This window comes from Streptomyces sp. CG 926 (assembly GCF_003148825.1).
Lineage (GTDB): Bacteria > Actinomycetota > Actinomycetes > Streptomycetales > Streptomycetaceae > Streptomyces.
This window is the reverse complement of record NZ_QGGZ01000012.1, coordinates 226,592-282,696: the sequence shown is the minus strand read 5'-3', so window position 1 is coordinate 282,696 and position 56,105 is coordinate 226,592. Positions and strand designations below refer to the sequence as shown.

The window sequence follows — 56,105 nt, the reverse complement described above, 5'->3', positions numbered from 1 at the left end:
CGCCCGGTTTACATTCCGAACCCGGAAGCTAAGCCTTTCAGCGCCGATGGTACTGCAGGGGGGACCCTGTGGGAGAGTAGGACGCCGCCGAACAATCATTGTGGGAAAGCCCCGCACCAACCCGTAAGGGTTCGGTGCGGGGCTTTTCTGCGTTCACGGGCCAAACGGGGTTCAGTATCCTAGGGTTCTCTGTGGAGGACACGATGACAGCACAGCACGCAGAAGCCGGTGGCCCGCTCATCGCTCAGCCGGCGATGACTCGTGAGGCGCTTCGTGACGCCGTGAGGCGGCTGGACATGCCGAGTCTGGCGGTCTTCGACAAGGAGTGTCACGAGGCGTTCGACCGGGCAGCCGAGACGGGGGCCATCAACCCGCTACGGTTCTTTCTGATCAAGTGGGCGACTCACGTCGCCATTCACCGATGGCCGATGAGGTCTGCGGCTCTTGCCGAAGCCGAGCGCGTCGCGGGCGACCCGACGACGGGAGAAAAGGCCTTCCAGGCATCCATGGAGACCAGCAGCCGCATTCTGGCGGAGGCCCAGCGGGAGATCGGTCTGTGACCGACCGCGGGGAGGCTGTCGAGAACGAGCAAGGCTGGGCGTGGGAGTGCGACCCGAGCCGCGCGTGGGTGCTTGGTGATATGGCTGACGGCCACCAGGCATTCGTCTGTCGGATCATGGACGGTCTGGTGGACCTCGCCGCGATGGGCATCGACCCGAAGAGCGGCAGCCTGTACGAAGATCCGGCACCCATGCGGCTGCGTACCTATGAGGACGAGCACTTGATGGTCTGGTACCAGACCATCAGGCACCGCTGCCGGGTCTATCTCAAGCGGGTCAATCTCTGACCGGTCAGAGGCGGCCCGCCGCCTTCAGGGCGAGGTAGGCGTCCGCCAGGGCCGGGGCCAGGGTGTCCGGGGTGGCGTCGACCACGTGGACGCCGTGGCGGGTGAGCTGGTCCGACGTGCGGCGGCGTTGAGCCTGGGTCTGGGTGCCGGCGGCGGCCTCGTAGACGGCCTCCACCGTGCCTCGAGAACTTGTCATGGCCGCGACGTGTGGGTCGGCGACCGAGGCCAGCACGACCGTGTGGCGCTGCGTGAGACGGGGGAGCACCGGGAGCAGGCCCTCTTCGATCGGGGCCGCGTCCAGGCTCGTCAGAAGGACCACCAGGGAGCGGCGCGGGGCGCTGCGGAGGATGGTGGAGACCAGGGTCCTGGCGTCCGTCTCGACCAGTTCCGGTTCCAGGGTGGCCATCGCGTTGACGAACGACGGGAGGGTGTCCGCCGCCGAGCGGCCTTGGACCTGGGCGCGCGGGCGGCGGTCGTGGGCCAGCAGGTCCACGCGGTCCCCTGCGCGGGTGGCCAGGGCGGCCAGGAGCAGGGCCGCGTCCATCGCGGAGTCCAGGCGGGGGGCGTCCCCGACGCGGCCCGCCGAGGTGCGGCCGGTGTCGAGGCAGATGAGGATGTGCCGGTCGCGTTCGGGGCGCCAGGTGCGGACGGCCACCTTGTTCTGGCGGGCCGTGGCGCGCCAGTCGATGGAGCGGGTGTCGTCGCCGGGGACGTAGTCGCGCAGGCTGTCGAACTCGGTGCCCTCGCCGCGGGTCAGCACGCTGGTGCGGCCGTCGAGTTCGCGCAGGCGGGCCAGCCGGGACGGGAGGTGCTTGCGGCTGGTGAAGGGCGGCAGGACCCGGACGGTCCAGGGCGAGACCTGGGAGCGCTGGCGGGCCCACAGGCCGAGGGGGCCGTAGGAGCGGATCGTGACGCGGTCAGCCTGCCGGTCGCCGCGACGGGTGGGCAGCAGCCGGGTGGTCAGCCGGCGGCGTTCACCCGCGGGGACGACCACCTCGTGCCGGGACGCGGCGGCTTCCGTGCCCGGGAGCCAGCTGCTCGGGGGCCAGGCGTCGCGGACGCGGGCCCGGAGCTTGCGGCCGCTGGGGTTGGTGACGGTGAGGTGGACGTCCGCCGGTTCGCCGAGGCGGACCGAGGTGTCGCCGGAGCGGGCCAGCACGAGGCCGCGTACGGGCGCCGCGAGGGCGCCGTCGAGCGCGCAGGCCAGGGCGATCGGGCCGTTGACCGCGAGCATGCCGGTCCAGCTCGGTTCGAGGAGCCCGACCGGGATGCTGCCGAGGGCCGCCAGCAGGGCGGCGCGTCCGGTGAGGGCCATCAGCGCGGGACGGGGACGTGGGAGAGGATCGCCGTGATGACTGCGTCGGCGGTGACTCCCTCCATCTCCGCTTCCGGGCGCAGCTGGACGCGGTGGCGCAGGGTCGGCAGGGCGAGGGCCTTGACGTCGTCGGGGGTGACGTAGTCGCGGCCGGTGAGCCAGGCCCAGGCGCGGGCGGTGGCCAGCAGGGCGGTCGCGCCGCGGGGGGAGACGCCGAGGGTGAGGGACGGCGATTCGCGGGTGGCGCGGCAGAGGTCGACGACGTAGCCGGCGATCTCGGGGGAGACGGTGACCTGGGCGACGGCCTGTCGGGCGGCTTCGAGTTGGGCCGGGCCGGCGACGGGGCGGATGCCGGCGGCGTGCAGGTCGCGGGGGTTGAAGCCGGCGGCGTGGCGGGTCAGGACCCCGATCTCGTCCTCGCGGGAGGGGAGGGGGACGGTGAGCTTGAGCAGGAAGCGGTCCAGCTGGGCTTCCGGGAGGGGGTACGTGCCCTCGTACTCGACCGGGTTCATGGTGGCGGCGACGAGGAAGGGGTCGGGGAGCTTGCGCGGTTTGCCGTCGACCGTGACCTGGCGTTCCTCCATGGCTTCGAGCAGGGAGGACTGGGTCTTGGGCGGGGTGCGGTTGATCTCGTCGGCCAGGAGGAGGTTGGTGAAGACCGGGCCGTCCTGGAAGGAGAACTCGGCGGTGCGGGCGTCGTAGACGAGGGAGCCGGTGACGTCGCTCGGCATCAGGTCCGGGGTGAACTGGACGCGCTTGGTGTCGAGTTCGAGGGATGCGGCCAGGGCGCGGACGAGGAGGGTCTTGGCGACGCCGGGGACGCCTTCGAGCAGGACGTGGCCGCGGCACAGGAGCGCGACGACGAGGCCGGTGACGGCGGAGTCCTGACCGACCACGGCCTTGCCGATCTCGGTGCGGAGCGCTTCGAGGGAAGCGCGGGCGCTGTCCGCGGTCACTGCCGTGGACTCGGTGGCCGGGTACGTCATGACGTACGGACCTCTCTTTCGAGGGCGTCGAGGTGGTCGGCGAGCGCGACGAGTGCCGCGTCGTCGGAGGGGGTGGTGCCGAAGAGGAGGGCGGTCACGTCCCGGGGCTCGCCGGTCAGGCGGGCGGAGACGGCCGGGGCCAGTGCCGCGGGGTCGTGGGCCTGGGTGTGCGGTACGCCGACCAGTGCGGCGAGGCGTTCGCGGGTGGCGGCGCGCAGCACGGTGGCGGCGCGGTCGCGGGCGTCTGCCTTGCGGTAGAGGCGGGCGCGGCCCTCGGTGGCCTCGGAGGCGCGGATGGCGACGGGGAGCTTCTCGGTGACGAGGGGGCCCAGGCGTCGGGCGCGCCAGAGGGCGGCGAGGGCGGCGGCGACGAAGAGTTGGAGCAGGGCCCAGGACCAGCCGGCCGGGACGAGGTCGAGGAGGCTCTTGTCCTCGTCGGAGGGTGCGGTGTCGGGGTCGGAGTCCGCGAGGGACGGCAGGTACCAGACCAGGTTCGGGCGGGAGCCGAGGAGTTGGAGGGCGAGGGAGGCGTTGCCCTCGTCGGCGAGGGACTCGTTGAGCAGGATCGTCTCGGAGCCGAGGAGGACGGTGTCGCCGCCGGTGGGGCCGGTGGGGAGGACGAGGAGGGTGGGGTCGCCGCTGCTGGGGTAGCAGGCGGTGGCCCCGGGGAGGGTGGTGCGGTAGCGCAGACCACCGCCGGTGTCGGCACGGCCGGCCGAGGTGGCGGCGGGCAAGGTGCAGCCGGGGTCGGGGTGTTCCGTGTCGGCGTCGCCCGCGGTGTGCGCGCCGGGGGAGAGGTCGGTGAGGCTGTGGCTGCTCGGGGCGAGCAGGACGGTGCGGCCGCCGGAGAGGTCGATGGCCGAGCGGATGACGCCGCGTTGGGTGGCGCCGAGCCGGTCGGGGTCGGTGACCAGGAGGGTGGTGCGGGGGCCGGCGGCGTCGGCCGCCTCGCGGGCGGTGGTGACGACGCGGGTGGTGACGCCGCGTTCCTTCAGGAGCTCGGCGACGGCGTGGCTGCCGAAGGGGTCGGTGGTGCGGGGGTCGAGGTAGCCGTGGCGGGAGCCGGAGTTGAGGGCGGCCGTGGCGATGACGCCGGCGGCGAGGACGGCAACGGCGGTGAGGGCGCGGCGGATCCCGCGGATTCGGCGGGTGCGCGACTCGGCGTCGGCGTCGCCGGGTGCGGGGAGGGGGGCGGTGCCCTCGGGCTCCTGTGCCGCCGGGGTGGGCGGGGCCGAGAGCGCCGTCGGTGCGGCCGGGTCGGTCGGGCCGGTCATGCGGTGGGTCCCGTCAGCAGCGGCTTCGCGCGGTCCAGGGTGAGGTCGAGGGCGCGCAGGCGGGCGTACGTGTCGGCGTCGGCGGTGCGTCCGCCGTAGGTGACGTCGTCGAAGGTACGGGCGGCGGCGCGGAGTTCGGCGGCGTGGTCGGGGAGGGAGCGGGCGGCTTCGGCGGCGGCCTCGTCGGCGGTGCGGCCGGGGCGCGGGTCGAGGAGGGTGCGCTCCTCCAGGGAGCGGACGAGGGCGCGCATGCGTTCCTGGACGGCCTCGGTCCAGCGGCCGGCGGCGGCGTGGGCGTCGGCGGCGGTGCGGTGGTCGGCGGCGCTGCGGGTGCCGTCGGTGAACAGGACGCCCGCGCCGGTGGTGATCCGGCCGGGGGTGCCCAGGCGCCACCAGAGGGCGCCGACGGCGAGGACGACGAGGACGAGGATCACGAAGAGGCCGAAGCCGCCTCCGGGGGTGGCCCCGGAGGCGGCGCCGAGCACGTCGTCGAGCCAGTCGAAGAACTTGCGCAGGGCGCGGTCGAACAGGCTCGGGTCGTTCTGGTGGTACATCGGCTTGGACAGTTCGCGCTCGGCCGCTTCCCTGGCGGGTTCGCGCGGTGTCGTCACCGGTGGTGTCTCGGCGTTCGGCAGGAGCGCCGTGGCGCGGGTGATGAGGCCCCCCGTGCTCATCATCTGTGCGTCAGCCTCCGGTCGTGCCGTAGTTCTCGAGGCCGGCGGCCCGGGCGAGCTCCAGGTCGAGTCCCTCGCGGCGGATGCGCTGGTCGACGTAGAGCAGGACGGTGACGCCGGACTGGAAGGGCATGACGATGGTCTGCGCGATGATCAGGCCGATCGCGGGGCCGATCAGTACGCCCCAGTTGCTCATGCCGCTGCCGTCCTCGAGGGCGTCGATGCCACCGCTGAAGGCGAGCAGGCTGATGATCTGGAACGGGGCCACGATCATCGCCGAGATGAAGAAGGCGATCACCATGGTGAGGATCGAGATGCCGAAGATCCGCCACCAGGTGTTCTTGACGAGCTTCGAGGAGCGGGCGAAGGCCTTGAAGACGCTGCTCTTCTCCAGCATCAGGGCGGGCGAGGCCAGGCTGAACTTGATGCCCAGCCAGACCAGGAGCGGCAGCCAGACGACGAAGCCGAGGACGGCGAGGCCGATGGTGTCGGTGAGGGCGCCCGGCAGGATCAGTACGGCGCCGAGCAGGACGGCGCCGACGGCCAGCAGCAGGGTGAGTCCGATCAGGCGCAGCAGCTGGGGGCGGGCCTCGCGCCAGGCGCCGGAGACCGAGGACTGTTGGCCGAGTACGGCGCGGCTGAAGACCATCGTGAGCATCGCGGTGACCACGATCGTCCCGAGGAACTGGATGAACTGGATCACCGCGGACGCGCCGAGGGTGCTGCCGAGGGAGTCGAAGACCTCCTCGGGGCCGGCGTCCGGGTTCGCGGTGAGGGTGAGGTCGTCCAGCATGAACTTCTGCACGATCACGCTGATGACCTGGACGACGGTGGCCACGACGAGGGTGATCGGCAGGACCGAGCGCCAGTGGGTGCGCATGGTGGCGACCGCGCCGTCGAGGATCTCGCCGAGCCCCAGGGGCCGCAGCGGGATCACACCGGGCTTGGCGGCCTGGGCCTGGGCCCACTGGCCGGGGCCGCCCGGGTAGCCGTACTGGGGGCCGCCGGGGCCCGCCTGCGGGGTGCCTGGCTGCTGTCCCCAGCCCGCGGTGGGCTGCGGCTGTGCCTGCGGGGCCTCGGGCGTGGTGCCCGGGCTCGACCACTGACCGGGTGGCGGCTGCTCGGCGGACCACTTCGGGTCGCCGGCGGGCTGCGCGGGCTGTTCGGGCTGTGCGGGCGCTGCGGGCGCTGCGGGCTGTTGCGCGCCGCCGTCGGTGCCCGGCCGCTCGCCGTCGGACGGAGAGGATCCGGGCGTAGCCCAGCCCGGAGAGTCGTTCATCGTCACTCCTTCATGTGCGCCTGCCGCGGCGGGGCGCTGGTCGCTGCCATCGTGCCACGTAGGGGGCCCGAACGGAGTAGGGGGTGGGCGGCGGATCGGGGGCGACGGCGGGGCGGAGAGGGTCGGTTCGGGGCGATCCTGACCGGTCGGTCGATCCCGGGCGGTGCTGCGGGGTCTCCGCAGCCCGTACCTTCAATAGTCGACCCGATCGGGGGCAGACTGGTGGGGCTGATCTCCACGCAGGTCCGAGGGTCGATTTCCAGCCCTTTTGGCTGTGGGACAGCTCACCGCCGGGTAACGATTAGCTAATGGGATGATGTCAAGCATGAAGGGACGAGTCCTTGTCGTCGACGACGACACCGCGCTGGCCGAGATGCTCGGCATTGTGCTGCGTGGAGAAGGTTTTGAGCCGTCGTTCGTAGCGGACGGTGACAAGGCGCTGGCTGCCTTCCGGGAGGCGAAGCCCGACCTGGTGCTGCTCGACCTCATGCTGCCCGGAAGGGACGGCATAGAGGTGTGCAGGCTCATCCGGGCCGAGTCCGGCGTGCCGATCGTCATGCTCACCGCCAAGAGCGACACGGTGGACGTCGTCGTGGGCCTGGAGTCCGGGGCCGACGACTACATCGTCAAGCCGTTCAAGCCGAAGGAGCTGGTGGCCCGGATCCGGGCGCGTCTGCGCCGGTCGGAGGAGCCCGCGCCCGAGCAGCTGGCCATCGGTGACCTGGTCATCGACGTGGCCGGGCACTCGGTCAAGCGGGAGGGCGCGTCCATCGCGCTGACCCCGCTCGAGTTCGACCTGCTGGTCGCCCTCGCGCGCAAGCCCTGGCAGGTCTTCACCCGTGAGGTGCTGCTGGAGCAGGTCTGGGGCTACCGGCACGCGGCGGACACCCGCCTGGTCAACGTGCATGTGCAGCGCCTGCGCTCCAAGGTCGAGAAGGATCCGGAGCGCCCCGAGATCGTCGTGACGGTGCGCGGTGTCGGCTACAAGGCCGGACCCAGCTGACGTGCAGTCCGGCGCGTCCGGTACGTCCGGCATGTCCGGCAGGGCCACGGGCGGCTTCCGCCCGTGGAAGCTGCGCTTCGGCCGGCTGTTCCGGGACCGTGCGTCGAGCAGCCGGGTCCTGCGGCTGTTCCTGCGCCTGGCGCGCCGCCCGCTGCTTCCGGCTCTCCGGCTGTGGCGGCGCAACATCCAGCTCCGGGTGGTCGCCGCCACCCTGCTGATCTCGCTCGCCGTGGTCCTCGCGCTGGGTTTCGTCGTCATCGCGCAGGTCAGCAGGGGCCTCCTCGAAGCCAAGGAGGAGGCGGCGCAGAGCCAGGCCGCGGGCGGGTTCGCGGTGGCGCAGGAGAAGGCCAACGCCCCGGCCACGGTGGACGGGCCCGACGCCACCGACAACAAGGTCGGCCGGGACGCCAGTACGTGGATGAACTCCCTGGTCAAGCAGTTGGCCAGTGGTGGCCAGAGCGCTTTCGAGGTCGTCGCGCTGGGCGCGGGCACGGGCGATGAGGCGCTGCCCGGGACGCAGGGCGTCAAGGGCGCCCGGGCCTCCGGCAACGTGGACCCGACCGCCAGCGTCCCGCTGGGGCTGCGGCGGGCCGTCAACCACGCCACCGGCGCCTTCAAGACCTTCTCCGAGATCCGCTACACCAGCGGGGACGGGGCGAAGGAGCCCGAGCCGGCGCTGGTCATCGGCAAGCGGCTCTCGGACATCAACGGCGACCCATACGACCTGTACTACCTCTTCCCGCTCACGCAGGAGGAGGAGTCCCTCAATCTGATCAAGGTCACCATCGTGACCGCGGGTCTGTTCGTCGTCGTCCTGCTGTGCGGTATCGCCTGGCTCGTCGTACGCCAGGTGGTGACCCCGGTCCGGATGGCCGCCGGGATCGCCGAGCGGCTCTCGGCCGGGCGGCTCCAGGAGCGGATGAAGGTCACCGGTGAGGACGACATCGCGCGTCTGGGCGAGGCCTTCAACAAGATGGCGCAGAACCTCCAGAACAAGATCCAGCAGCTGGAGGAGCTGTCCCGGATGCAGCGCCGTTTCGTCTCGGACGTCTCGCACGAGCTGCGCACCCCGCTGACGACGGTGCGGATGGCCGCCGACGTCATCCACGACGCCCGGGTCGACTTCGACCCGATCACCGCGCGCTCCGCCGAGCTGCTCGCCGGGCAGCTCGACCGGTTCGAGTCGCTCCTGGCCGACCTGCTGGAGATCAGCCGCTTCGACGCGGGTGCCGCGGCCCTGGAGGCCGAGCCCATCGACCTGCGGGACGTCGTGCGCCGGGTCATCGACGGCGCCGAGCCCCTCGCGGAGCACAAGGGCACCCGGATCCGGGTCCTCGGCGACACCCAGCCGGTCATCGCCGAGGCGGACGCCCGGCGGGTGGAGCGGGTGCTGCGCAATCTGGTCGTCAACGCCGTGGAGCACGGCGAGGGACGCGATGTGGTGGTCCGGCTGGCGTCCGCGGGCGGGGCCGTCGCGGTCGCCGTGCGGGACTACGGGGTCGGGTTGAAGCCCGGCGAGGCCACCCGCGTGTTCAACCGGTTCTGGCGGGCCGACCCGGCGCGGGCGCGTACGACCGGCGGGACGGGCCTCGGCCTGTCCATCGCCGTCGAGGACGCCCGGCTGCACGGGGGCTGGCTGCAGGCCTGGGGCGAGCCGGGTGGCGGCTCGCAGTTCCGGCTGACCCTGCCGCGTACGGCCGACGAGCCGTTGCGGGGTTCGCCCATCCCGCTGGAGCCCGAGGACTCGCGGGCCAACCGGGCCAGGGCCGCCGCCGAGGCGCAGGCACGGGCCGCGGGCATCGCCTCGGACCGGACGCCCGCCGACGCCGGTGACCGTTCGTCGATACCGCCGCGCTCGCCCGTCGCGGGCGCGATGCCGGTGCCCGCCGACCCGACGGCCCTGCCGGGGAACGGGGCCAGGGTCGTGGCCCGTCCGGCCGACCAGGCACAACAGGAGGACCGAGCCGATGGACGCTGAGCCCTTGGACGCGCGGGCGGGGCGTGCGCGGGTGCGGCGCCGGCGGCTGCGTACCGTACGGGCGTACGCCTTCGGGGCGGCCGGGCTGCTGCTCGCCGGCTGTGCCTCCATGCCGGACAGCGGTGACATCCGCCCGGTGCAGGCCTCGCAGGGCGTGGACTCGCAGGTGCGGGTGTTCGGCGTACCTCCCGCGGACAAGGCCAGCCCGGCGGAGATCGTCGACGGCTTCCTGGAGGCGATGACCAGCGACGACCCGCAGCTGGAGACCGCCCGCAAGTACCTCACCGAGGCCGCCGCGAAGAACTGGAAGCCCAGCTCCGCCGTCACCGTGCTCTCCTCCGGGCTCAACCGGGTTCCGAACCGGGGTGAGAAGGACCCCGAGGGGCCCCGCTGGAAGGTGACCGGCAAGAAGCTCGCGACCGTCGACGAGCACAGCGCGTACCAGCCGCAGACCGGGGCCAGGGAGTACGAGGAGTATCTCCAGCTCGTCCAGAACGAGGACAAGCAGTGGCGGATCTCGACCCCGCCGAGCGGGCTGGTGCTCAGCGAGTCGGACTTCCAGCGCATCTACATGCCGGTCAACAAGTACTACTTCGCGGGCGGTTCGCTCGTCGCCGACCCCGTCTACGTGCGTCAGCGCACCGATCCGGACTCGCGGATGGACCCGACCACGCAGACCGTGCAGTCGCTGCTGGCCGGGCCCTCGCGATGGCTGGCCCCGGTCGTGGAGTCCAGCTTCCCCACCGGTACGGAACTGGGCCCGGGCACCAAGTCCCTTTCGTACGACGGGCAGAACACGCTGCGCGTGCCGCTCAACGAGAAGGCCGAGAACGTCGCGCAGCCGCAGTGCAAGAAGATGGCCACCCAACTGCTGTACACGGTGAAGGATCTGACGGGCTCTCGGCTCGACCAGGTCGAACTGGTGCGGGCCGGCGGCAAGTCGACCTCGCTGTGCTCGGTGAGCGAGGTCAGTGCGGCCGCGATCGCGGGTCGGCCCAAGATTCCCGAGTTCCAGTACTTCGTCGACAACGACAAGCGGCTGGTCCGGATGAAGTTGGACACGAGCAGCGAGGACCAGCAGGCCCGGTTCGAATCGGTGCCGGGGCCGCTGGCCACGCCTCCGGGGTTCAAGGTCAGATCGGCGGCGGTCTCGCACGACGAGCGTCGGGCGGCCGTGATCTCCGAGGACGAGCACGCGCTGTACGTCGTCGCGCTGGTCGGGAGCGGCACGATGCCGCAGCCGTTGCCGATCGGCAGGGGTGGCAAGGCGCCGTTGCTGACCGCGCCGAGCTGGGACGCCTCGGGTGATTTGTGGGTCGCGGACCGGGATCCGCAGGCCCCGGGGTTGTGGCGGGTGCCCGGTGGTGCCGGAACGCCGGAGAAGGTGCAGGTGGCGGGGCTGGACGGGCGCAGGATCGCCTCGCTGAAGGCGTCCGCGGACGGGGCGCGGATCGCGCTGCTGGTGGAGCAGCCCGAGGGCGGCAAGGTCCTGTACGTGGGGCGGATCGAGCGGCCCGACGGCAAGACGGACTCCTCGGCGGTGTCGGTGCGCGAGCTGCGTCCGGCGGCCCCGCAGATGGTCGATGTGACGGCGATGAGCTGGGCGCCGCGCGGGCGGCTGCTGGTGGTGGGCCGGGAGAACGGCGGCGTGCAGCAGGCCCGCTACATGCTGGCCGACGGCTCCATGGTCGCGGCGAGCCTGCCGGGGGCCACCGGGCTGTCGGAGGTGGCGGTCGCGGCCACGGAGGACGAGGCGAAGCCGAAGCCGGTGGTCGCCTACTCGGAGGACGGGATCGTGTGGCTGCCGCCGGGGGCGCAGTGGCGCACGGTGGCGGGTGGCCGGTCTCCGGTGTACCCGGGCTGACCTGCGCTCGCGTACGGGTTGTCCACAGGGGTCGCGGACCGTGGCCGGGGCCGTCAGTGTGGAGCCGTGCGGGGTTGGTGGCAGGAGATCGCCGGACTGGTCCTGCCGGTGGACTGCGCCGGCTGCGGGGCGGTCCGGGAGTTGGTGTGCGCCGAGTGCCGGTCCGCGCTGAGCGGGGCCGGGGAGGGGCCGGTGCGGCCGTCTCCGCGGCCCGCGGGGCTGCCGGGGGTACGGGCCGCCGCCGTGTACGAGGGGGCCGTACGGGGCCTCCTGCTGGCGCACAAGGAGCGCGGGGCGCTGCCGCTGGCCGGGGTGCTGGGTGCGGCTTTGGCGGCGGCCGTCCTGGGCGGTGGGACGGATGGTCCGGGTGGTCCGGGTGGTCCGGGTGGTCCGGGTGGTGCGGCCGGGCCGGGAGGTGCGGAGGACGGGGGCGTGGTGCTGGTCCCGGTCCCATCGGCGCGGCGGCAGGTCCGGGCGCGCGGGCACGATCCTGCCCGCCGGATCGCGCTGACGGCGGCCGGCCGGCTGCGGCGTGCCGGTGTCCGCGCGCGGGTGGCGCCCGTACTGGGGCTGCGGCGGGCGGTGGCGGACCAGGCGGGCCTGGGGGCCCGGGAGCGCCGGGAGAACCTCTCGGGCGCGCTGGCGGTGCGCCGGGGTGCGCGGGGGCTCGTGCCGGGCGGGACCCGGATCGTGCTCGTGGACGACCTGATCACCACGGGGGCGACGCTGACGGAGGCGGCCCGGGCGGTGCGTGCCGCGGGGCTGGTCACGGGCCCGGGGGAGGTGTTGCGGGCGGCGGTGGTGGCCGCGCCGGCGGACTCGTTCAGACGGATCGGACGGGTGCCTCGTGTTTGAGCAACTCGCACAGAAGAAAAATCTTGTGAATAGATTCGGAACTGGCGGGGAAGGCCCATCGTTGCAGGTAGTAAGAGGGAACAGCCACTTCGTCGGAAGTACATTCCGGTAGCGGGTGCCGACAACCGGCATAGAGAGATATGTTCGGTTGTAAGGAACTCAGGAGGCTGTCTCTCGACTCCGAAGTCGGTGGGGTGTTGATCTTGCCGATGGGGGAGGAGGAGGTGAAAGTCGCCAAGTCCGAGGCTCCGGCCTTCACCGGAGTCTGGTGCGAAAGGGAGACGCTTCGCCCCGTCGGGCGGAGCTATCCGGGAACGGAGTTCTGCGTGGACATCGTCGTCAAGGGCCGCAAGACCGAGGTGCCCGAGCGGTTCCGCAAGCACGTGGCCGAGAAGCTGAATCCGGAGCGGATCCAGAAGCTCGACGCCAAGGTGATCAGCTTGGACGTCGAGGTGTCCAAGGAGCACAACCCGCGTCAGGCCGACCGTTCCGACCGCGTGGAGATCACCCTGCGTTCGCGGGGCCCGGTGATCCGTGCCGAGGCCGCCGCCGCCGACGCGTATGCGGCGCTGGACCTGGCTCAGGACAAGCTGGAGGCCCGGCTGCGCAAGCAGCACGACAAGCGTTACACCCGCCGCGGCAGCGGCCGGATCCCGGCGGCGGAGGTCGCCGACGTGGTGCCCGGGGTCGCATCGCTGAACGGCAGCGGCCAGCCGGTGTCCGAGGAGAAGAACGACGGGGTGCCGATCACCCGGATCGGATCCATCGAGGTGCAGGGCGAAGGCCCGCTCATCGTCCGCGAGAAGACCCACTCGGCCGCACCGATGTCGCTCGACCAGGCTCTGTACGAGATGGAACTGGTCGGCCACGACTTCTATCTGTTCGTCGACTCCGAGACGAAGTTGCCCAGTGTCGTCTATCGCCGTCATGCCTATGACTACGGAGTCATCCACGTGAACCCGGACGGTGCCTCCAGCTCGGAGGAGCCGCGGGGCGGCGCCGGCGGCGCGCTCGGCGGCTGAGCTCGATCACATCTGTCCATCGCCCCCGGGCAGGCGTTCAGGCGCCTGCGCGGGGGCGCCTGTGTGACGGGTGTGCGACGGGTATGCGCCAGGTGGCTCACTTGTGGCCCCCGGGCCGTGGTGCGGGCATGGAATCATGGCGTGCAGTCAACCGGCTGCGGTGTGTGTCCGGTTGGCCCAGCAGCTGAGCACATGCAGGGGGAGGAACCATGGCGGACAGCTTCGGGCCGATGCGCGGGGACGGCGGCGCCGCGGGCTGCCGCGGGACGGACGACCCGTCGCAGGAGACCGCCCGGGAGCCCATCAGGGTGCTCGTGGTCGACGACCACGCGCTCTTCCGGCGGGGACTGGAGATCGTCCTCGCGCAGGAGGAGGACATCCAGGTCGTGGGCGAGGCCGGGGACGGGGCGGAGGCCGTGGACAAGGCGGCCGACCTGCTTCCGGACATCGTGCTGATGGACGTGCGGATGCCCCGGCGCGGTGGGATCGAGGCGTGCACCTCGATCAAGGAGGTGGCCCCCTCCGCGAAGATCATCATGTTGACGATCAGCGACGAGGAGGCGGACCTCTACGACGCGATCAAGGCGGGCGCGACCGGGTACCTCCTGAAGGAGATCTCGACGGACGAGGTGGCCACGGCGATCCGGGCGGTGGCGGACGGCCAGTCGCAGATCAGCCCGTCGATGGCGTCGAAGCTGCTCACCGAGTTCAAGTCGATGATCCAGCGGACCGACGAGCGGCGGCTGGTGCCCGCGCCGCGGTTGACGGACCGGGAGCTGGAGGTCCTGAAGCTGGTGGCCACCGGGATGAACAACCGTGATATCGCCAAGCAGTTGTTCATTTCCGAGAACACCGTGAAGAACCACGTCCGCAACATCCTGGAGAAGCTGCAACTGCACTCCAGGATGGAGGCCGTGGTCTACGCGATGCGGGAGAAGATCCTCGAAATCCGCTAGGGAGCGTCCGGCCGGATCGGCAGGACGGTCCCCGGGAGATCTCCGGCGCTCAGAGCGCGGCCAGTTCCGCGGTGACGGCCGCCGCTTCCGCGGGGGAGCTCGCGCGTTCGACGCGTACGTCCTCGCAGCCGACCCACTGCGCCGCCTCCCGTAGCGCGAGGGCCATCGGGCCCGCGGCCTTCGGGGAGGTCAGGGAGAGCTGCCGGGCGACCAGCGTGCGACCCTCGCGGGCCGGGTCGACGCGGCCCTGGAGCCGGCCGCCCGCGAGCAGGGGCATCGCGAAGTACCCGTGTATCCGCTTCGGCTTGGGCACGTACGCCTCCAGGCGGTGCGTGAAACCGAAGATCCGCTCCGTCCGGGGACGGTCCCAGACCAGGGAGTCGAAGGGCGAGAGCAGCGTCGTGCGGTGACGGCCCCTGGGAGGCTGCGCGAGAGCCGCCGGGTCCGCCCAGGCCGGCTTGGACCAGCCCTCCACCTCGACCGGTACCAGCCCGGACTCCGCGACCACCGCGTCGAACTCCTCGCCCTTGAGGCGGTGGTAGTCCGCGATGTCGGCGCGGGTGCCGACGCCCAGGGACCGGCCGGCCAGGGCGACCAGGCGGCGCAGGCACTCGCGGTCGTCGAGGTCGTCGTGGAGCAGCGCGTCGGGAACGGCCCGCTCGGGGAGGTCGTAGACCCGCTTCCAGCCGCGCCTTCGACCGCAGACCACCTCGCCGGTGTCCAGCAGCCACTCGACAGCGATCTTGCTCTCGGACCACTCGAACCACTCGCCGCCGTTCTTGGCGCCGCCCAGCTCGGTGGAGGTCAGCGGGCCGTCGGACCGAAGCCGGTCCAGGACCGCCCGCGTCGAGCGCTCCTTGTCCTGCAGGACGTGCCAACGGTGGCCGCGCGCCCGGCGGGCCCGCCGGCGGAACGCGAAATGCGGCCATTCCTCGATCGGCAGGATGCAGGCGGCGTGCGACCAGTACTCGAAGGCGTGCCGGTCCGACCAGTAGGCCTGCTCCACGGTGTCCCGGCCCACCGCGCCCAGGCGGGCGTAAGGGATCAGCTCGTGCGAGCGGGCCAGGACCGAGATCGTGTCGAGCTGAACGGCGCCCAGGTGGCGCAGGACCCCGCGGACCCCACCGCGCCGGTCGGGCGCCCCGACGAAGCCCTGCGCGCGCAGGGCGATACGACGGGCTTCGTCGGCGGACAGCGAAAGCAAGGTCATCCCCGCAGCCTAGGCCGTCTCTGTCGGATCTTGTCGGGCCCGCGTCGCCCGGCACCGCACCCGGCCGCGTTGTCGGGGCGACCGAGTACGTCCGGTACACGGGCGCCCCTCCGCCTTGCCGGGCACGGCACCGGACGCCGCGGGCTCGGCCGACAAGATCCGAAAGAGACGGCCTAGGGCCGACCACCGACAGCGGGGGTCACGCCCGCGGCCGGCAGGGCGCTCAGCCGGCGGGGGCCGGCAGGTACGGCGTTCGTGAGGGCAGGCCCAGGTCGGAGGGGAGCAGGGCGCCGATCCAGCAGTCGCGGTAGGTCTCGCGCTGGATGATGCCGGCCCGCAGCATCCCCTCGAACTGGAAGCCGGCCTTCTCGGCCACGGCGCGGGAGCCCACGTTGCCCACCTCGGCGCGCCATTCCACGCGTCCGATGCCGAGCTCGGTGAAGGCCCAGCGGGCGACGGCCAGGACCGCCTCGACCGTGTAGCCCCGGCCGCGGTGCTCCCGGACCGCCCAGTAGCCGACCTCGTAGCTCTCCGCGCTGTGGACGTGCAGGCCGACGGAGGCGACCAGCGGGCCCTCGGCGCCGAGGCGCACGGCGAAGGGGAAGGCCTTGCCGTCGCGCCAGCCGCCCGGCGCGGTCTCGGTCACCCAGGTGTGCGCGTGCTCCTCCTTGTAGGGGGAGGGGACCAACGTCCAGCGCTGGATGTCGGGGTCCTGCGCCGCGGCGTAGACCTCGGCCTCGTCCGCGGGGACGAAAGGCCGCAATACCAATCGGTCCGTAGTCAGTGTCGTGGGCTCCATGAAGGAATTCTGCTGCCGTTCCGCTCGCGGGGGCGAACAATTTTCGGTGATCCCTCCGGGCGATGCGGCACCTTAGGTGTCCCCCGTACGTTCTCAATCCGGGCACCCGTGCCCTCACGGGAACGGCGGACCTCCCGACGCGGCCGCGTCCTCGCTTACGATGGCCGTTGCGGTGGGGCCCACCTGCCGTGCCCGTGTACGTACAGTGCCCAGGCCCGACCGGCAAGGAGACAAACCTCGGTGTCCGTCTTCAACAAGCTCATGCGTGCAGGCGAAGGCAAGATCCTGCGCAAACTGCACCGCATCGCGGACCAGGTCAACTCCATCGAAGAGGACTTCGTCAACCTCTCCGACGCCGAGTTGCGGGCGCTCACGGACGAGTACAAGCAGCGTTTCCAGGACGGCGAGAGCCTGGACGACCTGCTGCCCGAGGCCTTCGCGACCGTGCGCGAGGCGGCCAAGCGCGTCCTCGGCCAGCGGCACTACGACGTCCAGATCATGGGTGGCGCGGCGCTGCACCTCGGCTACGTGGCCGAGATGAAGACCGGTGAGGGCAAGACCCTCGTCGGCACCCTGCCCGCGTACCTGAACGCGCTGTCCGGCAAGGGCGTCCACCTGATCACGGTGAACGACTACCTTGCCGAGCGTGACTCCGAGCTGATGGGCCGGGTGCACAAGTTCCTCGGCCTGGAGGTCGGCTGCATCCTCGCGAACATGTCGCCCGCGCAGCGCCGCGAGCAGTACGGCTGCGACATCACCTACGGCACGAACAACGAGTTCGGCTTCGACTACCTGCGCGACAACATGGCGTGGTCCCAGGACGAGCTCGTCCAGCGCGGCCACAACTTCGCCGTGGTCGACGAGGTCGACTCGATCCTCGTCGACGAGGCCCGTACCCCGCTGATCATCTCCGGCCCGGCCGACCAGGCCACGAAGTGGTACGGCGACTTCGCGAAGCTGGTGACCCGCCTGACGAAGGGCGAGGCCGGCCAGCCGCTGAAGGGCATCGAGGAGACCGGCGACTACGAGGTCGACGAGAAGAAGCGCACCGTCGCCATCCACGAGTCCGGTGTCGCCAAGGTCGAGGACTGGCTCGGCATCGAGAACCTCTACGAGTCGGTGAACACCCCGCTCGTCGGTTACCTCAACAACGCGATCAAGGCCAAGGAGCTCTTCAAGAACGACAAGGACTACGTCGTCATCGACGGCGAAGTCATGATCGTCGACGAGCACACCGGCCGTATCCTCGCCGGCCGCCGCTACAACGAGGGCATGCACCAGGCGATCGAGGCGAAGGAAGGGGTGGACATCAAGGACGAGAACCAGACCCTCGCCACGATCACCCTGCAGAACTTCTTCCGCCTCTACTCGAAGCTGTCCGGCATGACCGGTACGGCCATGACCGAGGCCGCCGAGTTCCACCAGATCTACAAGCTCGGTGTCGTCCCGATCCCGACCAACCGCGACATGGTCCGCAAGGACCAGCCGGACCTGATCTACCGGACCGAGGTCGCGAAGTTCGCCGCCGTCGTCGACGACATCGCGGAGAAGCACGAGAAGGGCCAGCCGATCCTCGTCGGTACGACGTCGGTCGAGAAGTCCGAGTACCTCTCCCAGCAGCTCTCCAAGCGCGGCATCCCGCACGAGGTGCTCAATGCCAAGCAGCACGACCGTGAGGCGACGATCGTCGCCCAGGCCGGCCGCCGGGGCGCGGTCACCGTCGCCACGAACATGGCCGGTCGCGGTACCGACATCAAGCTCGGCGGCAACCCGGACGACCTCGCCGAGGCCGAGCTGCGCCAGCAGGGCCTGGACCCGGAGGAGCACATCGAGGAGTGGGCGCACGCCCTGCCCTCGGCGCTGACCCGGGCCGAGGCCGCGGTCAAGGCGGAGTTCGAGGAGGTCAAGGAGCTCGGCGGGCTGTACGTGCTGGGCACCGAGCGCCACGAGTCGCGCCGTATCGACAACCAGCTGCGCGGCCGCTCCGGCCGACAGGGCGACCCGGGCGAGTCCCGCTTCTACCTGTCGCTGGGCGACGACCTGATGCGCCTGTTCAAGGCGCAGATGGTCGAGCGCGTCATGGCGATGGCGAACGTCCCCGACGACGTGCCGATCGAGAACAAGATGGTGACGCGCGCGATCGCGTCGGCCCAGTCGCAGGTGGAGACCCAGAACTTCGAGACGCGTAAGAACGTCCTGAAGTACGACGAGGTCCTCAACAACCAGCGTGAGGTCATTTACGGCGAGCGCCGCCGCGTCCTGGAGGGCGAGGACCTGCAGGACCAGGTCCGCCACATGATGGACGACACCATCGACGCGTACATCGCGGCCGAGACGGTCGAGGGCTTCGCCGAGGAGTGGGACCTGGAGCGCCTGTGGGGCGCCTTCCGGCAGCTCTACCCGGTGAAGGTCACCACCGAGGAGCTGGAGGATGCCGCGGGCGACCGCGCGGGCATCACCGCCGAGTTCATCGCGGAGTCCGTCAAGGACGACATCCACGAGCAGTACGAGGCGCGCGAGAAGACGCTCGGCTCCGAGGTCATGCGCGAGCTGGAGCGGCGCGTGGTCCTGTCGGTGCTCGACCGCAAGTGGCGCGAGCACCTGTACGAGATGGACTACCTGCAGGAGGGCATCGGCCTGCGGGCCATGGCCCAGAAGGACCCGCTGGTCGAGTACCAGCGCGAGGGCTTCGACATGTTCAACGCCATGCAGGAGGGCATCAAGGAGGAGTCCGTCGGCTACCTGTTCAACCTGGAGGTCCAGGTCGAGCAGCAGGTCGAGGAGCTTCCGGTGCAGGACGCGGCGCCGTCGCTGACGAAGGAGCCGGCGGGTGTGCGTCCGGAGATCCGGGCGAAGGGGCTGGACGCTCCGCAGCGGCCGGACCGGCTGCACTTCTCCGCTCCGACGGTGGACGGGGAAGGCGGTGTCGTCGAGGGCGACTTCGACAGTGACGCCGTCGGTGGTGAGGGCGACGGGATGACGCGGGCGGAGCGCCGCAAGGCGCAGAAGGCCGCCGGTGGGCGTCGCCGGAAGAAGTAACCCCGCGCGGGGTTTCGCGTGAGCTGTCGGCCGGGGCCGGACACCTTCGGGTGTCCGGCCCCGGCCGCGTTGTGCGGGTGCCGGTGCCGGGTGCCGTGCGGCGCCGTTGCCGGGGGCGCTGCCCCCGGACCCCCGCGCCTCAAACGCCGGCGGGGCTGAAAGACGCCGGTGGGGCTGAGTCGGGCCGGGGGTCATGGGCGGGGGCCCTGGAGTTCTACCGCTGCGCAGCGCCAGCGGAGGTCGGGGCCCTGTTCGAGGCGGAAGGCCATGGCGGTGACGCGGTCGCCCGTGGCGATGCGGGCGAAGGCTTCGATGACTCCCGGGCCGGGGGTGAAGCGGCCGCATCGGCGGACCGTCGGGCGGAGGCGGTCGCGGAGGGGGTCCGTCGGGGCCAGGGTGATCAGCTGCTGGTAGGCGGGGCCGATGGTGTGGCCCAGGAGCGAGTGGACCGGGCGCAGGCCGCTGATCACCGCGAGGAGGTGTTCGGCGAACCAGTGGTGCGGGCCCTGTCGCAGGGTGCGCGGGGGGCCGGCCGGGCGCCGTGGGTCGTGGCGGCCGGCGGGCCGGGTCCGGGGCCGGCCCGTGGGTCGGCGGCGGCTGCCGTCGTTGCCGGTCATCGTGCCGCGCATCGTGGTGTCCATCGCGAGCTGCCCCCGAGCGGTCCGGGCCCGGAGCGGTACCGGGCGGTAACTTGATGGGGATCTTCTACGGCCGCCCCACACGCTCCGCAACCGAGCCCGCGGCCCGCCCGGACACCGGCCCGCTTCACCTATCCGGGTGGGCGGCGGCCGGTCACCGGCCCCGGGCGGCGCCCGTGCGCGTACCCCGGTGGACGGGCGCGGCTCCCGGTCCCGCGCCCCGAAGGGGGACGGGGTCCATCACCCGCCCGGCCCCGCCCGAGTCGTATCCTGAGGGCGTTTCCGACTACCGAAAGCAGCCGGCCATGCGCGTGTACGTCCCCCTGACCCTCCCCGGGCTCGCCGAGGTGCACAAGGCGGGTGAGCTGGGCCCCGCCCCGCTGTCGGCGTACGCCGTCACCCCGGCGCTGCGCGAGTGGTACGCGTCGGAGGACATCGAGGAGCTGGAGTACGCCGCCCTGAACCGGGCCGCGCTCGCCTCCCTGCGGCTGGTCGCCGCGGACGCGGGCGCCCCGCGCCGCCGGGTCGTGGTCGCCCTCGACGTCGACGACAAGGCCGCCACCGTCGCCCCCGGGGCCGACGAGGCCGCTCTGGGCCGGGTGACCCTCGCCGCCGCCGTACGGCTCGCCGTGGCCGCCGCCGTGCACGTGGACGCCGATGACGCCGACGAGGACGTGACCGCCGCCGTGCGGGCCCTGGAGGCCGCCGACGGCGGGGACGCGGGCGCGCAGGACACCGTCGACGCCGCCGAGGACCACGAACTGCTGTGGTTCGGCGTGCAGGAGATTCCGGGGCTGCTGAAGTGATAGACGCGAACGCCACCACCGCCGCCACGACGCTCCCGAACCACATCGTCTGGGACTGGAACGGGACGCTCCTCCACGACATCGACGCCGTCATCGTCGCGACCAACGCCTCCTTCGCCGAGCTCGGCTTCGCGCCGATCACCTTGGAGACCTACCGCGACCTGTACGTCGTACCGGTGCCGAAGTTCTACGAGCGCCTCATGGGACGGCTGCCCACCGACGAGGAATGGCTCGTCATGGACGACACCTTCCACCGCCACTACTGGGCCGCCGCCGCGGACTCCGGGCTGACCGAGGGCGCTCGCGAGCTGCTCCGGGACTGGCAGCTGGACGGGCTCACCCAGTCCCTGCTGTCCCTCGCGCCCCACGACAAGCTCGTCCCGCTGGTCCGGTCCCACGGCATCGACCGGCACTTCCTGCGCGTCGACGGCCGCGTCGGCCCCTCCCACACCTCCAAGGCGGGACACCTCGTACGCCACCTGGCCGCCCTGGACGGGACGGGGGTGACGGCGGACCGTACGGTCCTCATCGGAGACGCCGTGGACGACGCCCTCGCCGCCGCCCACGTCGGTGCCCGGGCGGTCCTCTACACGGGTGGCTCGCACAGCCGCAGCAGTCTGGAATCAGCCGGAGTACCGGTCGTGGACAGCCTGGCCGAGGCCGTGCGGACCGCTCGCGAGCTGGCCGGATAGCGACGGAAGCGGCTGCTGCACGGACGGCTCGTCACGTCGCCGGCCATAGTGTCAAAGTTCCACCCCAAGATTTGTACAGAAGCAGCGAATGACGTCTTGGGGGTAGGTCGGGATAGCCTTGTACCCGTGATCAGCGCGATAGTCATCGGGGGCACTGGAGCCTCCGGCCTGCGCCCGGCGCACGACCGTGCCCGGGCCTTCGCTGATCCCCGCCCCCGGGACCTTCTGCCGATCATGGCTCATTCCCTCCCGGTGGGCTCTCTCGACGGCATAGCGTCGATCCCGAACGGACACCCCGCCTCGCGGCGCTATGTCATTCCTTCCTTCACCTACGTCACGCAATGGCGCGCGACAGGAGCCAGAGGACATGCAGACCAAGCTGGACGAAGCAAAGGCCGAGCTGCTCGCACGGGCGGCCCGGGTAGCTGAGCACAGCCCGGCCGGGGGGCTACTTCCGACTGGGTCCGAGCGGGGAGAGCGTCCAGATCAGGACGCGGTGCTCTCCTACCTCCAGCGCTACTACCTGCACACGGCGCCCGAGGACCTCGCGGACCGGGACCCGGTCGATGTGTTCGGAGCCGCGCTCTCGCACTACCGGCTCGCCGAGAACCGGCCGCAGGGCACCGCGAACGTGCGCGTGCACACGCCCACGGTGGAGGAGAACGGCTGGACCTCCAGCCACTCCGTCGTCGAGGTGGTCACCGACGACATGCCCTTCCTCGTGGACTCCGTGACGAACGAGCTGTCCCGTCAGGGCCGCGGCATCCACCTCGTGATCCACCCGCAGGTCGTCGTACGCCGTGACATCACCGGCAAGCTGATCGAGATCCTCGGCCCCGACTGCGACGCCCACGGCCCCGCCACCGCGCGTCCCCACGACTCCCTCGTCGAGTCCTGGATCCACGTCGAGATGGACCGCGAGACCGACAAGGCCGATCTCAAGCAGATCACCGCCGATCTCCAGCGCGTCCTGTCCGACGTGCGCGAGTCCGTCGAGGACTGGGAGAAGATGCGCGAGGCCGCGCTGCGCATCGCGGAGGGCCTCCCGGACGAGCCCACCGCCCCCGACCTGCGCGAGTACGAGCTCGAAGAGGCCCGTGAGCTGCTGCGCTGGCTCGCCGACGACCACTTCACCTTCCTCGGCTTCCGCGAGTACGACCTCGTCGACGGCGACTCCCTGTCCGCCGTGCCCGGTACCGGCCTCGGCATCCTGCGCTCCGACCCGCACCACAGCGGCAAGGAGGATGGCCACCCGGTCTCGCCGGCCTTCAACCGGCTGCCCGCCGACGCGCGCGCCAAGGCCCGCGAGCACCGCCTGCTGGTGCTGACCAAGGCCAACAGCCGCTCCACCGTGCACCGCCCCTCGTACCTCGACTACGTGGGCGTCAAGAAGTTCGACGCCGACGGCAACGTCGTCGGCGAGCGCCGCTTCCTCGGCCTGTTCTCCTCCGCCGCGTACACCGAGTCCGTGCGCCGCGTCCCGGTCATCCGCCGCAAGGTCGCCGAGGTCCTCTCCGGCGCCGGCTTCGCGCCGAGCAGCCACGACGGCCGCGACCTGACGCAGATCCTGGAGACGTACCCGCGCGACGAGCTGTTCCAGACCCCGGTCGACCAGCTCCAGGCCATCGTCACCTCCGTCCTGTACCTCCAGGAACGCCGCCGGCTGCGGCTGTACCTGCGCCAGGACGAGTACGGCCGCTACTACTCGGCACTCGTCTACCTGCCCCGCGACCGGTTCACCACCGGGGTGCGGCTGCGCCTGATGGACATCCTGCGCGAGGAGCTCGGCGGCATCAGCGTCGACTTCACCGCGTGGAACACCGAGTCGATCCTCTCCCGCATCCACTTCGTGGTCCGCGTCCCGCAGGGCACCGAGCTGCCCGCGCTGACCGACTCCGACGTCGAGCGCATCGAGGGCCGTCTGGTCGAGGCCGCCCGCTCCTGGGCCGACGGCTTCCAGGAAGCGCTGATCGCCGAGTGCGGCGAGGAGCGCGCCGCCGAGCTGCTGCGCCGCTACGGCACCTCCTTCACCGAGGGCTACAAGGCCGACCACTCGCCGCGCGCGGCCGTCGCCGACCTGGTCCACCTGGAGCGGCTCGCCGCCAGCGACCGCCAGTTCGCGCTCTCGCTCTACGAGCCCGTCGGCGCGGGCCCCGGCGAGCGCCGGTTCAAGATCTTCCGTACCGGCGACCAGGTCTCGCTCTCCGCGGTCCTGCCCGTGCTGCAGCGCCTGGGCGTCGAGGTCACCGACGAGCGCCCGTACGAACTGCGCCGCTCCGACCGGGTCAGCGCCTGGATCTACGACTTCGGTCTGCGGATGCCCGTCTCCGGCAACGGGGACAACTACCTCGGCGACGACGCCCGCGAGCGCTTCCAGGACGCCTTCGCCGCGGTCTGGCAGGGCGACGCGGAGAACGACAACTTCAACGCCCTGGTGCTGAGCGCCGGGCTCACCTGGCGACAGGCCGTCGTCCTGCGCGCGTACGCCAAGTACCTGCGCCAGGCCGGCTCCACCTTCAGCCAGGACTACATGGAGGACACCCTCCGCAACAACGTCCACACCACCCGGCTGCTGGTCTCGCTCTTCGAGGCCCGGATGGCGCCCGTGCGCCAGACCGCCGGCAGCGAGCTCGTGGACGCCATGCTGGAGGAGCTCGACGGGGCCCTGGACCAGGTCGCCTCGCTCGACGAGGACCGCATCCTGCGGGCCTTCCTCACCCTCATCAAGGCCACGCTGCGCACGAACTTCTTCCAGCTCAACGGCGTGGGCGAGCAGCACTCCTACGTGTCGATGAAGTTCGACCCGCAGGCCATCCCGGACCTGCCGGCCCCGCGCCCGGCCTTCGAGATCTGGGTGTACTCCCCGCGCGTCGAGGGCGTCCACCTGCGCTTCGGCAAGGTCGCCCGAGGCGGCCTGCGCTGGTCCGACCGCCGCGAGGACTTCCGTACGGAGATCCTCGGCCTGGTCAAGGCGCAGATGGTCAAGAACACCGTGATCGTGCCGGTCGGCGCCAAGGGCGGCTTCGTCGCGAAGAACCTCCCCGACCCGTCGGTGGACCGTGACGCCTGGCTCGCCGAGGGCATCGCCTCGTACAAGATCTTCATCTCGGCGCTGCTCGACATCACCGACAACATGGTCGCCGGCGAGGTCCTGCCCCCCAAGGGCGTGGTCCGTCACGACGAGGACGACACCTACCTCGTCGTCGCCGCCGACAAGGGCACCGCGACCTTCTCCGACATCGCCAACGGAGTGGCCGAGTCCTACGGCTTCTGGCTCGGCGACGCCTTCGCCTCGGGCGGCTCGGCCGGCTACGACCACAAGGGCATGGGCATCACCGCCCGCGGCGCGTGGGAGTCCGTCAAGCGGCACTTCCGCGAGCTGGGCCACGACACCCAGACCGAGGACTTCACCGTCGTCGGCGTCGGTGACATGTCCGGCGACGTGTTCGGCAACGGCATGCTGCTCTCCGAGCACATCCGCCTGGTCGCGGCCTTCGACCACCGCCACATCTTCATCGACCCGCACCCGGACGCGGCCACCTCCTACGCCGAGCGCCGGCGCCTGTTCGAGCTGCCGCGCTCCTCGTGGGCCGACTACGACACCTCGCTGATCTCCGCGGGCGGTGGCATCCACCCGCGTACCGCGAAGGCCGTCCCGATCACCGCGCAGGTCCGTGAGGCCCTCGGCATCGAGGCGGGCGTCACCAAGATGACCCCGGCCGACCTGATGAAGGCGATCCTGCAGTCCCCGGTGGACCTGCTGTGGAACGGCGGCATCGGTACGTACGTCAAGGCCACGGCCGAGACGCACGCGGACGTCGGCGACAAGGCCAACGACGCCATCCGCGTCAACGGCTCCGACGTGCGGGCCAAGGTCATCGGCGAGGGCGGCAACCTGGGTCTGACCCAGCTCGGCCGGATCGAGTTCGCCCGCACCGGTGCGGGCGGCGAGGGCGGCAAGGTCAACACCGACGCCATCGACAACAGCGCGGGCGTGGACACCTCCGACCACGAGGTGAACATCAAGATCCTGCTCAACGCGGTCGTCAGGGACGGCGACATGACCGTCAAGCAGCGCAACAAGCTGCTCGCCCAGATGACCGACGAGGTCGGCCGGCTGGTGCTGCGCAACAACTACGCGCAGAACATCGCGCTCGCCAACGGCTCGGCGCAGGCCCCGAGCCTGCTCCACGCGCAGCAGCGCTACATGCGGCGGCTGGAGCGCGACGGACGTCTGGACCGGGCGCTGGAGTTCCTGCCCACCGACCGGCAGATCCGCGAGCTGATGAACAGCGGCAAGGGCCTGACCCAGCCGGAACTGGCCGTCCTGTTCGCCTACACCAAGATCACGGTGGCGGACGAGCTGATCGCGACCGAGCTGCCGGACGACCCGTACCTGCGCCGGCTGCTCTTCGCGTACTTCCCGGCCGCGCTGGCCGAGCGGCTCACGGAGCAGATCGACGCGCACGCGCTGCGCCGGGAGATCATCACCACCCTCCTGGTCAACGACACCGTCAACACGGGTGGTTCGACCTTCCTGCACCGTCTGCGCGAGGAGAGCGGGGCCTCCACGGAGGAGATCGTGCGCGCGCAGCTCGCGGCCCGCGAGATCTTCGGCCTGGCCGATGTGTGGGACGCGGTGGAGGCGCTCGACAACAAGGTCGCCGCCGACGTCCAGACCCGGGTGCGGCTGCACTCGCGGCGCCTGGTCGAGCGCGGTACCCGCTGGCTGCTGAACAACCGGCCGCAGCCGCTCCAGATCACCGAGACCATCGGCTCCTTCCAGGAGCGCGTGGGCCAGGTCTGGGCCGAGCTGCCGAAGCTGGTGCGCGGCGCCGACCTGGAGTGGTACCAGTCGATCCTGGACGAGCTGACGGGCGAGGGCGTCCCGGAGGAACTGGCCGCCAAGGTGGCCGGCTTCTCCTCCGCCTTCCCGGCGCTGGACATCGTCGCGATCGCGGACCGCACGGGCATGGACCCGCTGGAGGTCGCCGAGGTGTACTACGACCTCGCCGACCGGCTGGCCATCACCCAGCTGATGGACCGGATCATCGAGCTGCCGCGGTCCGACCGCTGGCAGTCGATGGCCCGCGCCTCCATCCGCGAGGACCTGTTCGCGGCGCACGCGGCCCTGACGGCGGACGTGCTGTCGGTGGGCGACGGTACGTCGACTCCCGAGGAGCGCTTCAAGGCGTGGGAGGAGAAGAACGCGGCGATCATCGGGCGGGCGCGGACGACTCTGGACGAGATCCAGGGGTCGGACGACTTCGACCTGGCGAATCTGTCGGTGGCGATGCGGACGATGCGGTCGCTGTTGCGCGTGCACAGCTGATCGCGGGTTGTCGGAACGGAACGGGCCGGGCCCGGGACCTTGGTGGTCCCGGGCCCGGCCCGTTCGTGTTCGTTGCCGGGTGCGGCGCCGCCCGGGGGGCGCTGCCCCCGGGCCCCCGCGCCTCAAACGCCGGCGTTTGAGGCGCGGGTCCGGGCGGAGCCCGGGGAAGGTCAGCGGCCCGAGGTGAAGGCCTCGTAGGCGTCGCAGACTTCGGCCGAGGGGCCGTCCATGCGGAGCACACCCGCCTCCAGCCAGATCGCGCGGTCGCAGGTCTCGCGGACCGTGTTGATGCCGTGGCTGACCAGGAAGACCGTGCCCGCGTGCTCGCGGAGTTCCTCGATGCGGGCCTGGCTGCGGCGTTGGAAGGCGGCGTCGCCGGTGGCCAGGGCCTCGTCGATCATCAGGACGTCGTGGTCCTTGGCGGCGGCGATGGAGAAGCGCAGTCGGGCGCCCATGCCGGAGGAGTACGTCCGCATGGGCAGGGAGATGAAGTCGCCCTTCTCGTTGATGCCGGAGAAGTCGACGATGCCCTGGTAGCGCTCGCGGATCTGCTGCTTGGACATGCCCATCGCGAGGCCGCCGAGGACGACGTTGCGCTCGCCGGTCAGGTCGTTCATCAGGGCGGCGTTCACGCCCAGCAGGGACGGCTGGCCGTGGGAGTAGATCCGGCCGTGCGTCACCGGTTGGAGGCCGGCTATGGCGGACAGCAGGGTGGACTTGCCCGAGCCGTTGGAGCCGATGAGGCCGATGGCCTCGCCCTTGTACGCGGTGAAGGTGATGCCCTTGACGGCGTGCACTTCCCTGACGCCCGGGGGCGCCTTGCGGGAGAAGACCCGGCTGAGTGCCGCGGTGGCCCCGCCCTTGCGGGCGCCGGCGCCGTGGACCTTGTAGATGATGTGGACCCCGTCGGCGATGACGGTCGGTACCCGGGTGTCGGTGTTCGTCGCGGTGTCAGCCACGGCCGTACTCCTCTTCTGCCTTCCAGAACCAGATGAAGCCGCCGGCGCCGGCGAGCAGGGCCCAGCCGATGGCCAGGGGCCACGCGTGGGGCGGGAGCGAGTGTGCTTGGAAGCTGTCGATCAGCGCGAAGCGCATGAGGTCGATGTAGACGGCCGCGGGGTTGACCTTGAGGAGCGTCAGTACCCAGTGGTGCGGCAGGTGGTCCGACGCGAGCATCTGGTCGATGGACCACATGACGCCCGAGGAGTACATCCAGGTGCGCAGGACGAAGGGCATCAGCTGGCTGACGTCCGGGCTCTTGCTGCCGATGCGCGCCATGACCATCGCGCAGCCGGCGGCGAAGACGGCCATCAGGAGGAGGGCCGGGACGGCCAGGAACCAGGACCAGGCGGGCCGCTGCCCGAAGGCCAGCAGCAGGATGACCAGGGCGCCCATGGTGATGAGCAGCTGCTGGAAGAGCTGGACGACGGTGGAGATGGGCAGGGTGGCGCGCGGGAAGTGCAGGGCGCGCACCAGGCCGCGGTTGCTGTGGACGGAGCGGGTGCCGGCGTTGATGGAGCTGCCGATGAAGTCCCAGACGAAGATGCCGGTGATCAGGAAGGGGACGTAGTCCGGCACGCCGTGGCTGGCCTTCATCACGATGCCGAAGATGAAGTAGTAGACCGCCGCGTTGAGGAGCGGGGTCACCAGGTGCCAGAGCTGGCCGAGCTTGGCCGTGCTGTAGGTGGCCTGCATACGGGCGGTCGCGTACGCGGTCACGAAGTGGCGGCGGTCCCAGAGTTCCGCGATGTAGCGGGGGAGCGTGGGGCGGGCGCCGCTGAGGGTGAGGCCGTGGGCGGCGGCGAGTCGCGCGAGTTCCGCGGAGGGCGGCGCGGGCTCGGTCTTGGGTGCGGTCGCGGTGGTCACAGGGTTCGCTTTCGACGGGGTCAGTACGCACTACCGAGGTCGGGACGGGTCCGTATCGTCGCTACGGCGAGGTTAGGGCGTGCCGCGTCGGAACGCAACCGTATCGTCGTGACGAGGGCGCAGCTATGCTCTGTGCATGACCCCGGATCCCGCCACCGCTTCCGCCCCCGCCCGTAGAGCCCCCGCGGGGGCCGCCGTCCTGCGCGCGGACGTGACCGAGGCGATCCGCGACGCGGTGGTGGAGGAGCTGGCCGCGGTCGGTTTCTCGAAGATGTCCATCGAGGGCATCGCCCGCCGGGCGGGGGTCGGCAAGACCGCGGTCTACCGGCGGTGGAAGTCGAAGCTGCACCTGGTCCTGGACCTGGTGGGGGCCTTCGCGGTGGACGGCCTGCCGGTGCCCGCGACGGGCTCGCTCTACGGAGACGTACGGGCCCTGCTGGAGGTCATGTCACACGTGCTGCGGCACCCGGTGGCCTCCGCGGTGATCCCCGACCTGCTCGTGGAGGCGGCCCGCAACCCGGAGATCGCCGACGCGGTGCGCGGCGCGCTGCTCGACGGGCAGCGCCGCATGGCGGAAGGGATCGTCTCGGCCGCCGTCGCCCGCGGTGAGCTCCCGGCGGGCATCGACCCGGCCCACGCCCTCGACCTGCTGATCGGCCCGCTCTACTGGCGCCAGGTGGTCGTCCGGGACGCCGTCACGGGCGGCCACCTCGACGTCCTGGCCCACCAGGTGGTGGCGGGCCTGAAGGCGAGCGTGTAAGCGGTTACGGCCGGACGGGGGCCGGGAACGGCGTCGCCGCGGGCGCCGCGGGGGTCGGGCGGCGGTCCTCCAGGGGGATGACCGCCGGGATCGGGGCCGTCTGCCCGAGGAAGACCCGACGCACCACGCGCTCCGCCGCGTGCCCGTCGTCGTGCGAGCAGAAGCGTGCGCGGAACGCCGCCCGCAACTGCGCGGAGCGCGAGCCCTGCCAGTGACCCGTGCTGAAGATGTCCACCAGCTCGTCCTCGGTCCGGGCGATCGCGCCCGGCGGGCACGACCGCAGGTCGAAGTACGTGCCCCGGGCCGCCTCGTACGCCTCCCAGTCGTCCGCGTGGATCACGATCGGCCGGTCCAGCGCCGCGTAGTCGAACATCAGGGACGAGTAGTCCGTCACCAGCGCGTCCGAGGCCAGGCAGAGTTCCTCGACCGACGGGTAGGAGGAGACGTCGATCAGCCGCGGGTGCGTGTCCGGGGAGGGCGGGACGTCCACGTACGTGAGGTGGCTGCGGGACAGGATCGTGAACCGCGGGCCCAGGTCCCGCAGCACCCGCTCGAAGTCCAGGTGCTCCGGCCGGCTGCGCCGGTAGTCGCGGTGCGTGGGCGCGTACAGGACGGCCGTCGAACCCGCCGGGATGCCCAGGCGGGCACGCAGCTCCAGCACCTCGGCCGGGCCCGCCCGGTGGAAGACGTCGTTGCGCGGGTAGCCGTACTCCAGCGTCGTGTAGGAGGACGGGATCGCCTTCTCCCAGACCAGGGTGGAGTGCCGGTTGGAGGAGAGCAGGTAGTCCCACTGGTCGGCGCCGCGCAGCAGTCCCGCGAAGTCCGTGGTCGGTGTGGCCGCCGGGCGGTCCTGGAGGTCGAGGCCCACGCGCTTGAGCGGGGTGCCGTGCTGGGTCTGGACGAGGATCTGGCCCGGGCGCTTGACCAGGGCGCGGTCGAAGTTGACGTTCGTGACCAGGTATCCGGCCCTCGCGAGGGCGGTCCAGTACGCCGCCGAGCCCGGGCGCAGCGCCGTCGTCTCGCGGGGCAGGGTCGAGGTGTGCTCCGGGTCGCAGATCCACGCCGTGCGCATCTGCGGCGCGAGCTCCCGCAGGGTGGCCTCGATCGCCGCCGGGTTGCAGGCGTAGCCGCCGTGCCAGTACGCGGAGAAGACCGCGAGTTCCGGGCGGAGCGGGAGCAGGCGCCGGCTCCGGTAGTGCAGGCGCAGGGCCGTCTCGCGCAGACCCCGCCCCAGGGTGGCGGCCGCGCGGCCCAGCGCCGATCCGGCGCCGCGCAGCGCCGACAGCAGGCGGTAGGTGCGCCGGGTGCCCAGCCGCATCAGGGTGTGTCGGATCCGGTCGGTCCGGGACAGGGACAGCGGGAGGGCGGCGCTGCCGCCGGGGACGTGGTAGCGGCGCAGCAGGGCGCAGGCCCGGGCGAAGAACTCCGGCCGGGCGGCGCGCGGGAGGCGGCGCGGGTTCGCGTACAGGGCGCAGAAGTGCTCGGCCATCCGGCGGTGCAGGGCGGGGCGCCAGCGCTCCAGCTCGGGACGGCCGGCGAGGTAGCCGAAGACCCGGTCGTACTGGTCGAAGACGTCGAGGTGGCGGCGGCTGGTGGTGGTCAGGATCGAGCCGGTGCGCCGCTGCCGGTAGTGGACGCAGACCCGGTCCAGGACGGCGACGGACTCCGCGGCCAGCAGGGCCGGGTAGGTCCAGGGGGTGTCCTCGTAGAGGCCGGGCGGGAAGGCGAGGCCCTCGCGCTCCACGTACTCGCGGCGGTAGGCCTTGTTCCAGACCACCATCAGCATGCCGAGGAGGGCCGGGCGGTCGGCGAGCCGGAAGCTCGCCGGGCCCTCCTCGGACAGCCGGTGGGAGAGCTTGTTGCGCACGAGTTCGCCGGACCAGAAGGTGCGGGCGTAGTCGTAGACCAGGACGTCCGGGGAGCCGGTGGCCTTCAGCCGGTCGGTGATGGCCTGCAGGGCGCCTGGGGCGAGGGTGTCGTCGCCGTCGAGGAAGATCAGGTAGTCGCCGCTCGCCCGCGCCAGGCCCGCGTTGCGGGCCGGTCCCAGGCCCAGGTTGTGCGCCAGGTGGACGGCCGTCACCCGGGGGTCACGGGTCGCGTACTCGTCGATGATCGAACCGCAGGCGTCCGGGGAGGCGTCGTCGACCGCGATCAGCTCCAGATCCGGGTACGACTGCCCCAGGACCGAGTCGAGACTCTCCTGGAGGTAGGCCTGGACCTTGTACGCGGGCACGATGACGCTGAACCGGGGCACGGCACATCCAGGGGTCGGCGCGGGCATATGGCCCAGGAACCCCTGGTGTGGCGATCGGGTTACGCGCTGTGCGGCATTCGGGTTACGCAGCGTCAACGGTCCATGTCGCGCCAGTCGCGTCGCGTGTGCTGCGGAGGGCGGGCGACGGAGGGCGGGTCACTTGATCGCTCCGGCCATCACCCCCGAGACGAACTGCCGTTGGAACGCGAAGAAGACGACGAGCGGGACGGCCATCGACAGGAAGGCGCCGGGCGCGAGCACGTCGATGTTGTTCCCGAACTGCCGTACCTGCTGCTGGAGCGCGACCGTGACGGGCGGGTGGGCCGAGTCCGCGAACACCAGGGCCACCAGCATGTCGTTCCACACCCACAGGAACTGGAAGATGCCGAGCGAGGCGATCGCCGGTCCGCCGAGCGGCAGCACCACCCGTGCGAACAGCCGCAGTTCACCCGCTCCGTCGAGGCGGGCCGCCTCCAGCAGTTCGCGCGGGATCTCCGCGAAGAAGTTGCGCAGCAGGAACACGGCGAAGGGCAGTCCGAAGGCGGTGTGGAAGAGGACCACGCCCGCCGTGGTCTCGAACAGCCCGATGGAGCCGAAGAGTTCGGAGACCGGGATCAGCGCGACCTGCACGGGGACGACCAGCAGTCCGACGACCAGGAGGAACAGCCAGTCCCGGCCGGGGAACTCCAGCCAGGCGAAGGCGTATCCGGCGAACGCGCCCAGCGTCACGACCAGCAGGGTGGCCGGCACGGCGATCGCGAAGGTGTTGAGGAGGGAGCCGGTGATGGTGTCGTTCGCCAGCAGCCGCTCGTAGTTGTCGGCCGTCAGCCGCGAGGGCGCCGTCAGCGCCTGCCACCAGCCGCCGTCGTTGAGGTCGGTGGGGGAGAGGAACGAGGACAGCAGCAGCCCGAGGGTGGGCAGCAGCCAGAAGAGCGCCGCCACGACCAGGAAGACGCGCAGGGCTCCCCCGGCCAGTCGGCCTGCGGCCCGCTCGGCGAACGGGGCCCTGGTCCTAGCCGGGGCGGAACGCCCTGGCAGGCTCGCTGCCGTCACCGGGCCGCCCGTTGCCGTCACAGGGCTCGCTGCCGTGACCGTGCCGGGTTCCGCCCGGTCCGGCCGCCCGGCGCCACCCGCCGCAGCCCTCTTCGCAGGGTCCGGCGTCGCGTCGGTACCGCTCATCGGGTCCCCTCCTTGCGCAGCCGACGGATGTTCACGAGCATCACCGGAATCACCAGCACCAGGAGCAGCACGGCGATGGCGCTGCCGAGCCCCGGGTCGGCATCCGTGCCGAAGGAGGTCCGGTACAGCTGGAGCGCGAGCACGTTCGCGTCGTCCTGGACCGCGCCCGGCGCGATCACGAAGACCAGGTCGAAGATCTTCATCACGTTGATGACGAGGGTGACGAGCACCACCGCCAGGACGGGCGCCAGCAGCGGGACGGTGATCCGCCGGAACACCTGCCACTCGTTGGCCCCGTCCACGCGCGCCGCCTCCAGCAGCTCACGCGGTACGGCGGCCAGCCCGGCGCCGATCAGCACCATCGCGAAACCGGCCCACATCCATACGTACGCCCCGATGATCGCCGGGGTGACGAGCGCCGGGCCGAGCCACTGCACCCCCGCGTACGCCTCCCGGAAGTTGGTCGCGGGCAGCCGCAGCCGGGCCCCGTCGGCCTTCGCTGACAGGGTGAAGGTGCCGTCGGCGCGGGCCGTCGCCGTATCGACCACCCGGCCGTCCTTCACCGCCTCGATCCGCATCCCGGCGAAGCCCTGCTCGGTCGGGTCGACCGCGTTCGTCGTCCCGCCCCCGCCCCGGGTGAAGTCCTGCCAGACGGTGCCGGTGACCTTCCCCGGCACCCCCTCGGGGCGGCCCGCGATACGGGTGCCGTCCGGCAGCGCCTCCGGGGCCACGCCGACCAGCGGGAGCAGCACCGGGGCACCCGCGCGGACGGGGTCGCGGGTGATGAAGGCGCCCCCGCCGTCGTCCGCGAGCGGCGAGTCCCGGCCCGGGCGGGCCTTGGGGAAGGCCGAGGACTCCGCGAAGGTGTCGTGGACCCCGACCCAGACCGCGTTGGCGACCCCGCGGTCGGGATCGTGGTCGTAGACGAGCCGGAAGATGATGCCCGCGGCCAGCATCGAGATCGCCATCGGCATGAAGACCAGCAGCTTGAACGCCGTTCCCCAGCGCACCCGTTCGGTGAGCACCGCGAAGATCAGCCCGAGGGCGGTGGCCAGGGCCGGGGCGAACACCACCCACAACGCGGTGTTCTTGAGTGCGGTACGGATCGTGTCGTCGCTCAGGATCTCCCGGTAGTTGTCACCGCCGACGAAGGTGTCACCGGAACGGTCGAAGAAGCTGCGGTAGAGGGAGTAGCCGATCGGGTGCACGACGAGCGCGCCGAGCAGGACGAGCGCCGGGAGGAGGAACGCCGCCGCGATGAGTCGGCGGCGCCGGGCCTGCGCGGACACGACGCCCTTGGCGGCGGTGCGAGGGGGAGCGCCAGGGGCAGGGGCGGGGACAGGAGCAGGAGCCGGGGCCGGCACGGGATCAGTTCCCGTAGGCCTTGGCGGCGTCCGCCTCCAGTTTCGCCTGGGTCCCCGCCACGTCCGACGGGTTCGCCAGGAAGTCCTGGAGCGCCTTCCACTCACCCGCGCCCGGGGTCCCGCCGAAGGCCGCCGGGGCCTGGTCCGACATGTCGAAGCGGAAGTCGTCACCGGCGGCGATCAGTGCCTTGGCGATGTCCCGCTGGATGGCGTTCGGATAGGCGCCCAGGTCCACCGCCTTGTTCGGGGATACGAAGCCGCCCTGCCGGGCGTGGATCTCCGCCGCGTCCGCCGAGGCCAGGAAGGTCATCAGGGCCTGCGCGCCCTTCGAGGGCTTCAGCGCGACCGCCACGTCGCCGCCCGAGACCACCGGAGCCTTCTCGCCGACCGCGGGGAAGGGGAAGACGAGGGCGTCCTCGCCCACCTTCGCCTCCGTCTGCGCGATGTTCACCGCCACGAAGTCACCCTCGAAGACCATGGCGGCCGCCGGCCGGTCGCCGCCGGTGAAGGTCTGCGTCACCGACTTCGGGAACTCCGTGGACAGCGCCCCGCTCGACCCGCCCGCCAGGAAGTCCTTGCGGCCGAACAGTTCGCCGAGCGTGGTCAGCGCCTGCTTGACGCTCTCGTCCGTCCACTTGATCTGATGCTTGGCCAACTGGTCGTACTTCTCCGGCCCGGCCTGGGACAGGTAGATGTTCTCGAACCAGTCGGTGAGGGTCCATCCGTCCGCACCCGCCACCGACACGGCCGGGGTGCCGGAGGCGGACAGCGTGTCGGCCGCGGCGATCAGGTCCTTCCAGGTCTTCGGCGGCTTGACCCCCGCCGCCTCGAAGGCCTTCGCGTTGTACCAGATCAGCGACTTGTTGGCAGCCTTGTAGTAGACGCCGTACTGGGTGCCCCCGACGGCGCCGAGCTGCTTCCAGCCCTTGGAGTAGTTCGCGTCGAGCTGGGCGGCGGCCTCCGGGCCCAGCGGCTGCGCCCACTTCTTGTCCACCGCCGCCGTCAGCGCCCCGACCTGCGGGAGCAGCGCCACGTCCGGCGGCGCACCACCCGCGATCTTCGTGCCGAGGAAGGTGACGATCGGGTCCTGGGCCGGGACGAAGGTGACCGAGGCGCCCGTACGCTTCTCGAACTCCTTCAGGACCTTGGTGAAGTTCTCCTGCTCCGGGCCCGTCCAGACCGCGGCGACCTCCAGCTTCTCGCCGGGCAGCTTCGGTAACTGCACCCGGGGCGCGGCCGTGCTCCCTTCGGGACCTTGCGGCTCCTTCGTCCCGCCGTCCCCGCACGCGCAGAGCGTGAGGGCGGTCGCCGCGGCGAGCGCCGTCCAGGTGAGTGTCGTACGGCTCGTTCCGTGCCTGCGCATGGCTCTGCCCCCGATGCCCGTGATGTGTCCTGGACCACAAGGTCTACGCCGAGCCGTGCGCCCCCGCAATACCGCCTCGCGGGGGCGCGGCCGTGCGTCAGGGCGCGGGCGGGAACAGCACGGGTATCGCCGAGACCAGGTGGGAGGCCCGGTCCAGGGCGCTGGCCAGCAGTGCGAGGTCGGTGGGCCCGTTGCCCAGCTCACGTACCGGTCGGCGGGCCGGCGGATCACCCATTCGCTCCCACTCCACCGGGACCACCGTCGGCCGCTGGGTCGCCGTCCGGGGGATCCGGCCGGTGACCCGGCCCGCCTGGAAGGGGACCGTCCGGCCGTCGCCGAAGCGGAGCAGGCCGCGGCCCGGGCCCGGCTGGTCGGGTGCGTCCAGCTCCACGCGCAGGGTGGCCAGCCGCGCCAGTCCGGTGTCCGCCGTACGGTCGGGACGGGCGCTGGTGGCCACCAGGTGCACGCCGAGGCGGGCGCCCTCGCGGGCCACCGCCTCCAGGGCCCGGACCACCGAGCCGGCGGCGGGGCGGCCCGTACTGCCCAGCCCCGGCGCGACCAGCGCGTCGAGGTCGTCCACGAGTACCACCAGACGGGGCAACGGGCTGGGCCCGGCCGCATCGGTACGGGGGGTGGCGGCCCGCAGCCGCAGGGTGCCGGTGCGCTGGGGGTCGAGGTCGCCGCGCTGCTCGCCCGGGGTGGGCCGGCGCGGCGCGACCATCCGGTCGGACACCTCGCGCTGCGCGTGCCACTCGGCGAAGGACAACTCCGCCAGCAGCTCGGAGCGGCGCTTGAGCTCCGCGCCGAGCGCCTGCGCGAACTCCCGCATGCGCAGCGGATCGGCGGCGACCAGGTGGGCGCAGACGTGTGGGAGTTCGGTGCAGGGCAGCAGCCCGTCGCCGCGCTCGCCGCCGGCCCCGTCGAGGAGGAGCAGCCCGAGCCGGTCCGGCCGGGCGGCCGCCGACAGCGACGCGGCCACCGAGCGCAGCAGCTCGGTCCGCCCGCTCCCGGCGGGCCCCTCGATGAGCAGGTGCGGGCCGTCGTGGACGAGCTCGGTGCCGACGGGCCCGCGGCGTCCGCTGCCCAGCACGATCTCGGCGAGGCCTCCCACGCCCTGGCCCTGGTCGGTGGCGGCGGCCCACCGGGCCATCAGGGAGGCCGGGGTGGCCCGGGCCAGCCCCAGCTCGTCCAGCAGCCGCGCCGTGGCGGGCAGGGTGGCGGTGGTCGTGCGATGCGGCTCGGCGGAGCCGCCCTCGGCGGTGCGCAGCGGGGCCAGGGCGCGGGCGAAGCGTTCGGCCCAGGCGGCGGAGACGGCGTCGGCGGTGACGGTGCCCCCGGACGGGACCGGTCTGCCGCCGTCGATCGTGAAGGTGCGTACGGCCGTGGCCACATCGCCGCTGAGCAGGGCGACCGCGCCGCAGTCCCGGAAGGCGGGGGAGCTCGCGCAGGCGGCCTCGTAGGTCTCCTCGATCGGCGAGGCGGGGGTGGCGGCCGGGGCGTCGGCGAGCACGAGCACGTGGATCCCGGCGGCCGTGCCGTGCGAGGCGAGCCGGCCGGTGATGTCGCGCAGCGGGCCGGCTCCGGGATCGCCGTCGAGGACGACGAGCGTGTACGGGCCCTCGTAGACGGCGGCGGCCCGCCGGACCTGCCCGGCGTCGGCGGCGGCCCAGTGCGCGCCGAGCGGACCCTCGTCGAGGCGCCGGGTCAGCTCACCCGTACGGGCGACGGCCTGGTCGCGGTCGTAGGCGAGCAGGAGCCGGCAGTCCTGGCCGTGCGCCGGTCGTACGTGGGGCAGCCAGCCGAGCCAGCCCCAGTCGCGCCGCCGGTCGGCGAGGCCGCGCGCCCGGTCGGCGCAGACGAGGACGATCTCCAGCTGCCCCGGTGCGTGCAGTGCCGCCAGTTGCGCGACGACCCAGCGGGCGGCCCCGGCGAGCCGGGTCCGCGGGCCGGCGAGCCCGAGGGCGCCGACGGCGGGCAGGGACACCCGGCTCCCGGCGCCGAGCCCCACCTCCAGTACGGCGGGATCCTCGGGCGTACGGGACCACAGGCGCTCGGAGGGGCCCATCGCGGCCAGCAGCAGTGCGGCGGGGTCGTCGGGGTGGGGCGCGGCGGCCACCGGCTCCGGCGGGGCCTCGGCCGGTTCCTCGCCGCGTACCCACTTGCGGGCCCAGGCGCCGAGGCCCTTCCGTCGCCCGGAGCCGGTACCGGGGCCGGGGGTCGGCGTCGCGCCCGGCGGCCCGGCCTCGCGCGCCGCGTCGGGGATCCCGGGCGCGTCCGGCGCCGTGCCGGCGGCGGCCGGATCCGCCCCGGCGGGCGGAGCGGTGGGCAGGCCGGCGAGCGGACCGGTGGGCGCACCGGCGGGCGCACCGGGAAGCGGAGCGGCGGCCAGGGGCCGGGCGGAGACCGAGAGGTGGCCCTGGAGGTCCGGGATCACCGGCAGCGAGGGAGCGCCCGCCGGGGCCAGCCGCAGGGTGGACTCGCCGACCCGCAGCAGCGCCCCCGGGGGCAGGGCGACGGGCTGGGGCCCCACCGGGGCGCTGTCCAGCGTGGTGCCGTTCGTCGACTGCAGGTCGGCCACCGCGACCCGCCCGTCCGGGATCACCGTGACCGCGCAGTGCAGCCGGGAGACGTCGGGGTCGTCGAGGGGGACGTCGGCGTCGGCGGAGCGGCCGACCATGATCTGCCCGCTGTGCAGCAGATGCACCCCGCCCGCGTCGGGTCCGGCGACGACGTGCAGCTGGGCGGCGCCGAGGCCGTCCTCCGGCAGGACGTCCGGCACGGGCCCGTGCAGCGCCAGCACCGCGCCGTCCACGAGCGGCGGCTCGCCGAGCACCCGCCGCTGGAGGTCGAGGCGCTCGGAGCCGGCGTACAGCACGACGGTGCCCCCGGTGTCGGGTCCGCCGACGGTCGCCGCGAGCCCGGAGGCGACCGCGGCCAGCGCGGTGCCGACGGGCGCGGTGACGAGGACGTCACAGCTCGCGGGGGCGGTCGCGGTCTGGTGGCCGCTGCGCGACCCAAGGACGGTCAGCCGGATCTGCATCGCCGTCAGCGGTCCCTTCTGCGCGGTGCGCGGTGTGTGCGCCCGGCAGGGGAATCCCGTGACATGACCGTCCGGTCGCCCCCCACCCGGCACGGACGCGTCGTCCGGTCAGGTCTGCCCGGAAGGCGGGGCTCCCGTCCCGTGCCGTCCGTACAGGTGCATCCTCGCACCTGTCACGGACAACACGCCCGGCACCCGGCAACAAATGATCTTGATGTGTCGGGACCCGGGCCGGACCCCGGTCGGATCCGGACACCAAGGCGGGGAAAGACGGGGAAAATCGCCTCCGGCATACCCCGCAAACATCACCCTCCGTACATATGTGCGGCAACCAACCTCCGGGGACCGGCGTCTTCCGAGGGGACACCCCCTAGAGTGGGCCGGAAAACCAATCAGCGGATCGACCACATCCGAACGACAGCAGGGAGCGCGAGACGTGCGGCCAGTCGGCAGCAAATACCTGCTCGAGGAGCCGCTCGGGCGCGGCGCCACGGGCACTGTCTGGCGTGCCCGCCAGAGGGAGGCCGCCGGCGCGGAGGCGGCCGTCGCGGGACAGCCCGGAGAGACCGTGGCCATCAAGGTCCTCAAGGAGGAGCTGGCCCAGGATCCCGACATCGTCATGCGCTTCCTGCGGGAGCGCTCGGTCCTGCTGCGCCTGACCCATCCCAACATCGTGCGCACCCGCGACCTCGTCGTCGAGGGCGATCTGCTGGCCCTGGTCATGGACCTGATCGACGGCCCGGACCTGCACAAGTACCTCCGCCAGAACGGCCCCTTCACCCCTGTCGCGGCGAGCCTGCTGACCGCCCAGATCGCCGACGCCCTCGCCGCCAGCCACACCGACGGCGTGGTCCACCGCGACCTGAAGCCGGCCAACGTGCTGCTCGACGAGCGCGGCGGGCAGATGAAGCCGATGCTCACCGACTTCGGCATCGCCCGCCTCGCCGACTCCCCGGGCCTGACCCGCACCCACGAGTTCGTCGGCACCCCGGCCTACGTCGCCCCCGAGTCCGCCGAAGGCCGCCCGCAGACCTCCGCCGTCGACATCTACGGCGCCGGCATCCTCCTCTACGAGCTGCTCACCGGCCGCCCGCCGTTCGCCGGCGGCACGGCGCTCGAAGTGCTCCACCGCCACCTCAGCGAGGACCCGCAGCGGCCCTCGACCGTGCCCGAGCCGCTGTGGACCGTCGTCGAGCGCTGCCTGCGCAAGGAGCCGAACGAGCGCCCCAGCGCCGAGAGCCTGGCCCGCGCCCTGCGCGTGGTGGCCTCCGGCATCGGCGGGCACTCCTCGGCCGCCGAGGTGGAGGCCGCGCTCGGCGTCGGCGCGCTGCTCGCGCCCGACCCCTCGCCGGCCCCGGTCCCCGAGACCCCCGGCGCGCCCGTGGGCGGGTACGACCCGAACGGCATGACCAGCGTCCTGCCGCCGGTCGGCGCCGCCGACGCCACCTCGGTGCTGCCGAGTACGGCGGCCGACCCGACCTCGGTGATGCCCCCGGTGCAGCGGCCCGACTCGCCGCATCCCTGGCAGTCGCAGATGCAGGCCGCCCGCGACCGCAACGAGCAGACGCAGATCCAGCGCCTCGACCCGAACGACGACCCGCTGCGCCGCCGCCCGCAGCGGCAGGCGCCGCCTCCGCCGCAGCACCGGCCCCAGCAGCAGCCGCCGCAGTACCGGCAGGGCCCGCCTGCGCCGCAGCAGCAGTACCAGCAGCCGCAGCAGCCTCAGTACCGCCAGCCGCAGCAGCCGCCGCAGCAGCAGTACGCGCCGCCTCCGCCGCAGCACTACCAGCCGCAGCCGTACCAGCAGCAGCCTCAGCAGCAGCCCCAGTACCACCGGCCGCAGCAGCAGCCCCCGCAGCCTCCGCCGCAGCAGCGGCCGGCCCCCCGGGAGCCGCGTGAGCCGCGTGAGCCGCGCCGCAGCGCCAACCCGGTGCGGATCCCCGGCCTCGGCTGCCTCAAGGGCTGCCTGGTGCTGATCCTGGTCTTCTTCGTCGCCGGTTGGCTGGTCTGGGAGCTGACCCCGCTTCAGGAATGGGTCGGCACCGGACGGGGCTGGTGGGACCAGATCTGGACCTGGGGCTCCGACGCCGTCGACTGGGTCAGCACGATCGGGGACTCCGCGGGCTCCTCGGGGTCCGCCAAGCCCTGAAACGGACCCTCGTAGCGCCGACTTCGTGGATTTGTCGACTTCTGGGACATGTTTTCGCTCGCAGAAGTGAAGGTCGCCGCGAATCCGGCCCCCTGCCGGCCTCCAATGCCCACCCGGCCGCGTAGCTTTGGTGCGTACGCCAGCCGCTGAGGGAGCAGTCGTGGCACGGAAGATCGGCAGCCGGTACACCGCGCACCAGATCCTGGGGCGCGGCAGCGCGGGCACGGTGTGGCTGGGCGAGGGGCCTGACGGGCCCGTCGCCGTCAAACTGCTGCGCGAGGACCTCGCGTCCGACCAGGAACTCGTCGGACGGTTCGTCCAGGAGCGCAGCGCGCTGCTCGGCCTGGAGCATCCGCACGTCGTGTCCGTCCGCGACCTCGTCGTGGACGGCAACGACCTCGCCCTCGTCATGGACCTCGTCCGCGGTACGGACCTGCGCACGCGCCTCGACCGTGAACGGCGGCTCGCCCCCGAGGCGGCCGTGGCGATCGTCGCGGACGTCGCCGACGCGCTGGCGGCGGCGCACGCGGCGGGGGTCGTCCACCGGGACGTGAAGCCGGAGAACGTCCTGCTGGACATGCAGGGCCGGCTCGGCCCCGGCGGCTCGCACCCGGCGCTGCTGACCGACTTCGGCGTGGCCAAGCTCATCGACTCCCCGCGGCGCGCCTCCACGGGCCGGGCCTCGGCCCCCACGACCCGGATCATCGGCACCCCGGACTACCTGGCGCCGGAGATCGTCGAGGGGTTGCCCCCGCGGGCCGCGGTCGACATATACGCCCTGGCCACGGTCCTGTACGAGCTGCTGGCCGGATTCACCCCCTTCGGCGGGGGCCACCCGGGCGCGGTCCTGCGACGGCACGTGACGGAGACGGTCGTCCCGCTGCCCGGTATCCCCGACGAGCTGTGGCAGCTCGTCGTGCAGTGCCTGGCGAAGGCGCCGGCCTCGCGGCTGCGGGCCTCGGAGCTGTCGGTCCGGCTGCGGGACCTGCTGCCGCTGCTGGCGGGGATGCCGCCGCTGGACGTGGACGAGCCGGACGACGCGGATCCGGACCCCGAGCCTTCGGAGGAACCGGCGGCCGACCCGGTCCGGCGGCGGGGCGTGGTCCCGCTGGTGCCGGGCTCCGCGACCGACTCCAACCGGGACACCCACACCTCGATGCGCGTGCCGGGGCCGGACGAGCTGGCGGGCGGTGCGCTGGGCACCGCCCGTGTGCCGCGCCCGGCGGGCGGCCACCGCCCCGGCTCCGCCCGCCACCGCGCGGAGGCCGCGCGCAAGCGGAGGCTGGCCCTGTCCGCCGGAGCGGTGGCCCTGGTGGCGGCGGTCGGGCTGGGTACCTGGCTCGCGGTCTCGGGAGACGAGGCGCCGCCCCCGCAGGACAGCAAGCAGTCGGTACCGCGGGTTCCGTAGCGCCGCGCGGCGCCGCGGTCGGGGGCTCCGCCCCGAACCCCCGCGCCTCAAACGCCGGCGGGGCTGAGATACCGGGGCTCCGGCCCCGACCCCGGAGTCCTCGAAGGCCGGACGGGCTGGAGAATCCAGCCTCGCCGGCGTTTGAGGCGCGGGGTCCGGGGCGGAGCCCCGGGAAGCCGACGGCGGGCTACACCGAGGCCAGTTCCGGGTGCCAGCGCCGGGCCACGGCCGGGTGGGCGCGGACCCAGCCCTTCAGTTCGTTGCGGCCGTACTGGGCGTGCAGCGGGTTCGACTCGTCGTGCGCGACACCGGGGGCGGAGCGCAGGTACTCGCCCGGGACGGTCTCGATCACCGCGTCCAGCCGGGGGTTGTAGAAGAACGGCACCGAGTACCGCTCCACCGCGCCGGGCGGGCTGACCACCCGGTGGTCCGTCGCCGTCAGGTAGCCCTCGGTCGCGATCTCCAGCAGCTCGCCCAGGTTCACCACGAACGCGCCCGGCATCGGCGGTACGTCCACGTAGCCGCCGTCGCGGACCACCTGCAGGCCGCCCACCGCGTCCTGCAGCAGGAGCGTCAGGAACCCGTAGTCCTTGTGCGCGCCGACCCCCTGGTCCGCGCCGGTGGGGGACGATCCGGGGTAGCGGATCAGCTTGGTGTGCAGGTGCGGGCGGTCCGCGAAGGCCTCGTCGAAGAAGTCCGCCGGGGCGCCGATCGCCACGAGGAGCTCCTGGAGCAGGCGGTGGGCGACCGCCGCGAGCCGGGACTGCCAGTCGAGCACCACCGTACGGAGCTCGGGGAGGGCGGCGGGCCACTGGTTCGGGCCCTCCAGCCACAGGAACGCCGGGTCGTCCGGTCCCACGACCGGCGCCGGGCGCTCGGCGCCGACGTCCAGCTGGTCCCGCCAGTCGGAGGCGCCGCCGGTCAGCTCGTGGCCGATCCGGGTGTAGCCACGGAAGTGCGGGGAGTTCAGATTGCTGACGGCCAGCCGGTCGGCTTCCGGGAGGGCGAAGAAGGCCCTGGTCAGCTCCAGGATGCGAGCGCTCTCGGCGGCGGTGACGCCGTGCCCGGTCAGGTGCAGGAAACCGGTGTCCCGGGCGGCCGCGTGCAGCTGCTTCAGGAAGTCGGCCCGCTGGGCCGGGTCGTCGGCCTGGGAGAGGTCCAGGACGGGGAGAGTGTGCGCGGACGGCATGACGGCTCCGTTTCGGATGTCACGGGGTCCTGTTCCCCAGAGGTGGTGGGGGCCGCGGGCGGGGGGAGGGTCTCCGACGGGGATGGTGCCGGGACCACGGGAGCCGCGTACAGGACCAAGTCGGATCTCGTGGTGGATCAGGCTTGGGTTCGGTCCGGCGGCGGACAGCTCGTCGTCGTGACACGCATGTGGTCCACATGGCGGCGCTTGACGAGGAGAACGGTCATACGGAGAGCGTACGCCTGTGCGATCCATCATCAGAACGGGTGATTCGGCCTGCCCGGACGGCGTCCTCCGGGGACCGGCTACGCTGGACCCGTGGCAGTCGTCGATGTTTCCGAAGAGCTGAAGTCCCTCTCCTCGACCATGGGGTCGATCGAGGCCGTCCTGGACCTCGACAAGCTGAGGGCAGATATCGCCGTGCTCGAGGAGCAGGCCGCCGCGCCGTCCCTGTGGGACGACCCGGAGGCCGCCCAGAAGATCACGAGCAAGCTTTCGCACCTCCAGGCGGAGGTCCGTAAGACCGAGGCCCTGCGGGGGCGCATCGACGACCTCGCGGTGCTCTTCGACCTCGCCCAGGAGATGGACGACGCGGAGACCCTGGCCGAGGCCGAGGTCGAGCTGGTATCCGTCCGCAAGGCCCTGGACGAGATGGAGGTCCGGACCCTGCTCTCCGGCGAGTACGCCGAGCGCGAGGCCCTGGTCAACATCCGTGCCGAGGCCGGCGGCGTCGACGCCTCCGACTTCGCCGAGCGCCTGCAGCGCATGTACCTGCGCTGGGCCGAGCGGCACGGCTACTCGACCGAGATCTACGAGACCTCGTACGCGGAAGAGGCCGGCATCAAGTCGACCACCTTCGTGGTCAAGGCGCCCTACGCCTACGGAACCCTCTCCGTCGAGCAGGGCACCCACCGCCTCGTGCGCATCTCGCCCTTCGACAACCAGGGCCGCCGCCAGACCTCCTTCGCGGGCGTCGAGGTGCTCCCGGTCGTCGAGACCAGCGACCACGTCGAGATCGACGAGGCCGAGCTGCGCGTCGACGTGTACCGCGCCTCCGGCCCCGGCGGCCAGGGCGTCAACACCACCGACTCGGCGGTGCGCATCACGCACCTGCCGACCGGCATCGTGGTCTCCTGCCAGAACGAGCGCTCGCAGATCCAGAACAAGGCCAGCGCGATGAACGTCCTCCAGGCCAAGCTGCTCGAGCGGCGCCGCCAGGAGGAGAAGGACAAGATGGACGCCCTCAAGGACGGCGGCAGCTCCTGGGGCAACCAGATGCGCTCCTACGTCCTGCACCCGTACCAGATGGTCAAGGACCTGCGGACGGAGTTCGAGGTCGGCAACCCGCAGGCGGTCCTCGACGGTGAGATCGACGGCTTCCTGGAGGCCGGAATCCGCTGGCGCAAGCAGCAGGAGCAGACCGCGTAACGGCGCGACAACAGACGTGGAAGGGCCCGGACACCTGGTGTGGTGTCCGGGCCCTTCTCGCGTGTGTGATCGGTACGTGGCACGGGGCCGCGGGCACCACGGCCGGGCGGTCTAGGCGGTGTGCTGGGCCACCAGTACCAGAGCTGTCACGAGGACCACCATGAGCGCGATGAGTGTCACGGGGTTCAGGCCGGAGAAGGGGCCCTCCTGCTGGAGGCGCTCCCGGTTCGCCCGGCACACCGGGCAGCGGCCCTGGCTGACGGGTGCGGCGCAGTTCGCGCACACGAGCCGGTCATATGTCATGCGCTCCTCCTCTCGTCCCCTCGGTCTTCCTACGGTCTTCTGCTGCCTATAACGGCGTGGGGAACCGGAGCGTTCCCCCTACCACTGTGCCGGCTTCGCCGACATTCGGCGCGGCCCGTCCGGGCAATCACGGTCCTGAGCGCCCGCACGCCGGGATAAATCGGGCAAGTCCGGAGCCCGGGTCCCCACCTCGCGCGCGTTCGCGTATGGTCACGCACACCTACTCCCGGCGACCGTGGTGCACCCGTGATCCGATTCGACAGTGTCTCCAAGTCCTACCCGAAGCAGAGCCGCCCCGCACTCAGAGAAGTCTCTCTCGACATCGCGAAGGGCGAGTTCGTCTTCCTGGTCGGCTCCTCCGGCTCCGGCAAGTCCACCTTCCTGCGGCTCATCCTGCGCGAGGAGCGGGCGAGCCACGGCCAGGTGCACGTCCTGGGCAAGGACCTCGCCAAGCTCTCCAACTGGAAGGTTCCGCAGATGCGGCGCCAGCTGGGGACCGTCTTCCAGGACTTCCGCCTGCTGCCCAACAAGACGGTGGCCGAGAACGTGGCCTTCGCCCAGGAGGTCATCGGCAAGCCGCGCGGCGAGATCCGCAAGGCCGTCCCGCAGGTCCTCGAACTCGTGGGTCTGGGTGGGAAGGAGGAGCGGATGCCGGGCGAGCTCTCCGGTGGTGAGCAGCAGCGCGTGGCCATCGCCCGCGCCTTCGTCAACCGCCCCGCCCTGCTGATCGCGGACGAGCCCACCGGCAACCTCGACCCGCAGACCTCGGTCGGGATCATGAAGCTGCTGGACCGGATCAACCGGACCGGCACCACGGTGATCATGGCCACCCACGACCAGCAGATCGTCGACCAGATGCGCAAGCGCGTCATCGAACTCGAACAGGGCCGACTCGTGCGCGACCAGTCGCGCGGCGTCTACGGCTACCAGCACTGAAAGGTCCCTGAGACGCAATGCGCGCCCAGTTCGTCATGTCGGAGATCGGCGTCGGTCTCCGTCGCAATCTCACCATGACCTTCGCGGTCATCATCTCGGTGGGCCTCTCGCTGGCCCTGTTCGGCGGCTCCATGCTCATGAGCGAGCAGGTGAGCAAGATGAAGGGCTTCTGGTACGACAAGGCCAACGTCTCGATCTACCTGTGCAACAAGCAGGACGCCGTGGAGGCGAGCGAGGCCGCGACCAAGAAGGCCGACGGTTCGGGGGGCGGCTCCACGGGCGTCACCACCTGCGCCAAGGGGGCGGTGACCGACGAGCAGAAGAAGCAGATCGAGTCCGAGCTCAAGCAGATGACCCTGGTGAAGTCCGTCGCGTACGAGTCGGCGGACGAGGCCTACAAGCACTACCAGGAGCGGTTCGGGAACACGGCGCTCGCCTCCTCCATCACGCCCGACCAGATGCAGGAGTCCTTCCGCGTCAAGCTGAAGGACCCGGAGAAGTACAAGGTCGTCACCTCCGCCTTCGTCGGCCGTGACGGCATCCACACCGTCGACGACCAGCGCCAGGCCATCGACGACCTCTTCCGGATCCTCAACTACCTGAACATCGCCGCCCTCGCCATCATGCTGATCATGCTGATCGTCGCGCTGCTGCTGATCGTCAACACCGTGCGCGTCTCGGCGTTCAGCCGACGGCGTGAGACGGGGATCATGCGGCTGGTGGGTGCCTCCAGCTTCTACATCCAGGTCCCCTTCATCATGGAGGCGGCCGTCGCCGGCCTCATCGGCGCGCTCTTCGCCTGCGCCATGCTGATGTCCGGCCAGTACTTCGTGATCGACCACGGCGTCGGACTGCGGGACAAGATCCAGCTGATCGACTTCATGGGTTGGGGATCGGTGCTGGCCAAGCTGCCGTACGTACTCTTCATCGGCCTCCTGATGCCCTCCATGGCCGCCTTCATCGCCCTGCGCAAGTACCTGAAGGTGTGACAAGCGCCCCGTGAGCGGTCCGGTCAACCACCCGTACCGGCGCGGGGCTTGTCCTAGACTCGGCGCCATGCTGGGCTTGCCGAGTATTCCCGCCTTCTGTCTCCGGCCCCGCGACCTGCGTCGCGGGGCCGTTCTGACGATGGCCTTCCTCACCGCCGTCGGCGCCGGTGCGTACACCGGCTGCTGGGACCGCGAGGAGGGCGCCGCGGCCGCCGCGGCCCTGACGGGTGCCCCTACGGCCGAGGCCCCGCGCGAGACGGGCACCGCCGACCGGGAAGCGGTCGCCCGCGCCGTCGCCGAGGCCGTCGCCGAGGGGAAGTCCGGGAAGAAGGCGGCCCAGGAGGTCGTCAGCCGCAGCGGGGACCGCTGGGGCACCGTCTACGACCAGGGCGAGTACGCCGCCTTCGCCGAGGGTCTCGACGGCCGCTGGACCGGCGTCGGGGTGTGGGCCGGGCGGGCCGCCGACGGTGTCATCAAGGTCGACAGGGTCCAGCCCGGCAGCCCCGCCGCCCGGGCCGGGCTGCGCGCCGGGGACCGGTTGCTGAGCGTCGACGGGCACGCCGTGACGGGCCTGGCCGTGACCGACGTGGTCGGACTGCTGAGGGGCGACGCCGGTACCCCCGTCGTGCTGAACCTGAGCCGGGACGGCGCCGACCTCACCGAGACCGTGCGCCGCGAGCAACTGCGGACCGAGCCGGTGACCGTACGGCAGCGCCCGGACGGGGTCACGGTGATCAAGGTCGCCTCCTTCACCCGCGGTTCCGGCGACCGCGTCAAGGCGGCCGTCCGCGCGGCCCCGGCCGGCGAGGGGGTCGTCCTCGACCTGCGCGGCAACCCGGGCGGGCTGGTCACCGAGGCGGTCACCGCCGCCTCCGCGTTCCTGGACGGCGGGCTCGTGGCCACCTACGACGTACGGGGCGACCAGCGGGTCCTGTACGCGGCCGAGGGCGGGGACACCACCCGCCCGCTGGTGGCCCTGGTCGACGGCGGCACGATGAGCGCGGCCGAACTGGTGACGGGCGCCCTGCAGGACCGGGGCCGGGCGGTGGCCGTGGGCAGCCGGACCTTCGGCAAGGGCTCGGTGCAGATGCCGACCGAACTCCCGGACGGCTCGGTGGCCGAGCTGACGGTGGGGACCTACCGCACGCCGGCGGGCCGGAGCCTGGACGGCGAGGGCATCACCCCGGACGTGCCGGCGGGGGAGCGGGTCGAGGAACGGGCGGTCACAGTATTGGGTGGCCTCGGGGTGGGTCCGTAGTGCGAAAATGACCGCACTATGGCTAAGGAAAAAGGGCGCAAGCTGATCGCCCAGAACAAGAAGGCGCGGCACGACTACGCGATCCTCGACACCTACGAGTGCGGTCTCGTGCTCACGGGTACCGAGGTCAAGTCCATGCGCCAGGGCCGGGCCTCGCTGGTGGACGGCTTCGTGTCGGTGGAGAGCGGGGAGGCCTGGCTCTACAACGTGCACGTGCCGGAGTACAGCCAGGGCACCTGGACCAACCACAGCGCCCGGCGCAAGCGCAAGCTCCTCATGCACCGCGAGGAGATCGACAAGCTGGAGCGCAAGGCGGACGAGGCGGGCCACACGGTCGTGCCCCTGTCGCTGTACTTCAAGGACGGTCGGGCGAAGGTCGAGATCGCGCTGGCCAAGGGCAAGAAGGAGTACGACAAGCGGCAGACCATGCGGGAGAAGCAGGACACCCGTGAGACGAACCGGACGATCTCGGCCATCCGACGCAAGCAGCGCGGCACGGTTTAATCACCTGGCACGCGGTGGTCCACTTCGCGTACCATGGCGTCAGCACCGCCCCCCAGGGGTCGGCGCAGCTTGAAAAAACAACATGGGGATGATCGGTTTCGACAGCGGATGTCGATGCAGGGGAAGCGAGCCGAGGAAGCGGCAATGATCTCGCTAACCATATGTCGCAAACAATAATCGCCAACTCCAAGAGCGATAACTCCCGCTTCACCCTCGCTGCCTAATAACAGTGAGCTGAAGCCTCTGTGAGGAGCGTCAGCCCGGAAGTGGTCCCGGTCCGGATCCTGGCGTCAATTAGGGATCTAAACCTCTAGCCCCGGTCACGGGGGTTGGAGGGAAATCAAACAGTGACTGAGCCCGTCGGAGACTTGTCCGTGTGATCTCCGGGGCTGAGAAAAGCGCAGCGGACTGCGCTCGGAGAAGCCCTGCTTCTGCACCGTTGGACGCGGGTTCGATTCCCGCCATCTCCACTCATCCCATGTGGGCAAAGGCCCCGCGGCCTCTCGGCTGCGGGGCCTTTGTCATGTGTTCTTCGGCTAGAGGGTGCGGTAGATCTCGCGGCGGTGGCCGACGGCCACGACCCACACCGTGACGACGAGCGCACCGTCCGGGCTCTCCTCGAGCGTGTACACGACGCGGTACTCCCCGATCCGGAGCCGCCAGTGGGCGTGGTGCCCCTGGAGGGCCTTGATGTCGAACGCGTTCGTGTCGCCGGAGTCCAAGGCTTGTTGCAGCTCGGCGAGACGACGCAGGATCCGTAGCGCGTCGGGCTGGGGGATCTTTCCGAGCTCGCGGCGGGCGCCGGCCTTGAACCGGGTCAGGTGCCGGTGTTCGCTCACGCACCACCGCGCAGGATCTCGGCGGTCATTTCCTCGAGGCTGAGCGAGGTTCCGTCGTCGTCGGCGCGCGCGGCCCCGACCAGCTTCGACAGCCATGCGTCCTCGGCTGCTTCTTCGATCGCCTTGAGGCGTCGGTATTCGTCGATGTCGAGGACGATGCCTTCCTCCTTCCCGCGTCTGGTGACGATGGTGGGGGTGTCCTCCCGACGGGCGCGGTCAAGGACGTCGGCCAAGTGGGCGCGCACTTCGGCCATCGATTCGATCACTGGCTCGCTCATGTAATGAATGTACTGGATGTACATGAAGCCGGTCCGTGGTCACCGGGATCGGCGGACCGCCGATGCGAGGAGCACGGCGGCAAGGGCCGCCGCCGCGGGGAGGGCGTAGGCCGTCGCCGGCCCCAGGTGGTCGATCAGGGTGCCGGCCGTCGCCGCGCCCAGGGAGATGCCCGCGAGGATGGCGGTGACCGCCAGGGTCATGCCCTCGTTGAGGCGGCCCTGCGGGGTGCGCGCGTGGACCCGGGACATCGCCGTCACCATCGTCGGGGCGGTGGCCATGCCCGCGAGCAGCAGGGCGAGGGCCAGCGGGAGGAGCGAGCCCGTGGCCGCCGCCGCCCACGGCAGGGCCATCGCCGCGGCCATGGCGATCAGGCAGGTGCGCAGGCCGCGCGGGCGCAGGGTGCCGTAGAGCAGGCCGGCCGCGCAGGAGCCCGCCGCCTGGAGGGCCAGCACCGGGCCCGAGGCCGCGCCCAGTCCCAGGGCGTCGAGGTGGGCGATCGAGGCGATCTCCATCGAGCCGAAGACCACGCCCGTGGCGAGGAAGAGGGGCAGCAGCGGGGCCAGCGCGCGCAGCGGCGAGCCCTGCCGGGGACCCGCCGTCACCGGGGGCTGGGTGGCGCGGCAGGAGGTGAAGACCAGCATGCCGGTCAGCAGCAGGGCGGCCGCGGCGAGGGTGCCGGCCTCGGGGAGGACGACCGAACAGAGGAAGGCCGCCAGGACCGGGCCGAGCATGTAGCAGAGCTCGTCGGCGGCCTGCTCGAAGGACATCGCCGTGTGGTGCGCGCCCGGGGACCCCTGCAGCAGGTGCGTCCAGCGGGCGCGGGACATGCCGCCGATGTTGGGGGTGGTGGCGGTCGCGGCGTACGAGGCGAAGAGGGTCCAGGCGGGGGCCTCGGTGCGGACGCACACGATCAGGGACAGCGAGCCGAGCACGGCGATCACGGTGGCCGGGACGGCGATCCGGGCCTGGCCGTGCCGGTCGATCAGCCGGGCGGTCCAGGGCGCGACCAGCGCCGTGGCGGCCAGGCCGGTCGCCGTGACCGCGCCGGCCAGGGCGTACGAGCCGCGCTGCCCGGCGATCATCATGACCGCGCTGACCCCGAACATGCCCATGGGGAGCCGGGCGAGGAGGTTCCCGGCGGTGAACCGGCGGGTGCCCGGCAGCGCGAACAGGCGCCGGTAAGGGGCCAGCGGGCCGCGAGAGGCGCGAGGGGCGCGGGGGGCACGGGCGGGGGCGGGCGGGGCGGCGAGGACGAGGGTGTTGCCGGTGACGGCCATGAGGGGCATGACCACCACCCTCCGCCGGGACCCGGGTGAGCGTCCAACACCTGTTGGGGGGCCATTCACGCCGATCTGTTGTTAGTCTCCGGGGGTGATGCCCCGTGATGTGGATCCCCGGCTGCTGCGCGGGTTCGTCGCCGTGGCCGAGGAGTTGCACTTCACCCGGGCCGCCGCCCGGCTGTACGTCGCCCAGCAGGCGCTGAGCCGGGACGTACGGCGGCTCGAAGAGGCCCTCGGCACCACGCTGTTCGTCCGGACGACCCGCGCCGTCGAGCCCACCCCCGACGGGGAGCGGCTGCTGCCGCTCGCCCGGCGGGTGCTGGCCGCGCACGAGGCGGTCGCCGCCGCCTTCGCCGCGCCCCGGCCGCTCCTCGTCGACCTGAACACCGACGGGCCGAGCACGGCGCGCACCGTGCTGGAGCGGGCCCGGGAGTTGGCCCCGGACTGCGAACTGATGGCCCGCTGGGAGAGCGGACTGACCCACGCCGCCGCCGAGGTCGCCGCCGGCCGCCTCGACGTCTCCTTCGGGTACGCCGACGGCCTGGACCCCGTATGGCGCTCGCGCATCGCGCACCGGCCCGTGCGCTACGAGCCGCTGGCCGTGCTGCTGCCCGAGGGGCACCCGCTGGCCGGGCGGGCGACCGTACCGCTGGACGCGCTGGCCGGGGAGAGCGTGTATGCGGGCGCCGGGAACCCGCGGACGCTGGAGTGGACCGGACTCGCGCGCGAGCTGTTCGCCGGGCGGGGCATCCTGATGGCGCCGCCCGCACCGGTGGCCATCGGCAAGGACGAGTTCCGCCGGGTCATGGCCAAGACCGGTAACCCGGTGCTGGTGACCGTCGACTTCGTCGACATGCCCGGCTCCGTGAAGCGGCCGCTGGTCGACCCCGTACCGCTGTCCCCGCTGTCCATGGTCTGGCGCAAGGGCTTCGGCCACCCCGGACTCGAAGCGCTGCACCGGGCCGTGGCGGCCCTCGGCGGCGAACGCGGCTGGCTGGACGTGCCCCCGGCGAGTTGGCGCCCGGCCGCGCTCACAGGTGCCGCCGGCGGCGGGTGAGAGCAAGGTTTCCCGGCGGTCATCCGGCGGGGACCGGGGCGGAAACGCGCCGTTCCTACGGTCGTTCCACGGACGCGAGAGCTGTGGAGGCGTGTGATGACCGGTACGACCGCACCGCGCAAGGGGGGCCGCTGGATCGAGCGGTGGGACCCCGAGGACGAGACCTTCTGGAAGGAGACCGGGGAGCGGACCGCCCGCCGCAACCTCCTCTACTCCGTCTTCTCCGAGCACATCGGATTCTCCATCTGGTCCCTCTGGTCGGTGATGGTCCTGTTCATGGGACCGGCCTACGGGATCGACCCCGCCGGGAAGTTCTTCCTCATCGGGACCGCGACCTGCGTGGGCGCGTTCGTCCGGGTGCCCTACACCTTCGCCGTCGCCCGCTTCGGCGGCCGGAACTGGACCGTCGTCAGCGCCCTGCTGCTGCTCGCGCCGACGGTCGCCGCGATCGTGGTGATGGAGCCCGGCACCTCCTACACGACCTTCCTGGTCGTCGCCGCCCTCACCGGTGTCGGCGGCGGCAACTTCGCCTCCTCCATGACCAACATCAACGCCTTCTTCCCGCTCCGCAAGAAGGGCTGGGCGCTCGGCCTGAACGCCGGCGGCGGCAACATCGGGGTGCCCGTGGTGCAGCTCGCCGGGCTGCTGGTCATCGCGACCGCCGGGGCCACGCACCCGCGCTACCTGCTGGCCGCCTACCTCCCGCTGATCGTGACCGCGGCGGTCCTGGCCGCCGTACGGATGGACAACCTGGCGCCCGTGCGCAACGACACCGGCGCGGTCCGCGAGGCCCTGAAGGACGCGCACACCTGGATCATGGCGTTCCTCTACGTCGGCACCTTCGGATCCTTCATCGGCTACAGCTTCGCCTTCGGCCTGGTGCTGCAGACCCAGTTCGGCCGCACCCCGCTCCAGGCCGCCTCGCTGACCTTCATGGGACCGCTGCTCGGATCGCTGATCCGGCCGGTGGGCGGGGCGCTCGCGGACCGCTTCGGCGGGGCCCGGATCACCCTGGGCACCTTCGTGGCGATGGCGGCGTCCACCGGCGTGGTGGTGTTCGCCTCCCAGCGCTCCTCGCTGCCGGTCTTCCTCGTCGGGTTCGTGGCCCTGTTCGTGCTGAGCGGGCTCGGCAACGGATCGACCTACAAGATGATCCCGGGCATCTTCCAGGCGAAGGCACTGGCACGCGGCATGAGCGGCGAGAGCGCGGCCGCGTACGGGCGGCGGCTCTCCGGCGCCTCGATGGGACTGATCGGGGCGGTCGGCGCGCTCGGCGGACTCGGCATCAACCTGGTCTTCCGGGAGGCGTTCCGCACCTCCGGCTCCGGCACGGCGGCCTTCGTCACCTTCCTCGGCTTCTACGCCCTGTGCTGCGCGGTCACCTGGGCGGTATACCTTCGCCGCCCGGTGACCCCCGTGATCCACACGGTCGGGGTCGAGAAGAAACCGCAGCTCACGTCGGTGTAACCGGGGCGAAATACGGGTGAACCGAGACCGACACGACGTGTTGACAGGCTCGGTCCACCCGTACCGCCCCCACATGCGTCACTAGGCAGGTCACGATGGACGACACGAACACCGGCCCGCTCGCGGGCTTCACCGTAGGGGTCACGGCCGCCCGCCGCGCGGACGAGCTCATCGCGCTGCTGCGCCGGCGCGGGGCGGCGGTGCTGCACGCGCCGGCGCTGCGGATCGTGCCGCTCGCCGACGACAGCGAGCTGCTGGCCTCGACGAAGGAACTGATCGGCTGCGCACCGGACGTGGTCGTGGCCACCACGGCCATCGGCTTCCGGGGGTGGATCGAGGCGGCCGACGGGTGGGGCGTCGGCGAGGAACTGCTGGAGCGGCTGCGCGCCGCCGAACTGCTGGCGCGCGGGCCCAAGGTGAAGGGCGCCATCCGGGCCGCCGGGCTCACCGAGACCTGGTCCCCGGACTCGGAATCGCTCGCCGAGGTCCTGGAGCGACTGCTGGCGGACGGGGTGGAGGGCCGGCGGATCGCGCTCCAGCTGCACGGGGAGCCGCTCCCCGGCTTCGTCGAGGCACTGCGGGCCGGCGGGGCCGAGGTGGTCGTGGTCCCGGTGTACCGGTGGATGGCGCCGGAGGACCTCGGGCCGCTGGACCGGCTGCTGGACGCGATCGTCGGCGGCGGGGTCGACGCCGTCAGCTTCACCTCGGCGCCGGCGGCGGCCTCGCTGCTGTCCCGGGCCGAGGAGCGGGGGCTGCGGGAGGCGGTGCTGGACGCGCTGCGCGGCAGGCTGCTGTCCGCGTGCGTCGGCCCGGTGACCGCCCTGCCGTTGCAGGCGCACGGGGTGGACACGGTGCAGCCGGAGCGGTTCCGGCTGGGCCCGCTGGTGCAGCTGCTCTGCAAGGAACTGCCGGCCCGGGCCCGGGTGCTGCCGGTGGCCGGGCACCGGGTGGAGATCCGGGGGCACGCCGTCCTGGTGGACGACGCGCTGCGGCCCGTACCGCCGGCCGGGATGGCCCTGCTGCGGGCGCTGGCCCGGCGGCCGGGCTGGGTGGTGTCCCGCGCGGAACTGCTGCGGGCGCTGCCGGGCGCGGGGCGGGACGAGCACGCCGTGGAGACGGCGATGGCCCGCCTGCGGGTGGCCCTGGGGGCCCCGAACCTGATCCAGACGGTGGTCAAGCGGGGGTACCGGCTGTCGCTGGACGCGGGCGGCGAGGACAAGTACGGGGAGCTCCCGGCCGACGCGGTGACGGCTCGGGGGGTCCTCGGCTAGCGTGCCGGGATGATCATTGTTGACGGGGTCGAGATGCGGGGCGTCGTGCTCGACGACGCGGCGGGCCTGGCCGAGACGTTCGCACGGAACCGGGCCTTCATGGCGCGCTTCGAGCCGGTCCGGCCGGAGGCCTTCTACACGGAGGCCGGCCAGCGGGAGCGGCTCGAGGGCGTGCTCGCCGAGCGGGACGCGGGGCGGATCGTCCCGTACGTGTTCGTCGAGACGGCCACCGGTGCGCCCGTCGGCGCGATCAACCTCGGCTCGATCGCGTACGGGCCGCTGTGCAGCGGTGGTGTGGGCTACTGGGTCGACCGGGCCTGGCACGGCAAGGGGGTGGCCTCCGCGGCCGTGGCGCAGGTCTGCCGGGTCGCGCGCGACGAGCTGGGTCTGCACCGGGTGGAGGCCGGCACGCTGGTCGACAACCTCGCCTCGCAGCGGGTGCTGGCGAAGGCGGGCTTCGAGCAGTACGGCCTCGCGCCGCGCTTCCTGCACATCGACGGCGCCTGGCGCGACCACCGCCTCTTCCAACGCCTCCTCCACGACAACCCCCCACCGCCCTAGCCCGGGCGGCGCCTCGGCTGGGCCACTTTCAGCCTCGGTCCGGCAAATCCAGCCTCGCCGGCGTTTGAGGCGCGGGTCCGGGCGGAGCCCGGTGCCCGGCGGAGCCGGGTTCCCTGGGGCTCCGCCCCAGACCCCGCGCCTCAAACGCCGGCGAGGCTGAAAGTGGTCCGGCGGGGCTGAAAGTGGTCCGGCGGGGCTGAAAGTGGTCCGGCGGGGCTGGAAGTGGTCCGGCGGGGCTGGGAGTGGCTCGGCGGGGCTGGATCGCGGGGCGCGGAGCGGTGGGGCGGACCCACCGGTTCGGGGGCTTCCGTTGGGGGCCGGCGGGCGGCAATCTGGTACGGCACCCCCACGACGGGAGGCTGACGGCATGCGGTTCGATACCGGGCGGGTCTGTCTGGACCTGGTGGCCACCTTCACCCCCCACGAGGCGATCCCCGACGGAGACGAGCTGCGGCTGTGGCTCGCCGGCGCCGGTCTGGTCCCCGATCGGACACCACTCACCCGGGTGGGGCCCGACTGGGCCGCGGCCTTCCGGTCCCTGCGCGCCGACGTGGAAACCCTCGTACGGGCGGAACTGCTCGGTACCGACACCGACGAGAGCGCCCTCGCCCGGGTCAACGCGCTGGCCGCCGGACCACCCCCCGGGCTGTGCGCCGTACGGGACCAGGAAGGCCACCTCGTACGGGAGTTGTGCGGCGGCGTGGAGTGCGGCGCGCTGCTCGCGGCCGTCGCCCGGGACGCCGTCGAGCTGCTGACCGACCCCGGCGACCTGGCCCTGCTGCGGGCCTGCGC

At 72.1% G+C, this 56,105-nt stretch carries 45 protein-coding genes, 1 rRNA gene and 1 other RNA gene (1 of these 47 cut by a window edge); 27 read left to right on the top strand and 20 right to left on the bottom strand.

The genetic code is table 11. From position 1 onward, the window contains the following. The 3 genes from rrf to BCL76_RS30195 all read left to right on the top strand — a co-directional run. Positions 1–93: ribosomal RNA gene (rrf, locus tag BCL76_RS30205) — 5S ribosomal RNA — on the top strand; the annotation flags it as partial. Positions 94–203: 110 nt separating this feature from the next. Then, positions 204–560, top strand: coding sequence for a DUF6247 family protein (locus BCL76_RS30200; RefSeq protein WP_146228443.1), 357 nt, complete (start codon positions 204–206; stop codon positions 558–560). Next, positions 557–847, top strand: a complete 291-nt coding sequence (locus BCL76_RS30195; RefSeq protein WP_109782507.1) for a hypothetical protein — start codon at positions 557–559, stop codon at positions 845–847. The genes BCL76_RS30200 and BCL76_RS30195 overlap by 4 nt, the downstream gene beginning before the upstream one ends. Positions 848–851: 4 nt before the next feature. Here the strand turns inward: BCL76_RS30195 and BCL76_RS30190 are convergent, their stop codons facing one another. The 5 genes from BCL76_RS30190 to BCL76_RS30170 are packed head-to-tail and all read right to left on the bottom strand — an operon-like array spanning position 852 to position 6,375. Beyond that, entirely contained in the window at positions 852–2,162 is a 1,311-nt protein-coding gene (locus BCL76_RS30190) for a DUF58 domain-containing protein (protein WP_109782506.1), read from the bottom strand. Continuing rightward, on the bottom strand, positions 2,162–3,148 hold the full coding sequence (locus tag BCL76_RS30185) for an AAA family ATPase (protein WP_109782505.1): 987 nt from the start codon (positions 3,146–3,148) through the stop codon (positions 2,162–2,164). The genes BCL76_RS30190 and BCL76_RS30185 overlap by 1 nt, the downstream gene beginning before the upstream one ends. Further along, entirely contained in the window at positions 3,145–4,422 is a 1,278-nt protein-coding gene (locus BCL76_RS30180) for a DUF4350 domain-containing protein (RefSeq protein ID WP_109782504.1), read from the bottom strand. Before BCL76_RS30180 ends, BCL76_RS30185 begins: the two co-directional genes overlap by 4 nt. Then, on the bottom strand, positions 4,419–5,099 hold the full coding sequence (locus BCL76_RS30175; RefSeq protein ID WP_109782503.1) for a DUF4129 domain-containing protein: 681 nt from the start codon (positions 5,097–5,099) through the stop codon (positions 4,419–4,421). Before BCL76_RS30175 ends, BCL76_RS30180 begins: the two co-directional genes overlap by 4 nt. Positions 5,100–5,106: 7 nt before the next feature. After that, positions 5,107–6,375, bottom strand: a complete 1,269-nt coding sequence (locus BCL76_RS30170; protein WP_109782502.1) for a glycerophosphoryl diester phosphodiesterase membrane domain-containing protein — start codon at positions 6,373–6,375, stop codon at positions 5,107–5,109. Between the two features lie 313 nt (positions 6,376–6,688). Here BCL76_RS30170 and mtrA point away from each other — a divergent pair, with 313 nt between their 5' ends. From mtrA to BCL76_RS30140, 6 genes are all read left to right on the top strand, one after another. Continuing rightward, complete coding sequence (gene mtrA / locus BCL76_RS30165; RefSeq protein ID WP_199810456.1) at positions 6,689–7,378, top strand: two-component system response regulator MtrA; 690 nt, start codon at positions 6,689–6,691, stop codon at positions 7,376–7,378. 31 nt (positions 7,379–7,409) lie between these two features. Continuing rightward, positions 7,410–9,356: an MtrAB system histidine kinase MtrB gene (gene mtrB / locus BCL76_RS30160; protein WP_109782539.1), complete on the top strand. Its 1,947-nt coding sequence runs from the start codon at positions 7,410–7,412 to the stop codon at positions 9,354–9,356. After that, positions 9,346–11,220 carry an LpqB family beta-propeller domain-containing protein gene (locus tag BCL76_RS30155; protein WP_109782501.1) on the top strand — a complete coding sequence of 625 codons (1,875 nt, stop codon included), beginning with the start codon at positions 9,346–9,348 and terminating at the stop codon, positions 11,218–11,220. The genes mtrB and BCL76_RS30155 overlap by 11 nt, the downstream gene beginning before the upstream one ends. A 66-nt stretch (positions 11,221–11,286) precedes the next feature. Beyond that, positions 11,287–12,075, top strand: a complete 789-nt coding sequence (locus BCL76_RS30150) for a ComF family protein (protein ID WP_109782500.1) — start codon at positions 11,287–11,289, stop codon at positions 12,073–12,075. A gap of 326 nt (positions 12,076–12,401) precedes the next feature. Continuing rightward, the gene (gene hpf / locus BCL76_RS30145; RefSeq protein ID WP_030774206.1) at positions 12,402–13,097 is read left to right on the top strand and encodes a ribosome hibernation-promoting factor, HPF/YfiA family; all 696 of its coding nucleotides are present in this window, start codon (positions 12,402–12,404) and stop codon (positions 13,095–13,097) included. A gap of 209 nt (positions 13,098–13,306) precedes the next feature. Next, entirely contained in the window at positions 13,307–14,053 is a 747-nt protein-coding gene (locus BCL76_RS30140) for a response regulator (protein WP_030774209.1), read from the top strand. 49 nt (positions 14,054–14,102) lie between these two features. On the opposite strand, the gene BCL76_RS30135 is transcribed toward BCL76_RS30140, so the two are convergent. Beyond that, complete coding sequence (locus tag BCL76_RS30135) at positions 14,103–15,263, bottom strand: winged helix-turn-helix domain-containing protein (RefSeq protein WP_109782499.1); 1,161 nt, start codon at positions 15,261–15,263, stop codon at positions 14,103–14,105. Between the two features lie 223 nt (positions 15,264–15,486). Then, on the bottom strand, positions 15,487–16,062 hold the full coding sequence (locus BCL76_RS30130) for a GNAT family N-acetyltransferase (protein ID WP_109782498.1): 576 nt from the start codon (positions 16,060–16,062) through the stop codon (positions 15,487–15,489). Between the two features lie 240 nt (positions 16,063–16,302). On the opposite strand from BCL76_RS30130, the gene secA reads away from it, so the two are divergent. Further along, positions 16,303–19,101, top strand: coding sequence for a preprotein translocase subunit SecA (gene secA, locus BCL76_RS30125; protein WP_109782497.1), 2,799 nt, complete (start codon positions 16,303–16,305; stop codon positions 19,099–19,101). 191 nt (positions 19,102–19,292) lie between these two features. On the opposite strand, the gene BCL76_RS39430 is transcribed toward secA, so the two are convergent. Then, on the bottom strand, positions 19,293–19,718 hold the full coding sequence (locus BCL76_RS39430) for an Rv3235 family protein (RefSeq protein ID WP_375137980.1): 426 nt from the start codon (positions 19,716–19,718) through the stop codon (positions 19,293–19,295). Between the two features lie 326 nt (positions 19,719–20,044). Between BCL76_RS39430 and BCL76_RS30115 the strand changes: the two genes are divergently transcribed. From BCL76_RS30115 to BCL76_RS30105, 3 genes are all read left to right on the top strand, one after another. After that, the gene (locus tag BCL76_RS30115) at positions 20,045–20,545 is read left to right on the top strand and encodes a DUF6912 family protein (RefSeq protein ID WP_109782496.1); all 501 of its coding nucleotides are present in this window, start codon (positions 20,045–20,047) and stop codon (positions 20,543–20,545) included. After that, the gene (locus BCL76_RS30110) at positions 20,542–21,237 is read left to right on the top strand and encodes an HAD family hydrolase (protein ID WP_258309973.1); all 696 of its coding nucleotides are present in this window, start codon (positions 20,542–20,544) and stop codon (positions 21,235–21,237) included. Before BCL76_RS30115 ends, BCL76_RS30110 begins: the two co-directional genes overlap by 4 nt. 367 nt (positions 21,238–21,604) lie before the next feature. Further along, positions 21,605–26,569 carry an NAD-glutamate dehydrogenase gene (locus tag BCL76_RS30105; protein WP_109782495.1) on the top strand — a complete coding sequence of 1,655 codons (4,965 nt, stop codon included), beginning with the start codon at positions 21,605–21,607 and terminating at the stop codon, positions 26,567–26,569. 170 nt (positions 26,570–26,739) lie between these two features. Here the strand turns inward: BCL76_RS30105 and BCL76_RS30100 are convergent, their stop codons facing one another. Next, complete coding sequence (locus BCL76_RS30100; protein ID WP_109782494.1) at positions 26,740–27,528, bottom strand: ABC transporter ATP-binding protein; 789 nt, start codon at positions 27,526–27,528, stop codon at positions 26,740–26,742. Further along, the gene (locus tag BCL76_RS30095; RefSeq protein ID WP_258309972.1) at positions 27,521–28,435 is read right to left on the bottom strand and encodes an ABC transporter permease; all 915 of its coding nucleotides are present in this window, start codon (positions 28,433–28,435) and stop codon (positions 27,521–27,523) included. Before BCL76_RS30095 ends, BCL76_RS30100 begins: the two co-directional genes overlap by 8 nt. 136 nt (positions 28,436–28,571) lie before the next feature. Here BCL76_RS30095 and BCL76_RS30090 point away from each other — a divergent pair, with 136 nt between their 5' ends. Next, positions 28,572–29,195, top strand: a complete 624-nt coding sequence (locus tag BCL76_RS30090; protein WP_109782492.1) for a TetR/AcrR family transcriptional regulator — start codon at positions 28,572–28,574, stop codon at positions 29,193–29,195. 4 nt (positions 29,196–29,199) lie between these two features. On the opposite strand, the gene BCL76_RS30085 is transcribed toward BCL76_RS30090, so the two are convergent. From BCL76_RS30085 to BCL76_RS30065, 5 genes are all read right to left on the bottom strand, one after another. After that, positions 29,200–31,449: a bifunctional glycosyltransferase/CDP-glycerol:glycerophosphate glycerophosphotransferase gene (locus BCL76_RS30085; protein WP_109782491.1), complete on the bottom strand. Its 2,250-nt coding sequence runs from the start codon at positions 31,447–31,449 to the stop codon at positions 29,200–29,202. A gap of 156 nt (positions 31,450–31,605) precedes the next feature. Next, positions 31,606–32,628, bottom strand: a complete 1,023-nt coding sequence (locus tag BCL76_RS30080) for a carbohydrate ABC transporter permease (RefSeq protein WP_109782490.1) — start codon at positions 32,626–32,628, stop codon at positions 31,606–31,608. Further along, a complete protein-coding gene (locus BCL76_RS30075) occupies positions 32,625–33,917 on the bottom strand; it encodes a carbohydrate ABC transporter permease (protein WP_109782489.1) in 1,293 nt (430 codons plus the stop codon). The genes BCL76_RS30080 and BCL76_RS30075 overlap by 4 nt, the downstream gene beginning before the upstream one ends. 79 nt (positions 33,918–33,996) lie before the next feature. Continuing rightward, positions 33,997–35,355 (bottom strand): ABC transporter substrate-binding protein, encoded by a 1,359-nt coding sequence (locus BCL76_RS30070; RefSeq protein WP_109782488.1) that lies wholly within the window; start codon positions 35,353–35,355, stop codon positions 33,997–33,999. Positions 35,356–35,452: 97 nt separating this feature from the next. Further along, a complete protein-coding gene (locus tag BCL76_RS30065) occupies positions 35,453–38,395 on the bottom strand; it encodes an FHA domain-containing protein (protein WP_109782487.1) in 2,943 nt (980 codons plus the stop codon). A 436-nt stretch (positions 38,396–38,831) separates the two neighbouring features. Here BCL76_RS30065 and BCL76_RS30060 point away from each other — a divergent pair, with 436 nt between their 5' ends. Next, positions 38,832–40,544: a serine/threonine-protein kinase gene (locus BCL76_RS30060; RefSeq protein ID WP_109782486.1), complete on the top strand. Its 1,713-nt coding sequence runs from the start codon at positions 38,832–38,834 to the stop codon at positions 40,542–40,544. A 160-nt stretch (positions 40,545–40,704) separates the two neighbouring features. Next, a complete protein-coding gene (locus BCL76_RS30055) occupies positions 40,705–41,952 on the top strand; it encodes a serine/threonine-protein kinase (RefSeq protein ID WP_109782485.1) in 1,248 nt (415 codons plus the stop codon). A gap of 187 nt (positions 41,953–42,139) precedes the next feature. On the opposite strand, the gene BCL76_RS30050 is transcribed toward BCL76_RS30055, so the two are convergent. Further along, entirely contained in the window at positions 42,140–43,141 is a 1,002-nt protein-coding gene (locus BCL76_RS30050; RefSeq protein ID WP_109782484.1) for an isopenicillin N synthase family dioxygenase, read from the bottom strand. Positions 43,142–43,459: 318 nt separating this feature from the next. Here BCL76_RS30050 and prfB point away from each other — a divergent pair, with 318 nt between their 5' ends. Beyond that, positions 43,460–44,569, top strand: a complete 1,110-nt coding sequence (gene prfB / locus BCL76_RS30045) for a peptide chain release factor 2 (RefSeq protein WP_109782483.1) — start codon at positions 43,460–43,462, stop codon at positions 44,567–44,569. Between the two features lie 111 nt (positions 44,570–44,680). Here the strand turns inward: prfB and BCL76_RS30040 are convergent, their stop codons facing one another. Then, entirely contained in the window at positions 44,681–44,872 is a 192-nt protein-coding gene (locus tag BCL76_RS30040; RefSeq protein WP_030724207.1) for a hypothetical protein, read from the bottom strand. A 246-nt stretch (positions 44,873–45,118) separates the two neighbouring features. Here BCL76_RS30040 and ftsE point away from each other — a divergent pair, with 246 nt between their 5' ends. The 5 genes from ftsE to ssrA all read left to right on the top strand — a co-directional run bounded on the left by ftsE (position 45,119) and on the right by ssrA (position 49,032). Then, positions 45,119–45,808 (top strand): cell division ATP-binding protein FtsE, encoded by a 690-nt coding sequence (gene ftsE / locus BCL76_RS30035; RefSeq protein WP_030011324.1) that lies wholly within the window; start codon positions 45,119–45,121, stop codon positions 45,806–45,808. Positions 45,809–45,825: 17 nt separating this feature from the next. Then, complete coding sequence (ftsX, locus tag BCL76_RS30030) at positions 45,826–46,797, top strand: permease-like cell division protein FtsX (protein WP_030774281.1); 972 nt, start codon at positions 45,826–45,828, stop codon at positions 46,795–46,797. A 67-nt stretch (positions 46,798–46,864) separates the two neighbouring features. After that, positions 46,865–48,055, top strand: coding sequence for a S41 family peptidase (locus tag BCL76_RS30025; protein WP_109782482.1), 1,191 nt, complete (start codon positions 46,865–46,867; stop codon positions 48,053–48,055). Between the two features lie 18 nt (positions 48,056–48,073). Next, a complete protein-coding gene (gene smpB / locus BCL76_RS30020) occupies positions 48,074–48,559 on the top strand; it encodes an SsrA-binding protein SmpB (protein WP_030774276.1) in 486 nt (161 codons plus the stop codon). 84 nt (positions 48,560–48,643) lie between these two features. Further along, positions 48,644–49,032: a transfer-messenger RNA gene (gene ssrA, locus BCL76_RS30015) on the top strand. Positions 49,033–49,095: 63 nt separating this feature from the next. Here ssrA and BCL76_RS30010 read toward each other — a convergent pair. From BCL76_RS30010 to BCL76_RS30000, 3 genes are read right to left on the bottom strand one after another with little or no spacing between them, the layout of a single operon-like run. Beyond that, entirely contained in the window at positions 49,096–49,398 is a 303-nt protein-coding gene (locus tag BCL76_RS30010; RefSeq protein WP_258309971.1) for a type II toxin-antitoxin system RelE family toxin, read from the bottom strand. Continuing rightward, positions 49,395–49,676, bottom strand: a complete 282-nt coding sequence (locus BCL76_RS30005) for a type II toxin-antitoxin system Phd/YefM family antitoxin (RefSeq protein ID WP_258309970.1) — start codon at positions 49,674–49,676, stop codon at positions 49,395–49,397. The genes BCL76_RS30010 and BCL76_RS30005 overlap by 4 nt, the downstream gene beginning before the upstream one ends. Positions 49,677–49,715: 39 nt before the next feature. Next, positions 49,716–50,954 (bottom strand): MFS transporter, encoded by a 1,239-nt coding sequence (locus tag BCL76_RS30000; protein WP_258309979.1) that lies wholly within the window; start codon positions 50,952–50,954, stop codon positions 49,716–49,718. 97 nt (positions 50,955–51,051) lie between these two features. On the opposite strand from BCL76_RS30000, the gene BCL76_RS29995 reads away from it, so the two are divergent. From BCL76_RS29995 to BCL76_RS29975, 5 genes are all read left to right on the top strand, one after another. Next, positions 51,052–52,014, top strand: a complete 963-nt coding sequence (locus tag BCL76_RS29995; protein ID WP_109782480.1) for a LysR family transcriptional regulator — start codon at positions 51,052–51,054, stop codon at positions 52,012–52,014. A 96-nt stretch (positions 52,015–52,110) separates the two neighbouring features. Next, positions 52,111–53,481 (top strand): nitrate/nitrite transporter, encoded by a 1,371-nt coding sequence (locus BCL76_RS29990; RefSeq protein ID WP_109782479.1) that lies wholly within the window; start codon positions 52,111–52,113, stop codon positions 53,479–53,481. A gap of 95 nt (positions 53,482–53,576) precedes the next feature. Further along, the gene (locus BCL76_RS29985) at positions 53,577–54,752 is read left to right on the top strand and encodes a uroporphyrinogen-III synthase (protein WP_109782478.1); all 1,176 of its coding nucleotides are present in this window, start codon (positions 53,577–53,579) and stop codon (positions 54,750–54,752) included. Between the two features lie 9 nt (positions 54,753–54,761). Continuing rightward, the gene (locus BCL76_RS29980; protein ID WP_109782477.1) at positions 54,762–55,313 is read left to right on the top strand and encodes a GNAT family N-acetyltransferase; all 552 of its coding nucleotides are present in this window, start codon (positions 54,762–54,764) and stop codon (positions 55,311–55,313) included. A 367-nt stretch (positions 55,314–55,680) separates the two neighbouring features. After that, positions 55,681–56,105 carry the 5' portion of a CGNR zinc finger domain-containing protein gene (locus BCL76_RS29975; protein WP_109782476.1) on the top strand. 136 nt of this gene lie beyond the right edge of the window, so 425 of the gene's 561 nt are visible here — the first part of the coding sequence; its start codon is at positions 55,681–55,683; the stop codon falls past the right edge of the window.

Coding starts and splice junctions, on each gene's coding strand:
- ftsX (WP_030774281.1), top strand. CDS start 45,826: ATGCGCGCCCAGTTCGTCATGTCGGAGATCGGCGTCGGTCTCCGTCGC.
- BCL76_RS29980 (WP_109782477.1), top strand. CDS start 54,762: ATGATCATTGTTGACGGGGTCGAGATGCGGGGCGTCGTGCTCGACGAC.
- mtrA (WP_199810456.1), top strand. CDS start 6,689: ATGATGTCAAGCATGAAGGGACGAGTCCTTGTCGTCGACGACGACACC.
- BCL76_RS29985 (WP_109782478.1), top strand. CDS start 53,577: ATGGACGACACGAACACCGGCCCGCTCGCGGGCTTCACCGTAGGGGTC.
- BCL76_RS30190 (WP_109782506.1), bottom strand. CDS start 2,162: ATGGCCCTCACCGGACGCGCCGCCCTGCTGGCGGCCCTCGGCAGCATC.
- BCL76_RS30065 (WP_109782487.1), bottom strand. CDS start 38,395: ATGCAGATCCGGCTGACCGTCCTTGGGTCGCGCAGCGGCCACCAGACC.
- BCL76_RS30025 (WP_109782482.1), top strand. CDS start 46,865: ATGCTGGGCTTGCCGAGTATTCCCGCCTTCTGTCTCCGGCCCCGCGAC.
- BCL76_RS30155 (WP_109782501.1), top strand. CDS start 9,346: ATGGACGCTGAGCCCTTGGACGCGCGGGCGGGGCGTGCGCGGGTGCGG.
- BCL76_RS30170 (WP_109782502.1), bottom strand. CDS start 6,375: ATGAACGACTCTCCGGGCTGGGCTACGCCCGGATCCTCTCCGTCCGAC.
- BCL76_RS39430 (WP_375137980.1), bottom strand. CDS start 19,718: ATGACCGGCAACGACGGCAGCCGCCGCCGACCCACGGGCCGGCCCCGG.
- BCL76_RS30140 (WP_030774209.1), top strand. CDS start 13,307: ATGGCGGACAGCTTCGGGCCGATGCGCGGGGACGGCGGCGCCGCGGGC.
- BCL76_RS30115 (WP_109782496.1), top strand. CDS start 20,045: ATGCGCGTGTACGTCCCCCTGACCCTCCCCGGGCTCGCCGAGGTGCAC.
- BCL76_RS30080 (WP_109782490.1), bottom strand. CDS start 32,628: ATGAGCGGTACCGACGCGACGCCGGACCCTGCGAAGAGGGCTGCGGCG.
- BCL76_RS29995 (WP_109782480.1), top strand. CDS start 51,052: ATGCCCCGTGATGTGGATCCCCGGCTGCTGCGCGGGTTCGTCGCCGTG.
- BCL76_RS30175 (WP_109782503.1), bottom strand. CDS start 5,099: ATGATGAGCACGGGGGGCCTCATCACCCGCGCCACGGCGCTCCTGCCG.
- mtrB (WP_109782539.1), top strand. CDS start 7,410: ATGTCCGGCAGGGCCACGGGCGGCTTCCGCCCGTGGAAGCTGCGCTTC.
- BCL76_RS30180 (WP_109782504.1), bottom strand. CDS start 4,422: ATGACCGGCCCGACCGACCCGGCCGCACCGACGGCGCTCTCGGCCCCG.
- BCL76_RS30090 (WP_109782492.1), top strand. CDS start 28,572: ATGACCCCGGATCCCGCCACCGCTTCCGCCCCCGCCCGTAGAGCCCCC.
- BCL76_RS30135 (WP_109782499.1), bottom strand. CDS start 15,263: ATGACCTTGCTTTCGCTGTCCGCCGACGAAGCCCGTCGTATCGCCCTG.
- BCL76_RS30185 (WP_109782505.1), bottom strand. CDS start 3,148: ATGACGTACCCGGCCACCGAGTCCACGGCAGTGACCGCGGACAGCGCC.
- BCL76_RS30130 (WP_109782498.1), bottom strand. CDS start 16,062: ATGGAGCCCACGACACTGACTACGGACCGATTGGTATTGCGGCCTTTC.
- BCL76_RS30050 (WP_109782484.1), bottom strand. CDS start 43,141: ATGCCGTCCGCGCACACTCTCCCCGTCCTGGACCTCTCCCAGGCCGAC.
- BCL76_RS30000 (WP_258309979.1), bottom strand. CDS start 50,954: ATGGCCGTCACCGGCAACACCCTCGTCCTCGCCGCCCCGCCCGCCCCC.
- BCL76_RS30105 (WP_109782495.1), top strand. CDS start 21,605: ATGCAGACCAAGCTGGACGAAGCAAAGGCCGAGCTGCTCGCACGGGCG.
- BCL76_RS29990 (WP_109782479.1), top strand. CDS start 52,111: ATGACCGGTACGACCGCACCGCGCAAGGGGGGCCGCTGGATCGAGCGG.
- BCL76_RS30005 (WP_258309970.1), bottom strand. CDS start 49,676: ATGAGCGAGCCAGTGATCGAATCGATGGCCGAAGTGCGCGCCCACTTG.
- BCL76_RS30070 (WP_109782488.1), bottom strand. CDS start 35,355: ATGCGCAGGCACGGAACGAGCCGTACGACACTCACCTGGACGGCGCTC.
- smpB (WP_030774276.1), top strand. CDS start 48,074: ATGGCTAAGGAAAAAGGGCGCAAGCTGATCGCCCAGAACAAGAAGGCG.
- BCL76_RS30200 (WP_146228443.1), top strand. CDS start 204: ATGACAGCACAGCACGCAGAAGCCGGTGGCCCGCTCATCGCTCAGCCG.
- BCL76_RS30040 (WP_030724207.1), bottom strand. CDS start 44,872: ATGACATATGACCGGCTCGTGTGCGCGAACTGCGCCGCACCCGTCAGC.